This is a genomic window from Burkholderia sp. E168m22 (genome assembly GCF_001319805.1).
Classification (GTDB): Bacteria; Pseudomonadota; Gammaproteobacteria; order Burkholderiales; family Burkholderiaceae; genus Burkholderia; species Burkholderia orbicola.
On record NZ_BBSK01000028.1, the window covers coordinates 1 to 57,671 of the forward strand.

The 57,671-nt window shown below is 68.0% G+C and carries 43 protein-coding genes and 2 tRNA genes; 16 read left to right on the forward strand and 29 right to left on the reverse strand.

Translation table 11 applies throughout. From position 1 onward, the window contains the following. Together AP428_RS08295 and aceE are read right to left on the reverse strand one after the other, a co-directional pair. Window positions 1-217 (reverse strand): biotin/lipoyl-containing protein (locus AP428_RS08295; RefSeq protein ID WP_304502887.1); only part of this gene is annotated, 217 nt, incomplete at its 3' end. Between the two features lie 68 nt (window positions 218-285). After that, window positions 286-2,982: a pyruvate dehydrogenase (acetyl-transferring), homodimeric type gene (gene aceE / locus AP428_RS08300; RefSeq protein WP_012328827.1), complete on the reverse strand. Its 2,697-nt coding sequence runs from the start codon at window positions 2,980-2,982 to the stop codon at window positions 286-288. A 273-nt stretch (window positions 2,983-3,255) separates the two neighbouring features. Here aceE and fixL point away from each other — a divergent pair, with 273 nt between their 5' ends. The 4 genes from fixL (at window position 3,256) to AP428_RS08320 (ending at window position 9,903) form a co-directional block, all read left to right on the forward strand. Further along, entirely contained in the window at window positions 3,256-5,772 is a 2,517-nt protein-coding gene (gene fixL, locus AP428_RS08305) for an oxygen sensor histidine kinase FixL (RefSeq protein WP_006478377.1), read from the forward strand. Next, window positions 5,769-6,407 carry an oxygen response regulator transcription factor FixJ gene (gene fixJ, locus AP428_RS08310; protein ID WP_006493245.1) on the forward strand — a complete coding sequence of 213 codons (639 nt, stop codon included), beginning with the start codon at window positions 5,769-5,771 and terminating at the stop codon, window positions 6,405-6,407. Before fixL ends, fixJ begins: the two co-directional genes overlap by 4 nt. Window positions 6,408-6,634: 227 nt before the next feature. Beyond that, window positions 6,635-7,492 carry a bifunctional methylenetetrahydrofolate dehydrogenase/methenyltetrahydrofolate cyclohydrolase FolD gene (folD, locus tag AP428_RS08315; RefSeq protein WP_011694326.1) on the forward strand — a complete coding sequence of 286 codons (858 nt, stop codon included), beginning with the start codon at window positions 6,635-6,637 and terminating at the stop codon, window positions 7,490-7,492. A gap of 323 nt (window positions 7,493-7,815) precedes the next feature. After that, window positions 7,816-9,903 carry a M3 family metallopeptidase gene (locus AP428_RS08320; RefSeq protein WP_012328829.1) on the forward strand — a complete coding sequence of 696 codons (2,088 nt, stop codon included), beginning with the start codon at window positions 7,816-7,818 and terminating at the stop codon, window positions 9,901-9,903. Between the two features lie 76 nt (window positions 9,904-9,979). Here AP428_RS08320 and dinB read toward each other — a convergent pair whose 3' ends face one another. Beyond that, the gene (dinB, locus tag AP428_RS08325; RefSeq protein WP_054927965.1) at window positions 9,980-11,155 is read right to left on the reverse strand and encodes a DNA polymerase IV; all 1,176 of its coding nucleotides are present in this window, start codon (window positions 11,153-11,155) and stop codon (window positions 9,980-9,982) included. A 175-nt stretch (window positions 11,156-11,330) separates the two neighbouring features. Here dinB and AP428_RS08330 point away from each other — a divergent pair, with 175 nt between their 5' ends. Continuing rightward, window positions 11,331-12,023 (forward strand): aspartate/glutamate racemase family protein, encoded by a 693-nt coding sequence (locus AP428_RS08330; RefSeq protein WP_054927966.1) that lies wholly within the window; start codon window positions 11,331-11,333, stop codon window positions 12,021-12,023. A 296-nt stretch (window positions 12,024-12,319) separates the two neighbouring features. After that, the gene (locus AP428_RS08335) at window positions 12,320-13,123 is read left to right on the forward strand and encodes a DUF3472 domain-containing protein (protein ID WP_054927967.1); all 804 of its coding nucleotides are present in this window, start codon (window positions 12,320-12,322) and stop codon (window positions 13,121-13,123) included. A 97-nt stretch (window positions 13,124-13,220) separates the two neighbouring features. Here AP428_RS08335 and AP428_RS08340 read toward each other — a convergent pair. After that, window positions 13,221-13,297: transfer RNA gene (locus AP428_RS08340), tRNA-Met, on the reverse strand. Between the two features lie 171 nt (window positions 13,298-13,468). Between AP428_RS08340 and xth the strand changes: the two genes are divergently transcribed. After that, entirely contained in the window at window positions 13,469-14,245 is a 777-nt protein-coding gene (gene xth / locus AP428_RS08345) for an exodeoxyribonuclease III (RefSeq protein ID WP_006478369.1), read from the forward strand. 25 nt (window positions 14,246-14,270) lie between these two features. Here xth and AP428_RS08350 read toward each other — a convergent pair whose 3' ends face one another. The 4 genes from AP428_RS08350 to glnA all read right to left on the reverse strand — a co-directional run bounded on the left by AP428_RS08350 (window position 14,271) and on the right by glnA (window position 20,735). Further along, entirely contained in the window at window positions 14,271-16,379 is a 2,109-nt protein-coding gene (locus AP428_RS08350; RefSeq protein WP_054927968.1) for a prolyl oligopeptidase family protein, read from the reverse strand. 87 nt (window positions 16,380-16,466) lie between these two features. Continuing rightward, a complete protein-coding gene (ntrC, locus tag AP428_RS08355) occupies window positions 16,467-17,978 on the reverse strand; it encodes a nitrogen regulation protein NR(I) (RefSeq protein ID WP_023477459.1) in 1,512 nt (503 codons plus the stop codon). 37 nt (window positions 17,979-18,015) lie between these two features. Beyond that, window positions 18,016-19,158, reverse strand: coding sequence for a nitrogen regulation protein NR(II) (glnL, locus tag AP428_RS08360; RefSeq protein ID WP_006478366.1), 1,143 nt, complete (start codon window positions 19,156-19,158; stop codon window positions 18,016-18,018). A 161-nt stretch (window positions 19,159-19,319) separates the two neighbouring features. Next, window positions 19,320-20,735 carry a type I glutamate--ammonia ligase gene (gene glnA / locus AP428_RS08365; protein WP_011549441.1) on the reverse strand — a complete coding sequence of 472 codons (1,416 nt, stop codon included), beginning with the start codon at window positions 20,733-20,735 and terminating at the stop codon, window positions 19,320-19,322. A 407-nt stretch (window positions 20,736-21,142) separates the two neighbouring features. Here glnA and AP428_RS08370 point away from each other — a divergent pair, with 407 nt between their 5' ends. Continuing rightward, window positions 21,143-21,607, forward strand: coding sequence for a rhodanese-like domain-containing protein (locus AP428_RS08370; RefSeq protein ID WP_006478364.1), 465 nt, complete (start codon window positions 21,143-21,145; stop codon window positions 21,605-21,607). A 116-nt stretch (window positions 21,608-21,723) separates the two neighbouring features. Here AP428_RS08370 and AP428_RS08375 read toward each other — a convergent pair whose 3' ends face one another. From AP428_RS08375 to hrpA, 5 genes are all read right to left on the reverse strand, one after another. Beyond that, a complete protein-coding gene (locus AP428_RS08375; RefSeq protein WP_054927969.1) occupies window positions 21,724-22,539 on the reverse strand; it encodes a molybdopterin-binding protein in 816 nt (271 codons plus the stop codon). Continuing rightward, complete coding sequence (locus AP428_RS08380) at window positions 22,536-23,363, reverse strand: EI24 domain-containing protein (RefSeq protein ID WP_054927970.1); 828 nt, start codon at window positions 23,361-23,363, stop codon at window positions 22,536-22,538. Before AP428_RS08380 ends, AP428_RS08375 begins: the two co-directional genes overlap by 4 nt. 125 nt (window positions 23,364-23,488) lie before the next feature. Next, window positions 23,489-24,463 (reverse strand): sterol desaturase family protein, encoded by a 975-nt coding sequence (locus AP428_RS08385; RefSeq protein WP_023477463.1) that lies wholly within the window; start codon window positions 24,461-24,463, stop codon window positions 23,489-23,491. A 16-nt stretch (window positions 24,464-24,479) separates the two neighbouring features. After that, a complete protein-coding gene (locus tag AP428_RS08390; protein ID WP_054927971.1) occupies window positions 24,480-25,469 on the reverse strand; it encodes a beta-propeller fold lactonase family protein in 990 nt (329 codons plus the stop codon). A 180-nt stretch (window positions 25,470-25,649) separates the two neighbouring features. After that, window positions 25,650-29,858 (reverse strand): ATP-dependent RNA helicase HrpA, encoded by a 4,209-nt coding sequence (gene hrpA, locus AP428_RS08395; protein WP_054927972.1) that lies wholly within the window; start codon window positions 29,856-29,858, stop codon window positions 25,650-25,652. 23 nt (window positions 29,859-29,881) lie between these two features. Here hrpA and argA point away from each other — a divergent pair, with 23 nt between their 5' ends. Both argA and AP428_RS08405 read left to right on the forward strand, forming a co-directional pair. Next, window positions 29,882-31,261, forward strand: a complete 1,380-nt coding sequence (gene argA / locus AP428_RS08400) for an amino-acid N-acetyltransferase (protein ID WP_006497806.1) — start codon at window positions 29,882-29,884, stop codon at window positions 31,259-31,261. Window positions 31,262-31,314: 53 nt separating this feature from the next. Then, a complete protein-coding gene (locus AP428_RS08405) occupies window positions 31,315-31,590 on the forward strand; it encodes an oxidative damage protection protein (RefSeq protein ID WP_006478357.1) in 276 nt (91 codons plus the stop codon). Window positions 31,591-31,817: 227 nt separating this feature from the next. Here AP428_RS08405 and AP428_RS08410 read toward each other — a convergent pair whose 3' ends face one another. The 3 genes from AP428_RS08410 to AP428_RS08420 all read right to left on the reverse strand — a co-directional run bounded on the left by AP428_RS08410 (window position 31,818) and on the right by AP428_RS08420 (window position 36,280). Further along, the gene (locus AP428_RS08410) at window positions 31,818-33,230 is read right to left on the reverse strand and encodes an MFS transporter (RefSeq protein ID WP_054927995.1); all 1,413 of its coding nucleotides are present in this window, start codon (window positions 33,228-33,230) and stop codon (window positions 31,818-31,820) included. A 90-nt stretch (window positions 33,231-33,320) separates the two neighbouring features. Continuing rightward, window positions 33,321-34,532, reverse strand: coding sequence for a CaiB/BaiF CoA-transferase family protein (locus tag AP428_RS08415; RefSeq protein WP_054927973.1), 1,212 nt, complete (start codon window positions 34,530-34,532; stop codon window positions 33,321-33,323). Beyond that, a complete protein-coding gene (locus AP428_RS08420) occupies window positions 34,529-36,280 on the reverse strand; it encodes an acyl-CoA dehydrogenase family protein (RefSeq protein ID WP_054927974.1) in 1,752 nt (583 codons plus the stop codon). Before AP428_RS08420 ends, AP428_RS08415 begins: the two co-directional genes overlap by 4 nt. Window positions 36,281-36,453: 173 nt before the next feature. On the opposite strand from AP428_RS08420, the gene AP428_RS08425 reads away from it, so the two are divergent. Both AP428_RS08425 and AP428_RS08430 read left to right on the forward strand, forming a co-directional pair. Beyond that, window positions 36,454-37,356, forward strand: coding sequence for a LysR family transcriptional regulator (locus AP428_RS08425; RefSeq protein WP_053526301.1), 903 nt, complete (start codon window positions 36,454-36,456; stop codon window positions 37,354-37,356). A 91-nt stretch (window positions 37,357-37,447) separates the two neighbouring features. Then, window positions 37,448-37,522, forward strand: a tRNA-Val gene (locus AP428_RS08430). A 113-nt stretch (window positions 37,523-37,635) separates the two neighbouring features. Here AP428_RS08430 and AP428_RS08435 read toward each other — a convergent pair. The 10 genes from AP428_RS08435 to hutH all read right to left on the reverse strand — a co-directional run bounded on the left by AP428_RS08435 (window position 37,636) and on the right by hutH (window position 50,226). Next, window positions 37,636-39,030 carry an aspartate aminotransferase family protein gene (locus AP428_RS08435; RefSeq protein WP_054927975.1) on the reverse strand — a complete coding sequence of 465 codons (1,395 nt, stop codon included), beginning with the start codon at window positions 39,028-39,030 and terminating at the stop codon, window positions 37,636-37,638. 28 nt (window positions 39,031-39,058) lie between these two features. Next, entirely contained in the window at window positions 39,059-40,396 is a 1,338-nt protein-coding gene (locus AP428_RS08440; protein ID WP_011549431.1) for a glutamine synthetase family protein, read from the reverse strand. After that, window positions 40,381-41,226 carry a gamma-glutamyl-gamma-aminobutyrate hydrolase family protein gene (locus AP428_RS08445; RefSeq protein WP_054927976.1) on the reverse strand — a complete coding sequence of 282 codons (846 nt, stop codon included), beginning with the start codon at window positions 41,224-41,226 and terminating at the stop codon, window positions 40,381-40,383. Before AP428_RS08445 ends, AP428_RS08440 begins: the two co-directional genes overlap by 16 nt. Before the next feature lie 758 nt (window positions 41,227-41,984). Beyond that, window positions 41,985-42,782 (reverse strand): N-formylglutamate deformylase, encoded by a 798-nt coding sequence (gene hutG / locus AP428_RS08450; protein WP_054927977.1) that lies wholly within the window; start codon window positions 42,780-42,782, stop codon window positions 41,985-41,987. Between the two features lie 60 nt (window positions 42,783-42,842). Continuing rightward, window positions 42,843-44,219: a formimidoylglutamate deiminase gene (locus AP428_RS08455; RefSeq protein ID WP_054927978.1), complete on the reverse strand. Its 1,377-nt coding sequence runs from the start codon at window positions 44,217-44,219 to the stop codon at window positions 42,843-42,845. A 201-nt stretch (window positions 44,220-44,420) separates the two neighbouring features. After that, window positions 44,421-45,644, reverse strand: coding sequence for an imidazolonepropionase (hutI, locus tag AP428_RS08460; protein WP_054927979.1), 1,224 nt, complete (start codon window positions 45,642-45,644; stop codon window positions 44,421-44,423). A 4-nt stretch (window positions 45,645-45,648) separates the two neighbouring features. Further along, a complete protein-coding gene (locus tag AP428_RS08465; RefSeq protein ID WP_006478344.1) occupies window positions 45,649-46,272 on the reverse strand; it encodes a HutD family protein in 624 nt (207 codons plus the stop codon). Window positions 46,273-46,274: 2 nt separating this feature from the next. Further along, window positions 46,275-47,963, reverse strand: coding sequence for a urocanate hydratase (hutU, locus tag AP428_RS08470; protein WP_006478343.1), 1,689 nt, complete (start codon window positions 47,961-47,963; stop codon window positions 46,275-46,277). A 39-nt stretch (window positions 47,964-48,002) separates the two neighbouring features. Then, window positions 48,003-48,698 (reverse strand): histidine utilization repressor, encoded by a 696-nt coding sequence (gene hutC, locus AP428_RS08475; protein WP_006478342.1) that lies wholly within the window; start codon window positions 48,696-48,698, stop codon window positions 48,003-48,005. Between the two features lie 4 nt (window positions 48,699-48,702). Then, the gene (gene hutH / locus AP428_RS08480) at window positions 48,703-50,226 is read right to left on the reverse strand and encodes a histidine ammonia-lyase (protein WP_006478341.1); all 1,524 of its coding nucleotides are present in this window, start codon (window positions 50,224-50,226) and stop codon (window positions 48,703-48,705) included. A gap of 212 nt (window positions 50,227-50,438) precedes the next feature. Between hutH and AP428_RS08485 the strand changes: the two genes are divergently transcribed. Next, window positions 50,439-51,359 carry a glutamate/aspartate ABC transporter substrate-binding protein gene (locus AP428_RS08485; protein ID WP_054927980.1) on the forward strand — a complete coding sequence of 307 codons (921 nt, stop codon included), beginning with the start codon at window positions 50,439-50,441 and terminating at the stop codon, window positions 51,357-51,359. Between the two features lie 21 nt (window positions 51,360-51,380). Here the strand turns inward: AP428_RS08485 and AP428_RS08490 are convergent, their stop codons facing one another. Further along, window positions 51,381-52,136 (reverse strand): 4'-phosphopantetheinyl transferase superfamily protein, encoded by a 756-nt coding sequence (locus tag AP428_RS08490; protein WP_054927981.1) that lies wholly within the window; start codon window positions 52,134-52,136, stop codon window positions 51,381-51,383. A gap of 127 nt (window positions 52,137-52,263) precedes the next feature. Further along, entirely contained in the window at window positions 52,264-53,304 is a 1,041-nt protein-coding gene (locus AP428_RS08495; RefSeq protein WP_054927982.1) for an alpha/beta fold hydrolase, read from the reverse strand. Window positions 53,305-53,538: 234 nt separating this feature from the next. Here AP428_RS08495 and AP428_RS08500 point away from each other — a divergent pair, with 234 nt between their 5' ends. From AP428_RS08500 to AP428_RS37655, 3 genes are all read left to right on the forward strand, one after another. Continuing rightward, window positions 53,539-54,480, forward strand: a complete 942-nt coding sequence (locus AP428_RS08500) for a LysR substrate-binding domain-containing protein (RefSeq protein ID WP_054927983.1) — start codon at window positions 53,539-53,541, stop codon at window positions 54,478-54,480. A 165-nt stretch (window positions 54,481-54,645) separates the two neighbouring features. After that, entirely contained in the window at window positions 54,646-55,884 is a 1,239-nt protein-coding gene (locus AP428_RS08505; RefSeq protein ID WP_054927984.1) for an MFS transporter, read from the forward strand. Beyond that, window positions 55,875-55,997, forward strand: coding sequence for a hypothetical protein (locus AP428_RS37655; RefSeq protein ID WP_054927985.1), 123 nt, complete (start codon window positions 55,875-55,877; stop codon window positions 55,995-55,997). Before AP428_RS08505 ends, AP428_RS37655 begins: the two co-directional genes overlap by 10 nt. Window positions 55,998-56,019: 22 nt before the next feature. On the opposite strand, the gene AP428_RS08515 is transcribed toward AP428_RS37655, so the two are convergent. Continuing rightward, on the reverse strand, window positions 56,020-57,498 hold the full coding sequence (locus AP428_RS08515; RefSeq protein WP_197285589.1) for a deoxyribodipyrimidine photo-lyase: 1,479 nt from the start codon (window positions 57,496-57,498) through the stop codon (window positions 56,020-56,022). Window positions 57,499-57,671 lie beyond the last annotated feature (173 nt).

Below are 57,671 nucleotides of genomic sequence, written 5' to 3' on the forward strand. Positions count from 1 at the left end.
GCGAGCCTTCCGACACGGAATCGCCAACCTTGACCTTGATTTCCTTCACGACGCCGCCGACCGGGCTCGGCACGTCCATCGTCGCCTTGTCCGACTCGAGCGTGACGAGCGACTGCTCGGGCTCGACCGTATCGCCCACCTTCACGCCGATCTCGATGACCGGCACGTCCTTGTAATCGCCGATATCCGGCACCTTCACTTCGATCGCTTGACTCATCTGTTTCTGTCTCCATGGCCGCGCGCGCTCCTCGCGGGAGCGGCGCGCGGCATCACACGGCGTGTGCGTTAAACGGTCATCGGGTTGGGCTTGGACGGATCGAGGTTGTACTTGGCGATCGCGTCAGCGACCACCTTGCGCTCGATCGTGCCTTCGTCGGCCAGCGCGTTGAGCGCGGCGACGGTGACCCAGTGACGGTCGACCTCGAAGAAGTGACGCAGCTTCTCGCGGGTGTCCGAACGACCGAAGCCGTCGGTGCCCAGCACGACGAAGCGGCGATCGATCTGGCCACGGATCTGGTCTACCAGCGCACGGACGTAGTCGGTCGATGCGATGACCGGGCCCTGCGTGTCCTTCAGGCACTTCTGCACGTGCGACAGGCGACGCTCCTCCGTCGGATGGAGCAGGTTCCAGCGCTCGATTTCGTGGCCTTCGCGCGCGAGTTCGGTGAAGCTCGGCACGCTCCACAGGTCGGCGGCGACGCCCCAGTCGTTCTTCAGCAGGTCGGCGGCAGCGATCACTTCGTTGAAGATCGTGCCCGCGCCGAGCAACTGGACGCGCGGCGCCTTCTTGTCGGCGTCGGCCTTCTTGAACGCGTACATGCCCTTGATGATGTCGGCCGCCACGTGCTCGCCCTGCGGAATCGCCGGGTGCTCGTAGTTCTCGTTCATCACCGTGATGTAGTAGTACACGTCTTCCTGGTCCTGCACCATGCGGCGCAGGCCGTCCTGGATGATCACCGCGAGTTCGTAGCCGAACGTCGGGTCGTAGCTCACGCAGTTCGGCACCGATGCCGCCCACAGCAGCGAGTGACCGTCTTCGTGCTGCAGGCCTTCGCCGTTCAGCGTCGTACGGCCCGCGGTGCCGCCCAGCAGGAAGCCGCGCGAACGCATGTCGCCCGCGGCCCAGGCGAGGTCGCCGATCCGCTGGAAGCCGAACATCGAGTAGAAGATGTAGAACGGCACCATGATCTCGCCGTGCGTCGAATACGACGTCGCCGCCGCGATCCAGTCGCACATGCCGCCCGCTTCGTTGATGCCTTCCTGCAGGATCTGGCCGGTCTGCGATTCCTTGTAGAACATCAGCTGGTCGGAATCTTCCGGCACGTACTTCTGGCCTTCCTGGTTCCAGATACCGATCTGGCGGAACAGGCCTTCCATGCCGAACGTACGCGATTCGTCCGGGACGATCGGCACGACGCGCTTGCCGAGCGCCTTGTCCTTCAGCAGGATGTTCAGGATCCGCACGAACGCCATCGTCGTCGAGATCTCGCGGCCTTCGCCCGTGCCCTTCAGGAGCGGCTCGAACGCGTCGAGCGCCGGCACCGGCAGCGACGTCGCCTTCTCGCGGCGGTGCGGCAGGTAGCCGCCGAGGTCCATGCGCTTCTGGCGCATGTATTCGAGTTCCTTCGAGCCTTCCTCGAATTTCAGGTACGGCACGTCGGCGATCTGCTCGTCGGTGATCGGCAGGCGGAACTGGTCACGGAACTTCTTCAGTTGCTCGACCGGCAGCTTCTTCTGCTGGTGCGTGATGTTCATCGCCTGGCCCGACTCGCCCATCCCGTAGCCCTTGATGGTCTTCGCGAGGATGACGGTCGGCGCGCCCTTCGTGTTCGTGGCTTCATGGAACGCCGCGTAGATCTTGTGCGGATCGTGACCGCCGCGGTTCAGCGCCCAGATGTCGTCGTCCGACCAGTCGGCGACGAGCGCCTTCAGTTCAGGCGTGTTGAAGAAGTGCTCGCGAACGTACGCGCCCGACTCCGACTTGTACGTCTGGTATTCGCCGTCGACGCACTCCATCATGCGGCGCATCAGCGCGCCCGACTTGTCGCGCGCGAACAGCGCATCCCAGCGGCTGCCCCAGATGACCTTGATCACGTTCCAGCCGGCGCCGCGGAATTCCGATTCGAGTTCCTGGATGATCTTGCCGTTGCCGCGCACCGGACCGTCGAGACGCTGCAGGTTGCAGTTGATCACGAACACGAGGTTGTCGAGCTTCTCGCGGCTCGCCATGCCGATCGCGCCGAGCGATTCCGGCTCGTCCGTCTCGCCGTCGCCGAGGAACGCCCACACCTTGCGGCCTTCCGTCTTCGCGATGCCGCGCGATTCCAGATACTTCATGAAGCGGGCCTGGTAGATCGCCATGATCGGGCCGAGGCCCATCGACACGGTCGGGAACTGCCAGAAGTCCGGCATCAGCCACGGGTGCGGATACGACGAGATGCCCTTGCCGTCGACTTCCTGGCGGAAGTTGTCGAGCTGCTCTTCCTTCAGGCGGCCGAGCAGGAACGCGCGCGAGTACACGCCCGGCGACGAGTGGCCCTGCACGAACACGAGATCGCCGCCGTGCTGGTCGGACGCTGCGTGCCAGAAGTGGTTGTAGCCGACGTCGTAGAGCGTCGCGGCCGATGCGAACGACGCGATGTGGCCGCCGACGTTCGTGTCCTTGCCTGCGCGCAGCACCATCGCCAGCGCGTTCCAGCGCGTGTACGAACGGATGCGGTGCTCGATGTCCTGGTCGCCCGGAATCTTTGCCTGGGCTTCGACCGGAATCGTGTTGATGTACGGGGTATTGGCGGAGAACGGCAGGTGTTCGCCGTGCATGCGGGCGAATTCGATCTGCTTTTCGATCAGGTAATGCGCACGGCCGGTGCCCACGGAGGAGATCACGCCATCGAGCGACTCCAGCCACTCGACGGTTTCTTGCGGGTCGTCGTCACGTTCGGCGGCGACATATTTCATCACTTCGTTCGGTACAGCGGACATTCTCGTCTCCTGGGTCCTGGAATGTGAGGATCGCTCTCGTGCAGACGACGCGACGCGGCCGGCTGCGGGCAAGCTCCGACGGATTGTAATGAGCGTGGACGGGCCTGCGCAACAAAATTTTCGAATTGTGAGATCTTTTCTCGTAATGCGGAATATTGCTGCGCTGCACCCATATTTCGGGGCTCCGCGGCCCGTCTCGTCCGAACAAAACCGTTTCCGTTCAACATATCCGGTATCGGTTTTCCATGTATTGCGCTGCGCTACAATCCTGCCATGTTGACCGATCGGCTTTTCGCACGCTCGGCGCGACCGCCGGGCCCGCCGGCGGAGTCGCAGCCGTCCCGTTGGCACCACGGACCGTGGTGGTCCAACTCCTATTTGCTGACGCCGCTGCTGTCGATCCTGGTGTTCCTCGTGGTGATGAGCCTCATCCTGTGGAGCCTCAACCGGCGCGAACAGCAGCAGCAGGAAGACACCCTGTTCCGCAACGTCGCGTGGGCCCAGCAGCAGATCCGCCTGTCGATGACGGGCGCGCAGGAACAGTTGCAGGCGCTGTCGCGCGACCTCGCGTCCGGCCGCCTCGACCAGAACGCATTCCAGATGGCCGTCGCGGACGTGATGCAGACGCATCCGGAAATCCTCTACCTGAACTGGTACACGGCGCCCGGCGTGCAGCGCTGGCCGACCGTGCATCCGCCGCTGCTCGGCCAGCGCCTCGCGAAGCCCGGCGACGCGCAGATGCAGGACGCCGTGCGCGGCGCGTACGACGAGGCGCGCAGCACGCGCCGCCAGGCCTATTCTCCGCTGATCTACGACGACTTCGGCAACGGCTTCATCACGTTGCAGACGCCCGTGATGCGCGGCGACCGCGAATACCTCGGCTCGATCGCCGCGGTGTTCTCGGTCGAGGGCATCCTGAAGCACGACATCCCGCAGGAACTGTCGTCGAAGTACAAGATCTCCATCACCGATTCGAACAACCGCGAACTGTCGTCCACGTCGACACGCCCGCGCCTGCCGCGCGACTCGCACTACGATCTTCCGCTCGACCCGCCCGGCCAGGGGCTGACGGTGCGCGTGTACGCGTTCCCGCAGCTCACCAACCTGACCAACAACACGCTCGTGTGGCTCGTCGCCGGCCTGTCGTGCTTCGTGCTGTGGAGCCTCTGGAGCCTGTGGAAGCACACGCGCCAGCGCTTCGAGGCGCAGCAGGCGCTGTACGCGGAAGCGTTCTTCCGCCGTGCGATGGAAAACTCGGTGCTGATCGGCATGCGCGTGCTCGACATGCACGGCCGCATCACGCACGTGAACCCCGCGTTCTGCCGGATGACGGGCTGGGACGAAACCGATCTCGTCGGCAAGGTCGCGCCGTTCCCGTACTGGCCGCGCGACGCGTACCCGGAAATGCAGCGCCAGCTCGACATGACGCTGCGCGGCAAGGCGCCGAGCTCGGGCTTCGAGCTGCGCGTGCGGCGCAAGAACGGCACGCTGTTCCACGCGCGCCTGTACGTGTCGCCGCTGATCGACAGTTCGGGCCGCCAGACCGGCTGGATGTCGTCGATGACCGACATCACCGAGCCGAAGCGCGCGCGCGAAGAGCTCGCGGCCGCGCACGAACGCTTCACGACGGTGCTCGAAAGCCTCGACGCCGCGGTGTCGGTGCTGGCCGCCGACGAAGCCGAGCTGCTGTTCGCGAACCGCTACTACCGCCACCTGTTCGGCATCCGCCCGGATGGCCATCTGGAGCTGTCGGGCGGTGGCTTCGATCGCGCGCAGGCATCGTCCGACTCGATCGACATGGTCGACGCGTTCGCGGGCCTGCCGGCCGCCGCGCTGACGAGCAGCACCGCCGATGCGCAGGAGGTGTACGTCGAGAGCATCCAGAAGTGGTTCGAGGTGCGCCGCCAGTACATCCAGTGGGTGGACGGCCACCTCGCGCAGATGCAGATCGCGACCGACATCACGACCCGCAAGAAGGCGCAGGAGCTCGCGCACCAGCAGGAAGAGAAACTGCAGTTCACGAGCCGATTGATGACGATGGGCGAAATGGCGTCGTCGATTGCTCACGAATTGAATCAGCCGCTCGCCGCGATCAACAACTACTGCTCGGGCACGCTCGCGCTCGTGAAGAGCGGCCGCGGCACGCCCGAGACGCTGCAGCCCGCGCTGGAAAAGACCGCGCAGCAGGCGCTGCGGGCCGGGATGATCGTGAAGCGGATTCGCGAATTCGTGAAGCGCAGCGAGCCGAAGCGCCAGCCGGCGCGGGTCGCGGACATCGTCGCCGATGCGGTCGGGCTGGCCGAAATCGAGGCCAGAAAGCGCAGGATCCGGATCGTCACGGAAATCCTCGCAAGAATGCCTATTATTTATGTCGACCCCGTGCTGATCGAACAGGTGCTGATGAACCTGATGAAGAACGCAGCCGAGGCGATGGCCGACGTGAAGCCGGCGTCGGCGGACGGCGTGATCCGCGTGGTCGCCGACATCGATGCGGGCTTCGTCGACATCCGTGTGATCGACCAGGGCCCGGGCGTCGACGAAGCGACCGCCGAGCGCCTGTTCGAACCGTTTTACAGCACCAAGTCCGACGGCATGGGCATGGGGCTGAACATCTGCCGTTCGATCATCGAATCGCATCGGGGGCGTCTGTGGGTGGTCAACAACGTCGAGCCGGATGGCCGCATTTCCGGCGCGACGTTCCACTGCAGCCTGCCCATTGGGGAACCCGCTGATCTCGGCCAAGGGGGGCGCGAGGCATCGGCATCACATACCGTTACGGGAGAACTATGAATAGCCCTGTCACCACCACTCAGGAAACCGTCTTTGTCGTCGACGACGACGAGGCCGTACGGGACTCGCTGCGCTGGCTGCTGGAGGCGAACGGCTATCGCGTGCAATGCTTCTCGAGCGCCGAGCAGTTCCTCGATGCCTATCAGCCGGCGCAGCAGGCCGGCCAGATCGCCTGCCTGATCCTCGACGTGCGGATGTCGGGCATGAGCGGCCTCGAATTGCAGGAACGCCTGATCGCCGACAATGCCGCGCTGCCGATCATCTTCGTCACCGGTCACGGCGACGTGCCGATGGCCGTGTCGACGATGAAAAAGGGTGCGATGGACTTTATCGAGAAACCGTTCGACGAAGCCGAGCTGCGCAAGCTCGTCGAGCGGATGCTCGACAAGGCCCGAAGCGAAAGCAAGAGCGTGCAGGAGCAGCGTGCCGCGAGCGAACGCCTGTCGAAGCTGACCGCGCGCGAGCAGCAGGTGCTCGAGCGGATCATCGCCGGCCGCCTGAACAAGCAGATCGCCGACGACCTCGGCATCAGCATCAAGACGGTCGAGGCGCACCGCGCGAACATCATGGAAAAGCTCAACGTCAACACGGTGGCCGACCTGCTGCGCCTCGCGCTGTCGAAGAAGCAGGCCTGAGCGGGTTCGCCGGCCGCCCGGCCCGCAACCGGTGTTTGCCGCCCCGCGCGATGCGGCCCACTCGCGCGGCGGCGGCCGTTTCTCCCGGCACGCGAGCGCCGCGGCCATGACGCTTCCCGTTGATTCGCTGTCGGACGGCAGCAGGCGAACGGTATAATTACGTGCTTTGCTACGGCGCTTCGCGCGCCGTACGCCCGCATTCCAACTTCCCGGCAGGACCCACCACCATGACAGCCCTCCTCATCGACGGCAACGCCCTTTCGAAGACCTTGCGCGCCCAGGCCGCCGAACGCGCCGCCGCGCTGACCGCACGCGGCCACCAGCCCGGTCTCGCGGTGATCCTCGTCGGCGCCAACCCGGCGAGCGAAGTCTACGTGCGCAACAAGATCAAGGCGTGCGAGGACAACGGCTTCTTCTCGCTGAAGGATGCGTACCCGGCCACGCTGTCGGAAGCCGACCTGCTCGCGCGCATCGACGAACTGAACCGCGACCCGAAGATCCACGGCATCCTCGTCCAGCTGCCGCTGCCCGCGCACATCGACAGCCACAAGGTGATCGAGGCGATCGCGCCGGAAAAGGACGTCGACGGCTTTCACGTCGCGAACGCCGGCGCGCTGATGACCGGCAAGCCGCTGTTCCGCCCGTGCACACCGTACGGCGTGATGAAGATGTTCGAAGCGCACGGCATTGCGCTGCAAGGCGCGAACGCGGTCGTGATCGGCCGCTCAAACATCGTCGGCAAGCCGATGGCGATGATGCTGCTCGACGCCGGCGCGACCGTGACGATTTGCCACAGCAAGACGCGCGACCTCGCCGCGCATACGCGCGAGGCCGACATCGTGGTCGCCGCGGTCGGCAAGCGCAACATCCTGACCGCCGACATGGTGAAGCCGGGCGCGACGGTGATCGACGTCGGCATGAACCGTGACGACGCGGGCAAGCTGTGCGGCGACGTCGATTTCGCGGGCGTGAAGGAAGTCGCCGGCTACATTACGCCGGTGCCGGGCGGCGTCGGCCCGATGACCATCACGATGCTGCTGATCAACACGATCGAATCCGCCGAACGCGCCGCCGCCGCGGCCTGACGCTGCCTTTGCCGAGCCGGTGCGCGGTCCGCGCGCCGGCGCCTCGCCAGCCGCAATCGCGCGGCTGCATCGCGCCGGCCGGCGCGCCGATGCACCTCGCTGCTCGCCCGCCGCCGGTCACCCTTGGCCGGCCGCCCCTGGCCGGCCGCCCCTGGCCGGGCGCCCCTGGCCGGGCGCCCACATCCGACCCTGCGTCAATCGCGTCATTAGAAACTAACGATTGGAAAGCGCACGATGCGCCCCAATAATGTCGGTATCGGGCGCCGCTTCATCGCGCCTCACCCTTTTCATCCCGGTTCATCCGGCAACAGACAGGGAGTCTTATGTCCGCCAGCGCCAACACCAATCCGCTCCTCGACTTCTCCGGCCTGCCCCGTTTCGGCGAGATCCGCCCGGAACACGTGACGCCCGCGCTCGATACGCTGCTCGACGCCGCCAGCCGCGCGGTCGAAGCGGCGAGCGCGAGCGACACGCCGTCGACCTGGGCCGCCGTCGTCGAGACGGTCGAGCAGGCCACGGAGCCGCTCGGCCGCGCATGGGGCATCGTCGGCCATCTGAATGCGGTCGCCGACACGCCCGAACTGCGCGCCGCCTACGGTGAAAACCTGCCGCGCGTGACCGAGTTCTGGTCGAGCGTCGGCCAGAATCTCGCGCTGTACGAAAAGTACAAGGCGATCGCCGCGAGCGCCGAATACGCGACGTTGTCCGCCGAGCGCAAGAAGATCCTCGACAATGCGCTGCGCGACTTCCGCCTGTCGGGCGCCGAGCTGCCCGAAGACCAGAAGCCGCGCTTCGCGGAACTGCAGGAACAGCAGGCCGCGCTGTCGAAGGCGTTTTCCGATCACGTGCTCGATGCAACCAACGCGTACGCGTACTTCGTCACCGACGAAGCCGAGCTGGCCGGCCTGCCCGGCGACGCAATCGAGGCTGCTCGCGAAGCCGCGCAGAAGGACGGCAAGGAAGGCTGGAAATTCACGCTGCATTTCCCGTCGTACTTCCCGGTGCTGCAGTACGCGGACAACCGCGCGCTGCGCGAGACGCTCTACCGCGCCTATGCGACGCGCGCGTCGGAGCTCGGGCCGCAGTACGGCGACGGCAAGGCCGAATGGGACAACACGGCGATCGTCGTCGACGCGCTGAAGCTGCGCCGCGAAGAGGCGCAGATGCTCGGCTACCGCAACTTCGCCGAAGTGTCGCTCGCGCCGAAGATGGCCGAATCGCCGCAGCAGGTGATCGCATTCCTCGAGGATCTCGCGACGCGCGCCCGCCCGCACGCGGACAAGGACTGGGACGAGCTGCGCACGTTCGCCGCGAAGGAGCTCGGCCTCGCCGAACTCGCGCCGTGGGACGTCGCATACGCGGCCGAGAAGCTGCGCCAGCAGCGCTATGCGTTCTCGGAAAACGAGGTCAAGCAGTACTTCCCGGAACCGGCCGCGCTGAAGGGCCTGTTCACCGTCACCGAAACGCTGTTCGGCGTGAAGATCAAGCCGGACGACGCGCCGGTATGGCACAAGGACGTGCGCTTCTTCCGCGTCGAGAACCGCGACGGCTCGCTCGTCGCGCAGTTCTATCTCGACCTGTACGCACGCGAAGGCAAGCGCGGCGGCGCCTGGATGGACGACGCGCGTTCGCGCGCGAAGCGCGGCAGCGACGTGCAGACGCCCGTCGCGTACCTGACCTGCAACTTCTCCGCGCCGGTCGGCGGCAAGCCCGCGTGCTTCACGCACGACGAAGTGATCACGCTGTTCCATGAATTCGGCCACGGGCTGCATCACATGCTCACGCGCGTCGACGAGCTCGGCGTGTCGGGCATCAACGGCGTCGAATGGGATGCGGTCGAACTGCCGTCGCAGTTCATGGAGAATTTCTGCTGGGAATGGGACGTGCTGTCGTCGATGTCGTCGCACGTCGATACGGGCGCGTCGCTGCCGCGCGAGCTGTTCGACAAGATGATCGCCGCGAAGAACTTCCAGAGCGGGCTCGGCACGCTGCGCCAGATCGTGTTCTCGATGTTCGACATGCTGCTGCACGTCGACTTCGACCCGGCCGGCGCCACCGGCGTGACCGCGTTCGCGCGCGAGATCAACGAGCGCTATCACGTGATCCCGCAGGCGGCGTTCTCGCGCTGGCCGAACACGTTCAGCCACATCTTCGCGGGCGGCTATGCGGCCGGCTACTACAGCTACAAGTGGGCCGAAGTGCTGTCGGCCGATGCGTACGCGGCGTTCGAGGAAGCGGCGGCCGCCAGCGGCAGCGTGCTCGACGCGGCAACCGGCACGCGCTATCGCCGCGAAATCCTCGAGGTCGGCGGCAGCCGCCCGGCGATGGAGTCGTTCAAGGCATTCCGCGGCCGCGAGCCGCAGATCGACGCACTGCTGCGCCACAACGGGATGGCCGCGTCCGCGCACTGAGCGCGCTGCCCGGCCCTTCCAGTTGTTCAGGCTGCTCAGGCTGCATCGACAGGCACCGCTTCGGCGGTGCCTTTTTTCATGGCGCGGACGTGTCGTCGCCCACTTCGTCGTCGAACAGCAGGAATTGCCCGTGGCGTTCGGCCGTATCCTCGTCGATGCGCACGCCGACACCGAGCAGCCGTACCGGCTGCGCGCGCCGCAACAACCCCTTCGCGAGCAGCGTGACGGCCGTCTCGGCATTCGTCGCGTCGGCCACGCACTCGACCGTCGTGCGCTGGAAATCGGCGAAGCGGATCTTCACGTACAGCTTGCGGATCGACCGCGCGGCGCCCGCGCGATCGATCCGCGCGTCGAGTTGCACGACGAGGCGACGGATTTCGTCCGCGCATTGCTCGAGTGTCGTCAGGTCGGTCACGTAGGTCGTCTCGACGCTGACCGACTTGCGCTCCTGGTCGGCCTGCACGGGCCGCTCGTCGATCCCGCGCGACAGTTCGTACAGCCGCCGCCCGAACGCGCCGAACTCGCGGTGCAGGTCGATCAGCGGCCAGTCGCGCAATTGCGCGCAGGTCTGGATGCCGAGCCGGTCGAGCCGCGTGGCCGTCACCTTGCCGACGCCGTGCAGCTTGCGCACTGGCAGCGCCGCGACGAATGTGTCGATCTCATGCGGCCGCACGACGAACAGCCCGTCGGGCTTGTTCCAGTCGGACGCGATCTTCGCGATGAACTTGTTCGGCGCGACGCCCGCCGACACGGTCACGCCGACCGTATCGCGCACGCGCTCGCGGATCTCGCGCGCAATCAGCGTCGCACTGCCCTGGCAACGCTCCGACCCGCTGACGTCGAGGTACGCCTCGTCGAGCGACAGCGGCTCGACGTCCGGCGTGTAGTCGCGATAGATCGCCATGATCTGCCGCGACGCCGCACGATACTTGTCCATCGCGGACGGCAAGATCAGCAGGTCCGGACACTTGCGCATCGCCAGCGCCGACGACATCGCCGAATGCACGCCGTAGCGCCGCGCCTCGTAGTTGCAGGTCGCGATCACGCCGCGCTGGTCGGGGCGGCCGCCGACCGCGAGCGGCCGGTTGCGCAGCGACGGGTCGTCGCGCATCTCGACCGACGCGTAGAAGCAGTCGCAGTCGCAATGAATGATCTTGCGCATGCGCGGCGGCGCGTCGCCGGGCAGCGGCGTGGGTAGATCGGCAGGCGGGATGGTGGTCGGGCTCACGGTGCCGATACTGTACAAAAACACAGTGCCGGTTTCAACTGCCGCGTACGCCCGAGGGCGGTCGCAGCCGGCCACCCGGCGCCGGCCATCTGCCGCCGGCCGCGCCGTACTGGCCCGCTTTGTGCGGATCGTACCGGCCGGGCACGGGCAGCGGCCCCTATACTCGTCTGCCACGACACACGAAACGCAAAGGTGACGGATGAAGACGATCGGACTGATCGGCGGCATGAGCTGGGAATCGTCGGCCGAGTACTACCGGATGATCAACCGGCACTCGAAGGCATTGCACGGCGGCCATCACAACGCGAAGAGCGTGCTGGTCACGGTCGACTTCGCCGAAATCGAAGCGCTACAGCGCACGCACGACTGGGCCGCGCTCGGCGAACGGATGGCCGACGCCGCGCGACAACTCGAAGCGGCCGGCGCCGATCTCGTCGTCCTGACGACCAATACGATGCATCGCGTGCACGACGCGATCGAGGCCGCGGTGACGCTGCCGTTCCTGCACATCGCCGATCCGACCGGCAGCGCGCTGCGCGCCGCGGGTGTCGAGCGCGTCGCCCTGCTCGGTACGCGCTACACGATGGAGCTGCCGTTCTATGCGGCGCGGCTGCGCGAGAAATTCGGGCTCGACGTGCTGGTGCCGGACGAACGCGGGCGCGACGACGTGCACCGGATCATCTACGACGAGCTGTGCCACGGCGTCATCTCGGAGGAATCGCGCGCCACGTATGTGTCGATCATCGATGGACTGGCCCAGCGCGGCGCACAGGCGGTGATCCTGGGCTGCACGGAAATCACGCTGCTGATCGGTGCGGACGACTCGCCGCTGCCGGTATTCGATACGACCGCGCTACATGCGAAAGCAGCCGTCGAGTGGGCGGCGCGCTGAACGACACGCGCCATCGCGTATCGACAAGCGTCGCCGAACGGCATCGCCGCATTGTTTCGCGCGCCGGGATTCACTCTCCCGGCGCGCGCGTCGCCGCTCGGCCGACGCCCTGCTCTCGCCCACCACACGGGCCGGCACGAACGGCCCGCGAATCATGCGACTCCGTTCCCGCGGGCACGCCGACACAAGGGGTTATCCATTGGTAATAAAGTGACCGCAAATTGGTACGCGAGCAGCGGCACCGCACTCGACGCTGCTCGTCGCGGTCTCTTTTTCCACCAACCGGAAACAGGAACATGAAAAGACTCAGCACCGTGCTCGGCGCGCTGCTCGCCGTGTCGGCCACGCTCAACGCGCACGCGGACCCCAGCATCACCGCATCGGCCGCCACGATGCCCAGGGACGGCTTCGATCGCATGACGTGGGAGATCACGCCCGAAGTCGTGCCGACCCAGGTCAACGCCAGTTACTACTGGGCCAACCAGTTGTCGTCGCAACACGGCGGACACGCGATCTACACCGGCATCCAGCCGCGCACCCGCAGCACCAACGTGGTGATCTTCAGCGCGTTCGGCACCGGCACGGCGCCGCTGTCGGCGAATTGCCGCGGCGGCGCCGACGGCGGCTCCGGCACGTCGTGCTCGATCGCCTACCCGTGGAAAACCGGCCACGCCTATCGGCTGCAGGTCACCGTGACGCAGGCCAATCGCAGCGACGGGCGCTCGACCGTCGACGGCTTCATCACGGACGTCGCCACCGGCGCCACGACGCCGACCGGCAGTATCGCGGTGCCGGCGGACTGGGGCGGCCTGTCGAGCTCGGCTTACCTGTTCGACGAGTACTTCCCGTTCAACGCCGCGTCGAAGGACCCGATGCAGCGGCCGTGCGTGCCGTATGCGCGCTACATGACGTCGCTGCCGCATTTCTACCTGAAGGATGTGGACTACCCGGCGACCGAGCGGTCGATCCGGCTGAATACGGGCAAGGACAAGTGCGCGGTGCTCTCGGGCACGCCGAACGCACGGACCACGCTGGTCAACACGACGACCTATCTGCTCGAGAACGGCTTCCTGCCCGGGAGCCCGGGCGCGCCGAAATAACAAGCGGACGCGGAAAACAAAAAACCCGGCATGGAGCCGGGTTTTTCGTGGACGAGGTGCGCATCGGTCAATTGCGCGGCACATCGTCTGGTGTGCTTGGTTGCGGGGACAGGATTTGAACCTGTGACCTTCGGGTTATGAGCCCGACGAGCTGCCAGACTGCTCCACCCCGCGTCAGAGAAATAAATTATAGGGTGAGGAAGTACTCACGTCAATACTTTTGTCACAATTTCTGCTTCCCTTCCTCGCGCGACGATGCGTGACCCTGCACGACATCCGCGTTCGCACCCCATGCTCGCGGTAAGATGACGGCCTCCGAATTCACGCCGCACGCCCCTCCCGTTCATGAAAATAGCCACCTGGAACGTCAACTCGCTCAACGTCCGCAAACAGCACGTGCTCGACTGGCTCGCGCAAAGCGGCACCGACGTCCTGTGCCTGCAGGAACTGAAGCTGCCGGACGAGAAATTCCCGCGCGCCGATCTCGAGGCGGTCGGCTACCGCAGCTGGTTCACGGGCCAGAAGACCTACAACGGCGTCGCGATCCTCGTGCGCGACACGCTCGCCGTCGACGAATCGGACGTCGTGCGCAACATCCCCGGCTTCGACGACCCGCAGCAGCGCGTGATCGCCGCGACGGTCGACGGCGTGCGCATCGTGTCCGCCTACTTCCCGAACGGCCAGGCGCTCGACTCCGACAAGTTCGTCTACAAGATGCAGTGGCTCGACGCGCTGCAGGCATGGCTGCGCACCGAGCTGCAGCGCTACCCGAAGCTCGCGCTGCTCGGCGACTACAACATCGCGCCGGAAGACCGCGACGTGCACGATCCCGCGAAATGGGAAGGCCAGAACCTCGTGTCGCCGCAGGAGCGCGCGCACTTCGCGCAGCTGATCGAACTCGGCTTCGTCGATGCGTTCCGCCGCTTCGAGCAGCCCGAGAAAACCTTCACGTGGTGGGACTACCGGATGATGGCGTTCCGCCGCAACGCGGGGCTGCGCATCGACCACATCCTGCTGTCGCCGGCGCTCGCGGCAACCTGCGCGTCGTGCGAGGTCGATCGCACGCCGCGCACGTGGGAACAGCCGTCCGACCACACGCCCGTCGTCGCGATCGTCGGCTGATCGCCCAGGGCCTGTTCACGCGCGATCAGCGCCGCGCGGGCGCCGGCCCGAGATGGGCCCACAGGAAGCCGAATTCGGCCGCATCGGCTTCCGCGCGTTCGAGATCGTCGGCGCTGCCGTGGCCGCCGTCGGTGTTCTCCCAGTACCACACCCGTTCGTGACCGAGCGCCTGCATGCGCGCGGCCAGCTTGCGTGCATGCGCGGGATGCACGCGGTCGTCGCGGGTCGACGTCGTCAGCAGCAACGGCGGATACACGACACCTTCGCGCACGCGGTGATAGGGCGAATACGCTGCCAGCGCCGCGCCTTCGCTCGGATCGTCCGGATCGCCGTATTCGTCGAGCCATGCGGCGCCCGCGTGCAGCTTCGGATAGCGCTGCATGTCGAGCAGTGGCACGCGGCACAGCACCGCGCCGAACAACTCCGGCCGCTGCATCATGCACGCGGCGACCAGCAGCCCGCCGTTGCTGCCGCCCTCGATCCCCAACTGCGCGGCGCTCGTCACGCCGGTCGCAACCAGATCCTCGGCCACTGCGATGAAATCGTCGAACGAACGCTGGCGATGTTCGCGCTGCGCGTCGGTATGCCAGCGCGGCCCGAACTCGCCGCCGCCGCGGATGTGCGCGAACGCCATCACGCCGCCGCGTTCGAGCCAGCCGATGCCGAACGCATCGCTGTAGCCCGGCAGGTTCGGGATCGCAAAGCCGCCATAGCCCGACAGCAGGCACGGCCGCGCGACGCGCGCCACACCTTCAGGTGCGTCGAGCGCATCGCGCGGCCCGATCAGCGTGTACGGCACCACCGTGCCGTCGTGCGAACGCGCGCTCGCGCGCCGTACGACCAGCCCGGCGGCGTCGAACTGCACCGGCGGCCGGTCGAGCAGCACGCGGCGCGACGGTGCATCGTCCGCGCGGTCGGCCAGATCGGCCAGCCAGCATTCGGGCGGATCGAGATAGGTGTCGACGTCGACGTACACTTCGTCGTTCAGCGTCGATTCGACGGGCTCGACGTCGATCTGCGCGTCGCCGGGCCAGTCGAACGGCCGCGCGTCCCACGTCCACGCCCCGTCGTCGGCCTGCCGCGGCTGCCACAGCATCGTGCGGTTGTGCACGTCGTCGAGCCAGCTGGCGATCAGCGTCGTGCGCGTATGCGTCCACGTACAGGCGGACGTCGTCGGCCGCGGCGCGAACAGCGTCGTGAATTCGCGCGCGCCGGCGAGGAACGCCTCTTCGCGAATCGCGAGCAGCGAGCCGCCCGCGTGGCGCACGCCGTCGCAATCCCAGTCGAGGCGCGGCTCCAGCACGAGCCAACCCTCCCAGAACCCGACCTCGACATGCGTCGGCACGTCGTAGCGCGCCCATTCGCCCGCGTCGTTCAACCAGTACGCGTGTGCGTCGAAGAAATCGACGCTGCGCCACGCGACGTGGCGGCGGTCGATCGGGTCGTACCACGCGCCTGCGCTGATGTCGTCGGGTTCGCCGCTGAACACGACGGGCGCGTCGGCAAGCGCCGTGCCGCGCACCCAGCGCCGCGCTTCATACGGATAACCGGCGGCGGTCGCATGCGCTTCGCCGCGATCCCAGCTCACGTACACGGTATCGCGGTCGATCCAGCCGACCGTGTGATGGCCCGGCGCGTCGATCGTGAAACCGCCGTCGACGAAACGGCGCTCGACGAGGTCGAATTCGCGCACGACGACCGCGTCGGCGCCGCCCGGCGATAGCGACAGCAGCACGCGATCGCCGTCCGGATACAGGATCGCCTCCTGCTCGAACACCCACGACTCGCCCTCTTCGGCGCCAAGCGCGTCGATGTCGAGCAGCGTTTCCCAGGCCGGCTGGCCGGCCCGCCAGTCGGCCCAGCGCGTGCGGCGCCACAGCCCCTTCGGATGGAGATCGTCCTGCCACAGGTCGTACGCCCAGTCGCGCCAGCGGGTCGGAATCACCGGGCGTTCGCGCGGCAGATACGCTTTCGCGAGACGCGCGGTCAGCGCGCGATAGGCATCGTCGTCGCGCAACGCGGCGCGGGTGCGCGCATTCTGCTCGTCGACCCACGTGCGGGCGCGCTTGCTGTCGAGTGCTTCGAGGAAACGGAACGGGTCGGCCCCGGCGGGCCAGCGGAAGGATTCGGACATTGAGGATCGCGGAATGGCAAGCTGCATGCAAACCGCGATTATGTCCGATCGCGGCATGCGCGGGCCCGCGCATGCCGCGAATCGTGCTCAGGGTTCCAGATGGAGTTCCTGGATCTTGCGCGTGATCGTGTTGCGGCCGATGCCGAGCCGCTCTGCGGCCTCGACCTTGCGACCGCGCGTGAAGTCGAGCGCCTCGCGGATCACGGCGGCTTCGAAGCGGCGTGCGAGTTCGTCCATCACGTCGGCCGAGTTCTCGCGCAACAGCCGCGCGACTTCGGTGCGCAGCCCGTGCTCCCACAACGGGTAGCCGGCCGGCGCGCTGCCGTTCGCCGCGCTCGCGACGGGCGCGGCCGTCGGCGCTGCACCGATCGCGGCAGGCGCCGCTGCGTGACCGCCGCTGCCGTGCGCGTCCGCGCCGTCGCCCGTCGCGACGACCGGCGCACCGGCCGGCACGAGGTCGGGCGGCAGATCCTTGATCTCGACCGTCTGCGCGGGCGCCATCACGGTCAGCCAGTTCGCGAGGTTCTCGAGCTGCCGCACGTTGCCGGGAAACGGCAGCGACGTCAGGTACGCGAGCGCATCGTCGGACACGCGCTTCGGCTCGACGCCGAGATCGCGCGCGCTCTTCTGCAGGAAGTGGCGCGTGAGCAGCGCGATGTCCTCGCTGCGTTCGCGCAGCGGCGGCAGACGCAGCCGGATCACGTTGAGCCGATGGTAAAGGTCCTCGCGGAACAGCCCCTGCCGCACGCGCGACTCGAGATTCTGGTGCGTCGCGGCGATCACGCGCACGTTCGCGCGCAGCGGGTTGTGGCCGCCCACGCGGTAGAACTGCCCGTCCGACAGCACGCGCAACAGGCGCGTCTGCAGATCGAACGGCATGTCGCCGATTTCGTCGAGGAACAGCGTGCCGTTCTCGGCCTGCTCGAAGCGGCCCTGGCGCGTCGTCTGCGCGCCGGTGAACGCGCCGCGCTCGTGGCCGAACAGTTCGGATTCCAGCAGATCCTTCGGAATCGCCGCCGTGTTCAGCGCGATGAACGGTCCGTTCGCACGCGGGCTGTGACGGTGCAGCGCCCGCGCGACGAGCTCCTTGCCGGTGCCCGACTCGCCGGTGATCAGCACGGTCGCGGCCGAATGCGACAAGCGGCCGATCGCGCGGAACATGTCCTGCATCGCCGGCGCCTGGCCGAGCATCTCGGGCGCCTCGGCCACGCGCTCGTCCTGCGGCGCGCCGCCGCGCAGGCTTTCTTCCACCGCGCGGCGGATCAGCTCGACCGCCTTGTCGACGTCGAACGGCTTCGCGAGGTATTCGAACGCGCCGCCCTGGAACGCCGCGACGGCGCTGTCGAGATCGGAGAACGCCGTCATGATGATGACGGGCAGGCCCGGCAGCCGCTCGTGCATCGCCTGCAGCAACTCGAGGCCCGAGCCGCCCGGCATCCGGATGTCGGACACGAGCACCTGCGGCGTCTCGTGGTCGAGCGCGGCCAGCGCATCGCGCACGTTCGCGAAGCTCTTCGTCGCGAAGCTGTCCCGGGCGAGTGCCTTTTCAAGCACCCAGCGGATCGATTGGTCGTCGTCTACTATCCAGATCGGCTTCATAGGTCGGTCAGGTATGGGTGAATCGCAATGCTGCCGCTCAATGGTCGAGCGGCAGCAGAATCTGAAATTCGGTACGTCCGGGCCGGCTTTCGACCTCGATCATCCCGTCGTGCTGCTGCACGAACGTCTGCGCGAGCGTGAGGCCGAGGCCGCTGCCGTCGTCGCGTCCGGACACGAGCGGGTAGAAGATCCGGTCGCGGATCTCTTCCGGAATGCCGGGCCCGTTGTCGACCACGTGCAAGTCCAGTGCCAGCTTGTACAGGCGCTTCGCGATCGTGATCTTGCGCGCGATGCGCGTGCGCAGCTCGATCTTCGCGTCGCCCTGCGCGATCCGTTCGCGCAGCGCCTGCGCGGCGTTGCGAACGATGTTGAGCAGCGCCTGGATCAACTGCTCCTTGTCGCCGCGCAGGTCGGGCACGCTCACGTCGTAATCGCGCTCGATCGTGAGCCCGCGCGGAAATTCCGCGAGCATCACCGCGCGCACGCGTTCGCACACTTCATGAATGTTCACGTCGCCGACGATGTGCGGATGCCGGTGCGGCTCCAACAGCCGATCGACGAGCGTCTGCAGGCGATCGGATTCCTTGATGATCACCTGCGTGTATTCGCGCAACTCGCCGCGCTCGCGCTCGCCCAGTTCGAATTCGAGCAGCTGGGCTGCGCCGCGAATGCCGCCGAGCGGGTTCTTGATCTCGTGCGCGAGGTTGCGGATCAGTTGCTTGTTGACCGCGGTCAGGTCGTGGATGCGCTCTTCCCGATCGGTGCGCGACTGCCGCTCGTTCTCGAACAGCTCGACGAGCACGAAATCGGGCGCGCTCTCGAGGAAGCCGACGATCGCATGCACGTGCAGCGGTTCGCGGCCGGGCCGGTCGAGCACCGTATCGAGGTGCGTCGCGTGAAAGCGTTCCTGGCCGATCGCGGTGATCGTCGACGCAAGCTCGTTCGCGTTCGGAAAAATCTCGCCCCACGGCCGCTGTGCGAGCTGCCGCCGCGAGATGTCGAGCATCGCCTCCGCGGACGGGTTCGCGAACGCGACCCGCAGCGTCTTGCGGTCGAGCACGATCACGACCGTCGGCAGCGCTTCGAGCCCCGCCAGCAGACCCGAGCGCGCGAGCCGCTCGTCGTCCGTCAGTCGTTCGGGTTGCCCCGTTTTCGCCTTGATCAGATTCTTCAGAACCATCTGCGTGCTTGTCGCGCCTCACCGGGCCAGAAAATGAAAATCGTCGGAACAAAAAAGGGACGGCCGGACGCCGTCCCCTTTCAGACTCCGCCGTTCCCGCCGCCAGCCGCGCGACGGGAACGAACCGGCATGACGGCGCTGAATCGAAGCGCCATCGCCGATTAGAGCGAGTAGTACATCTCGAACTCGATCGGGTGCGTCGTCATGCGGAACTTCGCCAGCTCCTGCTCCTTCAGCGCGAGGTACGCGTCGAGCATGCTGTCCGTGAACACGCCGCCACGGGTCAGGAACTCGCGATCCTTGTCGAGCGCTTCCAGTGCCTGGTCGAGGCCTGCGCAGACGGTCGGGATCTTTGCATCCTCTTCCGGCGGCAGGTCGTACAGGTTCTTGTCGGCTGCTTCGCCCGGATGGATCTTGTTCTGGATCCCGTCGAGGCCGGCCATCATCAGCGCCGAGAACAACAGGTACGGGTTCGCCATCGGGTCCGGGAAGCGCGTTTCGATACGGCGGCCCTTCGGGTTCGACACGTGCGGAATGCGGATCGATGCCGAACGGTTGCGTGCCGAGTAGGCGAGCTTGACCGGTGCTTCGAAGTGCGGGACCAGACGCTTGTACGAGTTCGTCGTCGGGTTCGTGATCGCGTTCAGCGCACGGGCGTGCTTGATGATGCCGCCGATGTAGAACAGCGCCAGTTCCGACAGGCCGGCGTAGCCGTTGCCCGCGAACAGGTTCTGGCCGTCCTTCCAGATCGACTGGTGAACGTGCATGCCCGAACCGTTGTCGCCGACGACCGGCTTCGGCATGAACGTCGCCGTCTTGCCGTACGAGTGCGCGACGTTATGGATGATGTACTTCGACCATTGCGTCCAGTCGGCGCGCTGAACCAGCGTCGAGAACTTCGTGCCGATTTCGTTCTGGCCCTGGCCCGCCACTTCGTGGTGGTGCACTTCGACCGGGATGCCGAGCTGCTCGAGCAGCAGGCACATTTCCGAACGCATGTCCTGGAACGTGTCGACCGGCGCGACCGGGAAGTAGCCGCCCTTCGTGCCCGGACGGTGGCCGGTGTTGCCGCCTTCGAATTCCTTGCCGGCCGACCACGGTGCTTCTTCCGAGTTGATCTTCACGAAGCAGCCCGACATGTCCGTGTTCCACTGGACCGAGTCGAAAATGAAGAATTCCGGTTCCGGACCGAAGTACGCCGTGTCGCCGATACCCGTGCTCTTCAGGTAGGCTTCCGCGCGCTTCGCGAGCGAACGCGGGTCGCGCTCGTAGCCCTTGCCGTCGGCCGGCTCGACCACGTCGCAGGTCAGCACGAGGGTCGACTCTTCGTAGAACGGGTCGACGAAGGCAGCGGTCGGGTCCGGCATGAGCAGCATGTCCGACGCCTCGATGCCCTTCCAGCCCGCGATCGACGAACCGTCGAATGCATGGCCGCTTTCGAACTTGTCTTCGTCAAACGCCGAAACCGGCACCGACACGTGCTGTTCCTTGCCGCGCGTATCCGTGAAGCGGAAATCGACAAACTTGACGTCCTCGTCCTTCACGAGCTGCATGACGTCGGCGACGGTTTTACTCATAACCTCTTCTCCTGATTGAACAATTCCGGCGGACTGGGAAACCGCCTCGTTTATCGAGCTGATCGGGGTCTTGCTTTGGCGCAGCGCGCCCCGATTCGACCGAATTCTATATAGCAGCTTCCGTGCCACCTTCATGCAGGATCGGCGCGAATCGCGTCAGGGCTCGCCAGGACAGGGCTGCGCTGCGCGATTCCGGGGCTTTACCCGCCATCGGTTCCGCCCCGAAAGCACCGACGTGGTGCAACCATCGAGCCCCGTCGCTTCGAGCGAGTTATTTTGGTGCATTCGCGCCATTCTGCACTCTTTTGGTGAGCGCGTGTACGGCCCATGCACCGTGTCGCAGGCGGACGTCCGTGCCGCGACGTCGCGCTAGAATGATCGTTTGACCGATACGGAGACTCCCTACCATGAGTACGCTGGACCAGCTTTACGCGAAGGCCGACGAACGCCGCGCACAAGGCGCGCTCAACTATGCCGGCGCGCTGCTGCCGGTCGAAGCATTCGAACTGCTGCAGCTCGACCCGTCGGCGCGCCTGGTCGACGTGCGCACCCGCGCCGAGCTCGACTGGATCGGCCGCCCGCTCGTCGGCGACGGCCAGTACCTGCACCTCGAATGGACGCGTTACCCGGGCGGCGTGCCGAACGCCGAATTCGTCAACGAACTGAAGGCGGCCCTCCCGGCCGATACGCCCATCCTGTTCCTGTGCCGCAGCGCCGCGCGCTCGAAGCTCGCCGCGGTCGCATCCGCGCAGGCCGGCTTCACGAAGGCGTTCGACCTGCTCGAAGGCTTCGAAGGCGCGAAGGACGCCGAAGGCCACCGCAAGACGGTCGACGGCTGGTGCTTCCGCAAACTGCCGTGGATCGGCGCCTGAGCGCGCGCCGCTCACGCCGGCTGCGACGACCTCATCGTCGAGCCGGGCGATGACATGCCGATGACGGGCCGCGTTGCGCGGCCCGTTGCTTTTGACAAGGCGGCGTGGCAGGCCGCTCAGGCGCGCGGCGTATCGGGCTCGACGACGTCGCCGCCGAGCAGGTGCACGCCTTCGCGCAGCTTCACGAACGCGGCCGCGACCGCTTCCGGCTCGCCCTTCACGCCGAGATCGATGTGACGGCGCGCATAGATGCCGCCGCGCTCCGCGTCGCCGACGCTCGGCAGGCTGAACACGCGCACGCCGGGGAAATCGCGCTCGATCTTCTCCATCAACGGCGTGAGCGTCGATTCCGGCAGCTCGAACACGTACAGCGAGCGCTCGGCATGCGGCGTCGCGTGATGCAGATGCGCGTACTTCGTATCGAGCACCCATTCGATCATCGGCCACGCCATCACCGGGAAGCCCGGCACGAAATGCAGATCGCCGACCGAGAAGCCGGGAATCCGGTTGTAGCCGTTCGGGATGATCGTCGCGCCCGCCGGGAACACGCCCATGTTGAAGCGATGCTGGTTCTCCGGCGACTCGAAGTCGACCGGCGCGGCCGGATCGGTGTGCGTCTCGCGAATGCGCTCCGAAATCAACGTCTTCGCCTCCGGATGCAGCTCGAGCGGCACGCCGAGCGCGGCGGCCGCGCACTGGCGCGTGTGGTCGTCCGGCGTCGCGCCGATCCCGCCCGTCGAGAACACGATGTCGCCCGATGCGATCGCGCGCGCGAGCGTCGCGGTGATACGCGCCGGATCGTCGCCAACGTATTCGGCCCAGTCGAGCGCGAGGCCGCGCGCGCCGAGCAGCTCGATGACCTTCGCCAGATGCTTGTCCTGCCGGCGGCCCGAAAGGATTTCGTCGCCGATGATGATGATGCCGATGCTCATGCCTGCCTCATGTCGATTGCGGTGGCGCGCGCACTGGCGCGCAGGTCTTCCAGCGCGCGCAGGCAGTAGTGCCCGAACCACAGCGCCGAGAAGACGAGGATGAAAGCGTAAACCCAGATCATGGCGGCCGCGACGAACGGGAACAGCACCATCATCCAGACCGACGAGACCCACACGAAGGTCGGCACGGTGCCGAGCAGCCCGGTCGCGACGCCGATGCCGATCAGCGGCCAGCGGTGCCGGCGCACCAGCGCGCGGCGCTCGTCGCGGCTCGCGTGCAGCGCGAGCGCGTCGTAGGTCATCACGCGGTACGTGAGCCAGCCCCAGATCACCGGCGGCAGCAGCGCGAAGAACGGCGGAATCAGCCACAGCGGGATCGTGACGACGAGCAGCACGACGCCGACGATCGCCGCGCCGAGCGAATTGACCACGCTGCCGAAGAAGGTGCCGCCCCGCTTCGCTTCGAGCGCCGCGAACTGGCGATTCGACAGGTGCTTGATCACGACCGGCATCGAGATCGTCGCGATCAGCAGCAGCACGGTCAGCACGATCAGCGGGATCGCGAGCGACACGACCACGAACGGCGCGACGACCGCATGCAGTTGCGACATGCCGATCGCGTCGAACGCGCGATACAGCATGGCCGTCAGCACGAAGCCGTCGAGCGCGCCGCGCGCGAGGTCCAGCAGCGTCTGCCACGAGAACCACAGCACGGCGCCCCACAGCAGCGCCGACACGACGAACGGCATCAGGGTGAGCCACAGCATGCGCGGGTGCAACGCGCTGGCGAGCGCCCGGACGAAGGAACGCAGCAAGTCGTTCATGCGAGCCTATGGAATCTGGATTGACGGAGAAAAACGGGGAAAGGATAAACCACGCGGCCCGCATGCGCCAAAGCGCATGCGGGCCGCGTGGAAGGGTCGTTCAACGGGAGAACGGCCGGAGGGGATCAGGCCGACGCCGCGCCGCGCTTGGCGGGGAACAGGCGCCGGAAGATCCGCACGAACGCCAGGCCGTGCTGCGACCAGAAGCCGTCGCCATAGGACACGCCCTCGACCTGCTCGCGGATGCCGGTCGGCTCGACCGTGCGGCTCCACGACGCGGTGCCGAACATCATGTCCCACCACGGGAACAGCACGCCGAAGTTGCAGCCGTACTTGGTGCCTTCGTGGCCATAGCCGACCGCATGGTGGCGGCGGTGGAAGATCGGGCTGACGAGCAGGCGCTCGCCGAGCCAGCCGAACGACAGCCGCGCATTCGTATGCTGGATGCTCTGCACGAAGTTCGTGACCGCGGTGAGCACGACGAACTGCGACGGCGTCACGCCGATCACGAGCGCGATCGCCGCGAAGAAGCACGACTGCAGCACGTCGTCGAGCAGGTGGTTGCGGTCGTCGCACCACAGCGACATCTGGCGCTGGCTGTGATGGACCGCGTGCAGCTCCCACCAGACGCCGAACTTGTGTTGCCAGCGGTGATACCAGTAGCCGGCGAAATCGAGCACGACGAGGTAGATCGCGAACGCGACGATCGGCTGCGAGGTCACGCCCGGCCACAGATAGTCGAGGTTGACGTTCGCGACGCCGTGCAGGCGCAGCCACGCCTGGAAGTTGTCGAACACCGGCTGCAGCGCGAAGAAGAAGAACAGCGTGTAGATGCCGAGCTTCGAGATCGCCGTGTAGATCACGTCGACCCGCACCGCGCGGCGGTTCTTCCAGCGCTCGACCGGCAGCAGCGCCTCGAGCGGGCGCAGCAGCGCGAACATCAGCACCATCTGCAGCGCGCCGATGATCACCCAGTACAGCGCGTCGTAGGTGTCCTCGTCATAGTCCATCAGGTTGAACTTGAAGAGGAGCGGCTGCACGACGTCGACGTACAGCCAGGTCTGGATGTCCGACACGAACGCATCGATCAGGTGCAGCATCGTTCGCCTCCGCCCGTCACGCGCCGTTCGCCGCTCTCCACGGCGCGCGGTCGTAGAAGTAGATGCCGTGCGGCGAGCGGCCGACGGCGATCGTCTGCACCAGCTTGCGCGAGGCCAGGTCGATGATCCCGACCTTCTTCGCGAAACGGAACGTCACCCACAGCGTCTTCTTGTCGGCGGACAGCTCCATGTCGTCGGGGCCCGGCAACAGGCCCGTGATGTCGCCGACGTTGGTGAGCGTGTTCTCGTCGATGATGCTGATCGTGTTCGCGACGCGGTTCGTCACCGCGACGTGCGTGCCGTCGGCGAGCGAGCGGAAGTTGTGCGCGCCCTTGCCCGTGTAGATCTGCTTGACGATCTTCTGGTTGCGCCAGTCGACGACCGCGACGTAATCCGCGCCGGTCATCCCGACGAGCAGGAATTTGTCGTCCGGCGTGAGCCACAGGCCGGCCGGCACCTTGCCGACCTTCATCCTCCATTTGACCGTCTGCGTCGGCAGGTCGATCGCCGCGATCTCGCCGGACACCTGCAGCGACACGAGCAGCGTCTTGCTGTCCTTCGTGAACGCGAGGTGGCTCGGCATCACCGCGAGCGGCACGCGCTTCACGAGCTTCAGGTCGCGGCCGTCGTAGCCGTAGATGTCGACGCGGTCGAGCCGCAGGCCGGCCGCCGCGAACCACTTGCGATCGGGCGAGAAACCGAGCTGGTAAGGATCGTCGATCCCTTCGACGGTGCGCTGCAGCTTGCCCGTCTTAGGATCGAGGAACATCAGGCTGTTCGAGACCGAATTTGCGACGATCAGCGACGCGTTGTCGGGCGTCGCCATCAAATGGTGCGGTTCCTTGCCGGTCGGCATCGTGGAAACGACTTCGCGGGTCTGCTGGTCGATCAGGGAAAGCGTCGCTTCGGCCGAGTTGAGAACGATCACGTTATTCGCGTGGGCGGCGGGCGCCAGGACGGCGGCGGCCAGCGCGAGCGTGCGGCCGAGGGAAAGGAAAGTGCGCATGAAGACTCACGTCGTGGAACAGCAGTCATTGTAGAACGTTCGGCGGGCCCCGCCGGTTGACCCATGCCGGCATTGCGCCGCTTCGACGCACGCCCCGCCTGCCGGACGAGCCGCGGCAGCAGGCGCCGTGCGGCCGGCCGGGGCCGGCCGCCGATGCCGGCCCGGCCCATCGAAGTTGCGCTAGCGCTGCATCGACTCCCAGACCTTGTGCAGACGCTTGACAGAGACCGGCATCGGCGTGCGCAGTTCCTGCGCGAACAGCGAAATCCGCAGTTCCTCGAGCAGCCAGCGGAATTCCGCGAGCCGCGCATCGGCGACGCCGCCGCGCTGCGACACCGCGCGCTGGTACTGCTGGGCGAGCGGCAGCAGGTCGGCCGACTGCTTCGCGTCGCGCGCCGGATCGGCCTTCAGCTTGTCGATCCGCAGCGCGATGCCCTTCAGGTAGCGCGGGAAGTGCGCAAGCTGAGCGTAAGGCGTGTCGATCACGAAACGCTTGCCGACCAGCGCGGCCAGTTGCTGCTGCAGGTCCGCATGGGCCTGCGCGAACGGCTTCGCCTGCGCGAGCTTCTTCACGAGGCCCGCGTATTCGGCCAGGATCTGCCCGACGAGCCGCGCGATTTCCTGCGCGAGCAGGTTCAGGCGGCTGCGGCCCTCGTCGCGGCGCGCGTGGAAGCTCGCGTCGTCGTCGGGCAGCGGGTCCTGCAGGCACGCGCGGTCGAGCGCCGTATCGATCAGCTGGTCGCGCAGCTCGTCCTGCGTGCCGAGCGACATGTACTGCATCGCCATCTCGCGCAGGCCCGGCAGGTTCTTTTCGAGGAACTTGATCGGCTCCTTCAGCTGCAGCGCGAACAGCCGCCGCAAGCCGGCCCGGTGGATGCGCGCGGCCTCCTCCGGCGAATCGAACACCTCGACGTCGCAATGCGTGCCGCGGTCGACGAGCGCCGGATAGCCGTACAGCGTCTGGCCGCGCCGGCGGATTTCCAGCAGCTCGGGCAGCTTGCCGAAATTCCACGTCGTCAGGTTCTCGTACAGCGCGGTCGCGCCGGTTTCCGCCGCGGTGGCCGTCTGCGGCGCCGCGCCCTTGCCCGGCTTGCCGCCCTTCGCCGCCGAACCCGGCGCGGCAGCGGGCGCCGGCGTATCGCCTGCGTCGCCCGCGCCGGCATCGGCGCCGCCGGTCGCGATCGTCGACGCCGCCGCGATCTTCTGGAACTGCTGCTGCGCCTGCGCGCCCAGTTCCTGGCGAAGCTGCGCGAGATTGCGCCCCATCGCGAGCTGGCGGCCGTGCTCGTCGATCACCTTGAAGTTCATGAACAGGTGCGCGGGCAACGTCTCGAGCTTGAAGTCGGCCGTTTTCATCGCGACCTGCGTCTCGCCGCGCACGTCGGCGATCAGCGCCTCGACGAGCCCACCCGCACCGAAGCGCTCGCGGCCCATCCGCTCGACGAAGCCGGCCGCGTACTCGGGCAGCGGCACGCAGTGCCGGCGCAGCTTCTGCGGCAGCGACTTCAGGAGCAACTGCACCTTTTCCTTCAGCATCCCCGGCACGAGCCACTCGCAACGGCGCGCGTCGACCTGGTTCAGCGCGAAGAGCGGCACCGCGAGCGTCACGCCGTCGCGCGGCGTGCCCGGCTCGAAATGATACGTGAGCGCCATCTCGACGCCGGCCATCGTCGCGCGCTTCGGAAACAGGTCGGTCGTGACGCCGGCCGCCTCGTGGCGCATCAGGTCGTCGCGCGACAGGTACAGCAGCCGCTGCTTGTCCTCCGCCTGGCCGCCCTTCTTCACCTCGTCGCGATACCAGCGCTCGAACGCGGCGCCCGTGTGGATGCCTTCGGGAATCGCCTGGTCGTAGTACGCGTAGATCAGCTCGTCGTCGACCAGCACGTCCTGGCGGCGCGACTTGTGTTCGAGCTGCTCGATGTCGGCGAGCAGCTTGCGGTTGTGCGCGAAGAACGGCAGCTTCGTGTCGAATTCGCCTTCGACCAGCGCACCACGGATGAACAGCTCGCGGGCGCGCGCCGGGTCCTGCTTGCCGAACGCAACGCGCCGCCGGTGGTAGATCGGCAGCCCGTACAGCGTCGCGCGCTCGAATGCGCTGACCTGCGCCGGACGCTTCTCCCAGTGCGGCTCCGACAACGATTTCTTCAGCAGGTGCGCGCCGATCTTCTCGACCCACTCGGGCTCGATCTTCGCGAGGCAGCGCGCGTACAGCCGGCTCGTCTCGACCAGTTCGGCCGCCATCACCCAGCGGCCGGCCTTCTTCGCGAGCGCGGAGCCCGGCCACAGGTAGAACTTGATGCCACGCGCGCCAAGGTAATGCGGATCGTCGTCGGCCTTCATCCCGAGGTTGCCGAGCAGGCCCGTCAACAGGGCCAGATGAATCTGCTCGTAGGTGGCCTCGACTTCGTTGAGTCGCCAGCCGTGCTCGCGCACGACCGTCAGCAGCTGCGAATGGACGTCGCGCCATTCGCGCAGCCGCAGGTGCGACAGGAAGTTCTGCCGGCACGCGTCGATCAACTGGCGATTCGACTTCTTGTGCGCGACGGCCTCTTCGAACCACGCCCAGATCTTCAGCCACTGCAGGAATTCGGAGCGCTCGTCGGCGAACCGGCGATGCGCGTGGTCGGCCTGCTCCTGCGCCTCGATCGGGCGGTCGCGCGGGTCCTGCACGGACAGCGCGCTCGCGATGATCAGCACCTCGCGCAGCGACTGCTGGTCGCGCGCGGCGAGAATCATCCGGCCGACGCGCGGGTCGAGCGGCAGCCGCGCCAACTCGCGGCCGAGCGGCGTCAGCGCGTTGTCGTCGTCGACCGCGCCGAGTTCGTTGAGCAACTGGTAGCCGTCCGCGATCGCGCGGCCGGGCGGCGGTTCGAGGAACGGGAACGATTCGATCGCCGTCAGGTGCAGCGATTTCATCCGCAGGATCACCGACGCGAGCGACGAGCGCAGGATTTCCGGGTCGGTGAAGCGTGCGCGCGCCTGGTAGTCGCTTTCCTCGTACAAGCGGATGCAGACGCCATCGGCCACGCGGCCGCAGCGGCCCGCACGCTGGTTCGCGGCCGCCTGCGAGATCGACTCGACCTGCAGCTGCTCGACCTTGTTCCGGTACGAATAGCGCTTCACGCGCGCGAGGCCGGTGTCGACCACGTAGCGGATGCCCGGCACCGTCAGCGAGGTTTCGGCCACGTTGGTCGCGAGCACGATCCGGCGCGCGTTCGACGCCTTGAACACCTTGTCCTGGTCGGCCGCCGACAGCCGCGCGAACAGCGGCAGGATCTCGGTGTGCGGCGGATGATGCTTGCGCAGCGCCTCGGCCGCCTCGCGGATCTCGCGCTCGCCGGGCAGGAACACCAGCACGTCGCCAGGGCCTTCGCGGCACAGCTCGTCGACCGCGTCGACGATCGCGTCCATCAGGTCGCGCTCGGCCTCGCGCGCGGTCTTCACGCGATCGCGGCCGCCCGTGCCTTCGGCGTTCTTCACCGCCGGGCGATCCTCGGCCACCGGGCGGTAGCGCATCTCGACCGGATACAGCCGCCCGCTCACCTCGATCACGGGCGCCGGACGCTCGTCGGTACCGAAATGGCGCGCGAAACGGTCGGCATCGATCGTCGCGGACGTGACGATCAGTTTCAGGTCCGGCCGCCGCGGCAGGATTTCCTTCAAATAGCCGAGCAGGAAGTCGATGTTCAGGCTGCGCTCGTGCGCCTCGTCGATGATCAGCGTGTCGTACGCCTTCAGCAGCGGATCGGTCTGCGTCTCGGCGAGCAGGATGCCGTCCGTCATCAGCTTGACGGATGCGCCCGGCGCGAGGTTGTCGGTGAAGCGCACCTTGTAGCCGACCACCTCGCCGAACGGCGTGCCGAGTTCCTCGGCGATGCGGCGGCCGGTCGACGATGCGGCCAGGCGCCGCGGCTGCGTATGGCCGATCAGGCCCGTGCCGCCGGCGCCGAGGCCGCGGCCGAGATCGAGACAGATCTTCGGCAACTGCGTGGTCTTGCCCGAGCCGGTTTCGCCGCAGACGATGACAACCTGATGACCGGCGATCGCGCGCGCGATTTCGTCGCGCTTGCCCGACACGGGCAGGCTTTCGGGGTACGTGATCGGCGGGACGGGATTCGGTGCCACCGCGGCACGCGGCGCACGTTCGCGGCGCGGGGCGCACTCGCCCGTTGCCGGCGGCGCGCCCTTCGCGGCCGGCTGGCGCGCGTCGCCGCGCCGTTCGTCATTGCGCGGCCCGCGCGGTGCGGGTGCCGGCTTGCCCGCCGGCATGCCCTGCTGCTGGCGCGGCGGCTGGCCCTGCTGCTCGCGCGCATCGGCCGCACCATCCGGGTGCTTCGCCGACGGCGTATTGGCCCGCGTCGGCGCGGGACTTTTAGAAACATTCGACATGGGGGCGCATTATAATCCCGCCCATGAATTCCCAAACCGACCTCCCTCCCGCCCAGACCGGCGCCGCGACGCCGCCGGCCGCCGACGATTCGGCCGCCAGCCACGCGCAGTTCGTCGACTGGATGCGCTCCGTCGCGCCCTATATCCACAAGTTCCGCAACAGCACGTTCGTCGTGGGGTTCGGCGGCGAGGTGGTGCAGCAGGGGCTGCTGAATGCGCTCGTGTCCGACATCGCGCTCCTGCAGGCGATGGGCATCCAGATCGTGCTGGTGCACGGCTCGCGCCCGCAGGTCGAGGAGCAGCTGAGCCTGCACGGTGTCGAATCCGAGTTTTCGCACGGGCTGCGCATCACCGATGCGCGCGCGCTCGAATCGGCGAAGGAAGCGGCCGGCGAAGTGCGTCTCGACATCGAGGCCGCGATCAGCCAGGGTCTGCCGAACTCGCCGATGGCGCACGCGCACATCAGCGTCGTGTCCGGCAACTTCGTGACCGCGCGGCCGGTGGGGATTCTCGACGGGGTCGATTTCGCGCACACGGGCATCGTGCGCAAGATCGACGCCGAATCGATCCGTCATTCGCTCGCGAGCCGCAAGCTCGTGCTGCTGTCGCCGCTCGGTTTCTCGCCGACCGGCGAGGCCTTCAACCTGTCGATGGAAGACGTCGCGTCGGCGGCCGCGATCGCGCTGCGCGCCGACAAGATCATCTTCCTGACCGACGGGCCCGGCATCGTCGACGACGAAGGCGAGCTGGTGCGCGAAATGTCGCTCGACGCGGCGGCCGAGCTGCTCGATTCCGGCAACATCCAGGGCGACGACGCGTTCTTCCTGAAGCACTCGATCCGCGCGTGCCGCGGCGGCGTGACCCGGGCCCACCTGATCCCGCAGTCGCTCGACGGCAGCATGCTGCTCGAACTGTTCCTGCACGACGGCGTCGGCACGATGATCTCGTACGAGAACCTCGAAAGCCTGCGCGAGGCGACGCCGGACGACGTCGGCGGCATCCTGTCGCTGATCGAGCCGCTCGAGTCCGACGGTACGCTGGTGCGGCGCGGCCGCCACCAGATCGAACGCGACATCGACCACTTCTCGGTGATCGAGCACGATGGCGTGCTGTTCGGCTGCGCGGCGCTGTACCCGTACCAGCAGGAGAAGATCGGCGAGATGGCGTGCCTGACGGTCGCGCCGGAAGCGCAGGGCTCGGGCGACGGCGAACGCCTGCTCAAGCGCATCGAGCAGCGCGCCCGCGCGCGCGGCCTCACGCACATCTTCGTGCTCACGACGCGCACCGAGCACTGGTTCCTCAAGCGCGGCTTCGTCAAGGTCAGCGTCGACGACCTGCCGGAAGACCGCCGCAAACTCTATAACTGGCAGCGCAAGTCGCTCGTGCTGATGAAGCAGCTCTGAGCGCAGGCACGACTGCCCTTCCCCCCAGACACCGATTACAGGAGAAGTACACGATGGCTCGAATGATCCAATGCGCGAAGCTCGGCAAGGAAGCCGAAGGCCTCGATTTCCCGCCGCTGCCGGGCGAACTCGGCAAGCGCATTTACGAGAGCGTCTCGAAGGAAGCGTGGCAAGGCTGGCTCAAGCAGCAAACGATGCTGATCAACGAAAACCGCCTGAACATGGCCGACCCGCGCGCGCGCCAGTACCTGATGAAGCAGACGGAGAAGTACTTCTTCGGCGACGGCGCGGACCAGGCGTCCGGCTACGTGCCGCCGACGGAAGGCTAAAGCGACGCTCGACTCGCGACGGCCGGCAGCGCCGATCTCGTCGTGACTTGAAGCAAACGGCCGAACGGCACCGTGGATCGCACGGTGCCGTTTGCTTTTGGGACGCGTGATCCGGTGCGAGCCGACGCCGCGCGACGCACGCTCGGTGCGGCGCGCGAGGCCGACGGAGCGCCGAATCACCGAATCGCCGCATCGCCAGCGTGCCGAATCACGCCGGCCTCCACCGCTCAACCCGCCGGTTTCAACGTGCCGCGATCGTCCGGCTGCGCCGGCTCGCCGACCGGACGATCGGCGCTCGCGCCTTCGGCGCCCCACTCGGCCGCATCGCTGCGCTCGGCGCTCGACAGCTCGTCGGCGCGATATCCGGTGCGATTGAGCAGCGCCAGCATGCACGCCAGCGACACGAGCGCGTACAGCCCCGACGCGATCGCGACGCCGACGATGCTGCCGGTCGCATTGAGGATCGCCTGCGCGAGCACCGGCGTACCGCCGCCGACGACCAGCGCACTCAACTGATACGCGAGCGACAGGCCCGTATAGCGGATGTTGGCCGGAAACACGCGCGCGAGCACGCCGCCGACCGCGCCGTAGAACATCGCCGACGGAATCGTCGAAATGCACATGCCCGCGACGGCGACCCAGTACGAACGCGTCGCGAGCGCATGGAACATCACGGGCATCAGCACGATTTCCGGAATCAGGATCCAGCACATCGCGCGCCGCATGTCGACCTTCGACACAAACCACGCGCCGACCGGCTGCATCAGGAATTGCACGACGAGCGAGATCGACAGGATGCCGAGGAACGTGCCCTGCGCGTAGCCGAGCGTCTTCGTCGCCCACGACAAAGCGAACGTGCTGCGGAAATACGTGACGTTGATCACCGGCAGCGTGCCGGCCGCAAGCAGCACGACGACCCAGTGGTCGCGCACGACGTCGCGCAGCGGCAGCTTGACCGTGCGCTTGCGCGCGAGCACGCGCTGCATGTCGACCGACTCCTCGAGCCTCAGCCGGATCACCATGCCGATGATCACGAGCACGGCCGACAGCAGGAACGGAATGCGCCAGCCCCACATCAGGAACGACGGGGTCGGCAGCGCGCTCAGCACGAAGAATGCCGCCGTGGCCAGCAGGTTGCCGGTGGGCGAGCCTTGCTGCGCGAACGCCGCATACAGGATGCTGCGATGCTTCGGCGCATTCTCGCTCGCGATCAGCACCGCGCCGCCCCACTCGCCGCCGACCGCGATGCCCTGCAGCACGCGTAGCGCGACGAGGCCCGCCGGCGCCCACACGCCGATCGACGCGTAACCGGGCAGCAGGCCGATGCCGGTCGTCGCGAGCCCCATCATCACCAGCGTGATCACGAGCGCGGTCTTGCGGCCGACGCGATCGCCGAGATGGCCGAACACGATGCCGCCGAGCGGCCGCGCGGCGAAGCCGGCCCAGAACGTGACGAACGCGAGCAGCGTCGCGACGCCGGGGTCCATCGTGCTCGAAAAGAACACCTTGCCGAACACGAGCGCCGCGGCCGTGCCGTAGATGTAGAAGTCGTACCACTCGATCGTGGTGCCGACGAACGCCGCGAGGGCGGCGCGGCCGGGCCGCGGTTGTGCTGCGGGCGGGGATTGCGGACGGCTCATCGATGTCTCCATATTGTGATGATCGGGGGCGCGACTCGCGCGCGCCTTTCCCGGGTGGCCGGCATCACGCCGCCGGCCGGCGGCGTCGTGTCAGTCGGGCGGCGACTCGCCGGCGGCCGTCTTCAGCACGCCGGCATCGAGCAGTCGTTGCTGAAGCGCGCGATCGACGCCGAGCCGGTCGAGCACCGCGCGCGTGTCGCGGCCGAGCGCGGGCGGCGCCGACCGGTAGGTGGCCGGCGTGCGCGACAGCTTCACCGGCGACGCGGTGCCGCGATACGCGCCGATCTCGACGAACAGGCTGCGATGCAGCGCGTGCGGATCGTGCGCGACGTCGGCCACCGTGCGCACCGGCCCGCACGGCACGCCGGCCGCCATCAGGTCGCGCGCCAGCGGCTCGCACGCGTGCGCGGCGAGCCGCGCTTCCAGTTCGGCCTTCAGCTCGGGCCGGTGCGCGCAGCGGCTGCGGTTGTCGACGAAGCGCGGATCGGCGGCGAGCGCGGGCGCGCCAAGATGTGCGACCAACCGCGCGAACTGTCGGTCGTTGCCGACTGCGAGGAAGATCGGCACGGTCGCCGTGCGATAGCTGTCGTACGGCGCGATGTTCGGATGCGCGTTGCCGCTGCGTTCCGGCACGCGGCCCGAGCCGAAGAAATTCGGCAGGTGCGGATGCAGCAGCGACACGCCGCAGTCGTACAGTGCGACGTCGATCGACTGCCCGCGCCCGCTCTTCTCGCGCTCCGCGAGCGCCAGCAGGATGCCGGCGAGCGCGTTGAGCCCCGTGACCATGTCGACGATCGGCAAACCGATGCGCGTCGCGTCGCCGTCGCGTTCGCCGTTCACGCTCATCAGCCCGGCCATCGCCTGGATCACCGCGTCGTAGCCCGGCAGCCCGCCGAGCGGGCCGTCGTCGCCGAAGCCCGTCACCGCGCAGTGGATCAGGCGCGGGAAAAGCGGCTGCAGGTCGCGTGCGTAGTCCATCCCCCAGCGCGCGAGCGTGCCCGGCTTGAAATTCTCGACGAGCACGTCCGCTTCTTCGAGCAGGCGCCACAGGATCGCGCGCCCTTCGTCGTGCGACAGGTCGAGCGCCAACCCTTCCTTGTTGCGGTTCACGCCCATGAAGTACCACGCCGTGTCGCCGAGGAACGGCGGCCCCCAGCCGCGCGTCTCGTCGCCGGCGGGCGGCTCGATCTTGATCACCGTCGCACCGTGGTCGGCGAGCGCCTGCGTGCAGTACGGGCCGCCGAGCACCCGGCTCAGGTCGACGACCTTCAGGCCGTCCAGTGCGCCACGCGTCGGGTTCATCGTTCGACCTCCGGCAGCAGGTCGAGCGCCATGTCGAGCGCGACCGGCAGGCCACGCAGCAGCGCGTCGGACGCGGCCGATTCGTCGTCGCGCGGGGTCGGCGCGAGCGGATCGACCGGCAGCAGCTTGTGCCGCACGATCAGGTGCGCGAGCGCGAGACGCCGGAAATCCGGCGCGAGCCGTGCGCCCTCGCAGGCCATCAGCACGGCCGCGCTCGCGTAGTACAGCGCGGACGCGGCCTGCCGCACGCGCGCGTCGTCGCCTTCCCCGGCCACCCTCGCAAGTGCATCGCATGCCCGTACGAGGATGCGCCGCAGCGCCGTGCGGCTCGCCTCGGGCAGCGGCGCCGCGCCCAGACGATCGCCGAGGAACGTCCGCAGCGCGTCGAGCGCATGCTCGCGCTGCGCGGCACGCACGACGTCGAGCGCGACGATGTTGCTCGTGCCTTCCCAGATCGAACCGAGGTGCGCGTCGCGCACGAGCCGCGCATCGCTCCATTCCTCGATATAGCCGGTGCCGCCGCGCACTTCCATCGCGTCGCCCGTCACGCGGCGCACGTCGCGGCAAGCGCGGAACTTGATCAGCGGCGTCAGGATCCGCACGCAGCGCGCGGCCTGCTCGTCGCCCGCGTCGGCCTGCGGCAGCAGCAGCGCGATCTGCATGAACATCGCGCGTGCGGCCTCGGCCGGCAGCAGCATCTTCATCAACTGGCGCTGCATCAGCGGCATCTCGATCAGCTTGCGGCCGAATGCCTCGCGATGCGCGGCGACGTGCAGCGCTTCGTTCAGCGCGCGCCGCATCAGCCCCGCCGCGCGCACGCCGTTCGACAGCCGCGACATGTTGATCATGTCGGCCATCTGGTGAAAGCCGCGGCCGATCTCGCCGATCAGGTACGCCTGCGCACCTTCGAGCGCGATCTCGCCGCTGGCCATCGAACGGCTACCGAGCTTGTCCTTCAGGCGCACGATCCGGTAGCGGTTGCGCGTGCCGTCCGGCAGCGTCTTCGGCAGCAGGAACAGCGCGAGGCCCTTGATGCCGTCCGGCGCGCCGTCGGGCCGCGCGAGCACCATCGCGAGATCGGCGTCCGCGTTCGAGCAGAACCACTTGTCGCCGGTCAGGCGCCAGACGGTCTCGCCGTGCGCGTCGGTTTCGCAGGTCGCGCGCGTCGCGATACGGCCGACGTCGGAGCCGGCCGCCTGCTCGGTCATGAACATCGCGCCCTGGTATAGCGTGTCGAAGTCGCGCGATGCGAGCCGCGGCAGGTAGCGCGCGACGAGCGCGGGATCGCCGAAGCGGCGCAGCGTGCGCGTCAGCGAATCGGTCATGCTGACCGGGCAGCACAGCCCGAATTCCGCCTGCACGAACAGGAACGTCAGCGCGTACTTGACGAGCGGCGGCACGGTTTCGGCTCCATGGCTCAGTGATGCGAGCCCGAGCTCCGCATACGCGACGCGTTCGAGCGCGACGTACGCCGGGTCCTTGTCGATCCGCTGCACGGCCTCGCCGCGCCGGTTGCGATGCTCGAGCACGGGCGGATGCTTGTCCGCGCGCGACGCCCATTCGTCGAGTTCGCCCGACACGCGCGTGCCGAGTGCGCGCAGCCGCGGCTCGAGTTCGGCATAGTGCGCGTCGCCGAGATGCAGCTTCAGCAACGCGCCGAGATCGGGATCGAGGGTGAAGAAATTGATGCCTCGGGTATCGGGAATATTGGATGCGCCGGTGTCCGGCGTGCGAGCGGTGTCGTTCATGCGTGCGTCTCCTGGGTTGCCGGTGCAGCGACCGGGCCGCGCGCCGCAGCGCCCGGCCGGTCCTGCATCGAGCCTCCCGCAGAGCGTAGGCGCGCGATCGATAAGCGTCCAATACAGGATTTGTCCGGTACGATAGAGATCGCTTATCGATGCCGACGCCGGGAGGAGACACCGTGGAACTGAGGCAGTTGCGCTACTTCGTGGCGGTCGCCGAGGAGCTGCATTTCGGGCGCGCGGCGAAGCGCCTGTTCATCTCGCAGCCGGCGCTGAGTTTCGACATCCGCAAGTTCGAGGACGCGCTCGGCGTGCAGCTGTTCTCGCGCACCAACAAGACGGTCGCGCTGACCAACGCGGGCGAGGTGCTGCTCGGCGAAGCGCGCCGGCTGCTGCTGCAGGCGGACGAAGCCGAGCGCCTGACGGTGCGCTCCGCGTCGGGGCTCGCCGGCCGGCTGCGGATCGGCTTCGTCCATTCAATGCTGTATCGCGGGCTGCCCGACGCCGTGCGGCGCTTCGAAGCCGACTATCCGGGCGTCGAGGTCGTGCTGAGCGAGATGAACACGCACGCGCAGGTGCAGGCGATCCAGCGCGGCCAGATCGATCTCGGCTATGCGCACTGGGGCCACTTCCCGCCCGAGGTCGAATCGGTGGCCGTCTATGCGGAGCCGTTCGTGTGCTGCCTGCCGGCCGCGCATCCACTGGCGCGGCGCAGGCAGGTCGCGCTCGCCACGCTCGCGACGGAACCGTTCATCCTGTTTCCGCGCGACGCCGCGCCGCACTATCACGACCTGATCATCGCGCAGTGCGTGAACGCGGGATTCAGTCCGCTGATCCGCCACGAGGCGCGGCTGTGGCAGACGATCCTGTCGATGATCGAGTTCGGGATGGGCATCGCGCTGGTGCCGCGCGTGCTGCAGCAGGCGAAAAGCGACCGGCTCGTGTTCCTGCCGCTGAAGGATGCGTCGCTCGAATCGCGCACGCTCGCGCTGAAACGCAGCGGCACCGCCGAACCGGTGGCGCTGCGCTTTGCCGGCTACGTGCGCGCGTCGATCGACGCGCTGCCTGCGCTGGCGGGCTGAGCGCGCGAACCGGTGCTTGCGGCTATTTGAAAAAATTTGCAGAAAGGGCTTTACGAGCCCCAAAATCTCTGACATAATTTGATTCTTCTTTGGGCGGTTAGCTCAGCGGTAGAGCACTGCCTTCACACGGCAGGGGTCACTGGTTCGATCCCAGTACCGCCCACCAAAGAATTCAAGGGCCTGCGTCTCACGACGCAGGCCCTTTTCGTTTTGGCGTCGCGCGTGTCCCGCGACGCGGGCGCCACGTCATTCGACGCCACGCCGCACGCAGGTACCGGCTTACCGTCCGTGCCCCACCCGCTCCGCCGTCGCGTCGAACGCGCGCTTCGCCTTGTCGACGATCTCGTCGACCTCCGTCTCGCGAATCACGAGCGGCGGCGACAGCAGCATCCGGTCGCCGGTCGCGCGCATGATCAGGTTGCCGTTGAAGCAGAAGTCGCGGCAGATCGTGCCGACATCGACGTCCGCGCCGAAGCGCTCGCGCCGCCCCCGGTCGCGCGCCAGTTGAACACCGGCGACCAGCCCCGCTCCCGCGATCTCCCCGACGATCGGATGGTCGCCCAGCACGTCACGCAGCCGACGCTGGAAATACGGCCCGATATCGGTCTTCACCCGCTCGACGATCCCCTCGTCGCGCAGCAGCTTCAGGTTCGCGACCGCGACGGCCGCCGCCACCGGGTGACCCGAGTACGTGAGGCCGTGATTGAATTCGCCGTTGTCGATGATCGGGCGTGCGACGCGCTCGTGAATGCCCACGGCACCCATCGGCACGTAGCCCGACGTGAGGCCCTTGGCCATCGTGATCAGGTCCGGCTCGAAGCCGAAGTGCTGGTGCGCGAACCATTCGCCGGTGCGCCCGAAGCCGCCGATCACTTCGTCGGCGACCAGCAGGATGTCGTACTTGCGGCAGATCCGCTGGATCTCCGGCCAGTACGTCGACGGTGGGAAGATCACGCCGCCCGCGCCCTGGAACGGCTCACCGATGAACGCCGCGACGTTCTCCGCACCGAGTTCGAGAATCTTCGCTTCGAGCTGCTGCGCGCGGGCGAGGCCGAATGCTTCGGGCGTCTCGCCTGCTTGCGCTTCGCCGAAGAAATACGGCTGGTCGATGTGCACGATGTGCTCGACCTTCGACGGCATCTGCTCGTGCATGTAGCCCATCCCGCCGAGCGTGCCCCCCGCGATCGTCGAGCCGTGGTAACCGTTCTTGCGCGAGATCACGTATTTCTTCTGCGGCTTGCCTTGCACGCGCCAGTACTGATGCACGAGACGCAGCACGGTGTCGTTGCCTTCCGAGCCGCTGTTGCAATAGAAGAAGTGGTTGAAGCCGGCGGGCGTGACTTCCGCAAGCATCGCGGAAAGCTCGATCACCGGCGGGTGCGTGGTCTTGAAGAACGTGTTGTAGAACGGCAGTTCCTGGATCTGGCGATACGCGGCGTCGGCGAGTTCCTTGCGGCCGTAGCCGACGTTCACGCACCACAGACCAGCCATCCCGTCGATCACCTTGTTGCCGTCCGAGTCCCACAGGTAGACGCCGTCGGCCTTCACGATCACGCGGCTGCCGGCGCGGTTGAGCGCGCCCATGTCGGAGAACGGGTGAATGTGGTGCGCGGCGTCGAGCGCGCGAAAATCGGCGGTCGAGCGCGGCGGAAAAGCTTCGTTTCGATCGGTCATGTTTTCTCCGTCAAACAGCGCCGCACGCTTACACGTGCAGCAGCAGGTGCCTGCGTTCCCACGAGCTGATCACGCGGAAGAACGCTTCGTATTCGGTTTCCTTCAACGCCAGGTAGGCCTTCACGAACTTGTCGCCGAGGATGCCGGCGAGCGGCTCGCACGCGGCCATCAGCGAGATGCCTTCCTCGAGGTTACGTGGCAGCTGATACGGCAGGTCGTAGCCGTCCGATGCGATCGGCTCGGTCGGCGCGAGCTGTTGCGTCATGCCGAGATAGCCGGCGGCGAGCGTCGCCGCGAACGCGAGGTACGGGTTGCAGTCGACGCCCGGAATCCGGTTCTCGATGCGGCGCGCGACGGGGCTCGACTGCGGAATGCGAAAGCCCACCGTGCGGTTGTCGTAGCCCCACTGCACGTTGATCGGCGCGGCCATGAAGCGCGACAGGCGGCGGTACGAATTGATGTACGGCGCGAAGATCGGCATCAGCGCCGGCGTGTACTTCTGCAACCCCGCCAGATAGCTGCGGAACAGCGGCGACACGGCGCCGTTTTCGTCGGCGAACAGATTGCGCCCGGTGCGCATGTCCGCAAGGCTCTGATGAATGTGCATCGCGGAACCCGGTTCGTTTTCCATCGGCTTGGCCATGAACGTCGCATACATGTTGTGACGCAGCGCGGCCTCGCGCACCGTGCGCTTGAACAGGAACACCTGGTCGGCCAGCGGCAGCGCGTCGCCATGCACGAAGTTGATCTCCATCTGCGCGGCGCCGACTTCGTGAATCAGCGTCTCGATATCGAGCCCCTGCATTTCGCAGTACTCGTAGATGTCCTCGAACAGCGGATCGAACTCGTTGACGGCCTCGATCGAATACGACTGGCGGCCCGTTTCCGCCCGCCCCGTGCGGCCGACGGGCGGCCGCAGCGGCAGGTCGGGGTCGGCGTTCATGTCGACCAGATAAAACTCGAGCTCGGGCGCGACCACGGGTTTCCAGCCCTTCGCCTCGTACAGGTCGAGCACGCGGCGCAGCACGTAGCGCGGCGAAATCTCGACCGGCGAGCCGTCGAAATGCACGCAATCGTGGATCACCTGCGCGGTCGGATCGACCGCCCACGGGATCAGGCAGATCGTCGACGGATCGGGCACGCACACCATGTCGGGATCGGTCACGCCGGTCAGCGTGCCGTCTTCCGGATAGTCGCCGGTGACGGTCTGCACCATCACGGCCTGCGGCAGGCGCATCGATTCGCCGGATTCGAACTTGTTGCGTGGAATGATCTTGCCGCGCGCGATGCCGGCCATGTCGGGAATGATCGCCTCGACTTCGGTGATACGGTGCTGTCGCAGGAATTCGCTCAGTTCGGGTTGCATGATCGGCCTCGTTGGTCGATGTCGATGTCGATGTCGGATGCGGCCGGCGACGGCGTCGCGCCGCCAGCAGCATGCATGCGGTGCGTCATGCGCGCGCGGCACGCCGCGCCGAATGCCGCGAAGATGTCGCGCGACAGCGGCTGCTCCGCGTAGCGCCATTCGGGATGCCACTGCACGCCCAGCGCGAATGCACGCGCGCCGCGCACGCTGACGGCCTCGACCAGCCCGTCGGGCGCGCTCGCTTCGACGGCGAGCCCGGCGCCCAGCCGCGCGATGCCCTGGTCGTGCAGGGAATTGACCGTCGCCTCGTGTGCGCCGCGCGCGACCCGCTGCAGCAGGCCGCCTGGCGCGAGCTGCACGACGTGCGCGGGGCCGTACTGCCGTTCGAGCGGGTCGGCCGGCCGTTCGCGATGGTCGTCGAAACCGGTCGTCGCATGCAGCCGCTGATGCAGCGTGCCGCCGTACGCGACGTTCAGCTCCTGCATGCCGCGGCAGATCGCGAGCACGGGCACCCCCGCGTCGATCGCCGCGCGGATCAGCGGCAACGCGGTCGCGTCGCGCGCCGGATCGTGCAGCGTGTCGGGCGCGCTGGCGGCGCCGCCGTAATGATGCGGCTCGACGTTCGAATAGCTGCCGGTCAACAGCAGCCCGTCGATTGCCGCGACGATCGCGTCGGCCGGCTGCCGCGCGCCGAGCGCGGGCAGCACGAACGCCAGCGCGCCGGCGCCGTCGACGACGGCGGCGAGGTACTTCTCACCCGCCGTGTGGTTCGGATGGGCGCCGCGCAGGATGCGGTCCGCGGTGACGGCTACGATCGGTCGTGCGCGCATCGGCGTCTCTCCGGTGATGGCGCGCGACACGCTCGCGCGCGCAACGATGCAGGTTCGCGGGTACGCCGCACGCGCATGCAATCGCGCAGCGCCAACGCCGGCGCCGGCGCCGGCGCAGGCGCAGGCGCCGGCGCGATCCTGCCGCGCGAATGCCGCGGCAACCGGCGGTATGGCCCCGGACGGAAGCGGAAAGGGGCGCTAGGGCAACAACGATGCGCTGCCGTCGCACTGCACCGCGCTGCACAGGTGCGCGGTCACGAGATTGAAGCGGCGCGGGCCGCAATGGGAAATGGCGAAGAAGCGAGGCTCGCTTAACGGGGCGGCGCGCGTGCCGCGATCAGCATGCCGGTTCGGCCCGGCCTGAGGCGGCGCGCCCGCCGACGGACTTCGCGTCCGGCGTATCGAAGGGCTGGCGGCTTTCACGATCGTACTCGACTGACTGATGGAGGCAGGACACGTGTCGCAATGCCGCGTGGCGACACGTCAGCAAGATGTCTCGCAGCGAATTCCGGCGCAGTCCGGCCATCGTCGATGGCCTCGCCGCCGGCGCGCGCGTGACGACTTCCTGACATTCAGCTTATATCACTTAAAAATTGCGTCAAATTTTCAGGGGCCGATGACGACATCGATCAGACGAAAAAACGGCATCGATCGCGCCGGATCGATGCCGTTTTGTGCATTGCGTCGGCTTGCCTGCTACGTGCCGACGGGGCGGAGCGCACTGCCCCGCCGCGGTGCCGCATGGAGGCGGCCCGGGCTCAACGATGCGCGAGCGCGGTTTCGACGAGTGTCTGCAGCAGCGGCACGATCCGCGCTGCACGCGCTTCGTCGTACGCGTACGGACGCGTCTCTTCCATGTAGGTGATCTGCGACAGTTCGAGCTGCACGGCCTCGACGCCGGTCGAGGGCACGCCATAGTGACGCGTGATGTAGCCGCCCTTGAAACGCCCGTTCGCGACGGCCGTATAGCCGCCGTGTGCGAGCACACGCGCGGTCAGCGCTTCCGCGAGACCAGGCGCCGCACTCGCGCCGCTCGATGTGCCGAAGTTGAAGTCCGGCAGGCGGCCGTCGAAGAAACGCGGCACGTGCGAGCGGATCGAATGCGCTTCCCACACGAGCACGCGGCCGTGTTCGCCCTTCAGGCGCGCGATCTCGCGTTGCAGCGCGTCGTGATACGGCAGCCAGTAGCGATCGCGGCGACGCATGATCTCGCCGTTGCCGGGCAGCGCGTTGGCCGGATACAGCGGCGCCTTGTCGAATGTATCGACCGGCACGAGCCCCGTCGTGTCCTGCCCCGGATACAGGTTCTCGTTGTCGGGCGGACGGTTCAGGTCGACGACGTAACGCGCATGCGACGGCACGAGGATCGATGCACCGAGATCGGCCGCGAAGCCGTACAGCCGCTCGAGATGCCAGTCGCAATCGTCGACGAAGCGCGCGTCGGGTGTCATCGTCGCGGCGATGTCGTCGGGAATGTGCGTGCCTGCGTGCGGAATCGAGATCAGCAGCGGCAGCGTGCCCTGCTTCAGCGTGAATACAGCCGGTTGTTCAGTCATGTCGCCTCACCGTAAGAGTCGGCCGGCGCACGCATGCCGCGTGCGCCGGTTGCCGCGCGTTCAGCGCAGCAGTTGCGCCAGCGCGGCGCGGTAGTCGGCATACGCGACGGCTTCGTCGCGATGGCGGCGGCCGCTCACGACGCGCTCGCCGCCCGTATAGACGTCGAGCACCGGCGTCTCGCCGTGCTCGGCGAACACGATGCCCGACAGCCATGCCGCGCTGTCGTGTTCGGCGATCGCCGGATGATCGGGATCGAGCACGAGCCAGTCGGCGCGGCAACCCGCGCGCAGCGCACCGATGCGCCGCCCGCTCGCCTGCGCGCCGCCCGCGAGCGACGCATCGAACAGGCGATCGGCGACGTGCGCCTGCGTGTCGCTCGCCAGCACGTTGCGGGCGCGGTGCACGAGCCGCTGCCCGTATTCGAGCAGGCGCAGCTCCGAGCGCCAGTCGACCGACGCGTGGCTGTCCGAACCGATGCCGATCACGCCGCCCTGCGCGAGGTAGTCGACGGCCGGAAATACGCCGTCGCCGAGGTTCGCTTCGGTCGTCAGGCACAGGCCCGCGACCGCGCGGCGCTTCGCGAGCGCCGCCGTCTCGGCCGCGTCGACGTGCGTCGCATGCACGAGGCACCAGCGCGCATCGACGTCGAAGCGATCGAGCAGCCATTGCACGGGGCGTGCGCCATAGGCGCGCACGCAGTCGTCGACTTCGGCCGTCTGCTCGGCGATGTGGATATGCACCGGCGCATCGCCGGGCAACCCTTCGAGCAGCACACGCAGCCCGTTCTCGGACACCGCGCGCAGCGAGTGCGGCGCGACGCCATAGCGCAACCCGCCATGTTCCGGCGCCACGCGACGCATCGCGTCGAGCAGTTCGAGCACGCCGTCGGGCGTGTTGATGAAGCGGCGCTGGTCGTCGCGCGGCAGCTTGTCGCCGAAGCCGGCGAACTGGTACGACACGGGCAGCATCGTGATGCCGATGCCGGCCGCGCGCGCGGCGTCGATCACGCGCGTGCCGAGCTCCGCGATCTGCGGATAGCGCGAGCCGTCCTGCGCGTGATGCACGTAATGGAATTCGCACACCGACGTGTAACCGCACTTGAGCATCTCGACATACAGCCAGCGCGCGATCGCCGCGAGCGCGTCGGGCGTGATCTTCAACGCGAAGCGGTACATCAGGTCGCGCCAGCTCCAGAAACTGTCGGCGGGATTCGCGCGGTATTCGGTGAGCCCCGCCATCGCGCGCTGGAACGCGTGCGAATGCAGGTTCGGCATGCCGGGCAGCACCGGCCCGGCCGCGCGCGCGACGCCTGCCGGCGCATCGGTGTCGGGTGTCACGTCGGTCAGCGTGCCGGCGGCGTCCCAGCGCAGCAGCACGTTACGGCGCCAGCCCTCGGGCAGATAGGCATGGTCCGCGAACAACAGGGTATCGGTCATTGCGTGTCCTCATCGACCGGATCGAGCGCTTGAGCAATCCCGTCCGGCCCGGTGCCGCAGCCGGCAGGCGCGAGCGCGTCGCGCCAGCGCCGGCCTCGCGGCGATCGACCGGAGTGCGCCCGTTGCGCACCGGCTCCGGTCCCCTGCAAAGCGTCGGCCGGACCCGGTACGTCACGTACCGAGCCCGGTCCGTCGTCAAACTTATCCGTTCATCCGGCGAAACACGGTCGTGCCGCCGCGTACGACCTGCTCGCACAGCGGCCGGCCGATCCAGTACGCCAGCTCGGCCAGCGAGCCGACCGACCACACGGCGAAATCGGCCTGGCGACCGACCTCGAGCGCGCCGTGGCGATCCGCGCGGCCCAGCGCCGCGGCCGCATGGCGCGTGACGCCCTGCAGCACCTCGGGCACCGTCATGCGGAACAGCGTACAGCCCATGTTCAGCGTCAGCAGCAGCGATTCGAGCGGCGACGTGCCGGGGTTGTGATCGGTCGCGAGCGCGATCGGCACGCCGTGCTTGCGCAGCAGATCGATCGGCGGCAGCTGCGTTTCGCGGATGAAGTAGTACGCGCCGGGCAGCAGCACGGCGACCGTACCGGCCGCCTTCATCGCCTCGATGCCCGCTTCGTCGAGAAATTCCAGATGGTCGGCGGACAGCGCGCGGTAACGCGCGGCGAGCGCCGTCCCGCCCGCATTCGACAGTTGCTCCGCATGCAGCTTCACCGGCAGCCCGCGCCGCGTCGCGGCCTCGAACACGCGCTCGGTCTGCGCGAGCGAAAAGCCGATGCGTTCGCAGAACACGTCGACCGCGTCGACGAGCCCTTCGTCGGCCAGCGTCGGCAGCATGCGGTCGCACACTTCGTCGATGTATTCGTCCGCGCGGCCCGCGTATTCCGGCGGCAGCGCATGCGCGCCGAGGAAGGTCGTATAGACGGTGACCGGGAAGCGCTCGCCGAGCTGGCGCGCGACGCGCAGCATCTTGCGCTCGCTCGCGAGGTCGAGCCCGTAGCCCGACTTGATCTCGATCGCGGTCACGCCTTCGGCGAGCAGCGGCTGCAGGCGCGCGGCGGCCTGCACGAACAGCGTCGTCTCGTCGGCCGCGCGCGTCGCGCGCACCGTCGACACGATCCCGCCGCCCTGCCGCGCGATTTCCTCGTAGCTGACGCCCGCGAGCCGTTGTGCGAATTCGTCGGCGCGCGTGCCGCCGTACACGAGGTGCGTATGGCAATCGACGAGCCCCGGCGTCACCCACGCGCCGTGCAGGTCCTCGCGCTGCCAGTGCGCGTAACCGTGCGGCAGCGCGGACAACGCGCCGAGCCACGCGATCGTGCCGGTTTCGTCGACGGCGATCGCCGCGTCGTCGATCGTCTCGTCGGGATGGCCGTGCGGACACAGCCTCAGGTGATGCCAGACAGTCGGTTTCATGCGTTCAGTCTCGTTCGCCGACGGCAAGCGAGACGGCCAGCAGTGCGCCGCCTCCGCTCACGACGACGTCAAACGCACGCCGCGGCCCGTCGAGCCGCAACGTGTCCATGTCTTCCAGCGCGTAGTGCGTGCCGTCGAGGTCGATGCCCACCGCGCCGGCCGCGCAAAACAGCAGCACGGTATCGGCCGGCGCGACGCGGTGCACGCCCGCGCGCCACACGTCGAGTGCGCCACGCGCGGCCGAACGGCGCGTCATCAGGTTGAAGTCGCGCGTCGCGCCGTCGTGCAGCGTCGCGTCGATCGCCGTCTCGCCCGCGAAATCCGCGCGGGCGAGCGGCGCATCGAGCACGTGGCGCGTGCCGCCCTCCTCGGCCAGCGTCATGCCCGCGCCGGACAGCAGCACGAGCGTGCGGTCGATGCCGTCGAAACGCGAGAACGGCCCGGCCGTGCCCACGTCGGCGACGCTCACGCGCCACGCGAACGTATCGAGCGCCGCGCCGGGCGGGAACGCGCCGATTTCACGCGTCACGCCGCCACCGTTCTTCCACGGCGACGCGACGAGATCCGCCGCGCGGATCAGCGCGACGGCCAGCGTCGCATTCCCCGGCGCGTGGTCGAGCGCCGTCATGCTCAGCGGCCGAGCATCGGCAGCTTCAGGCCGGCTTCGCGGGCCGTCTGCTGCGCGAGTTCGTAGCCGGCATCCGCATGGCGCATCACGCCCGTGGCCGGATCGTTCAGCAGCACGCGACCGAGACGCTCGTGCGCGTCAGCCGTGCCGTCGGCGACGATCACGACGCCCGAGTGCTGCGAGAAGCCCATGCCGACGCCGCCGCCATGGTGCAGCGACACCCACGATGCGCCGCCCGCGGTGTTCAGCAGCGCGTTCAGCAGCGGCCAGTCGCTCACGGCGTCCGAACCGTCCTTCATCGATTCCGTCTCGCGGTTCGGGCTCGCGACCGAACCCGTATCGAGGTGATCGCGACCGATCACGATCGGCGCCTTCAGTTCGCCGTTCTTCACCATCTCGTTGAACGCCTGGCCGAGGCGATAGCGATCCTTCACGCCGACCCAGCAGATCCGCGCCGGCAGGCCCTGGAACGCGATACGCTCACGCGCCATGTCGAGCCAGTTGTGCAGGTGCGGATCGTCGGGGATCAGCTCCTTCACCTTCTGGTCGGTCTTGTAGATGTCTTCCGGATCGCCGGACAGCGCGACCCAGCGGAACGGGCCCTTGCCTTCGCAGAACAGCGGGCGGATGTACGCCGGCACGAAGCCCGGGAAGTCGAACGCGTTCTCGACGCCCATTTCCAGCGCCATCTGGCGGATGTTGTTGCCGTAGTCGAGCGTCGCCGCGCCGCGTTCCTGCAGCGCGAGCATCGCACGCACCTGGACGGCCATCGACTGCTTCGCGACCTTCACGATGCTCTGCGGGTCGACCTTCTGCGCTTCGCGCCATTGCGCGACGGTCCAGCCTTGCGGCAGGTAGCCGTTGATCGGGTCGTGCGCGCTCGTCTGGTCGGTCACGCAGTCCGGCGTGATGCCGCGCGTGACGAGTTCCGCGAACACGTCGGCCGCGTTGCCGAGCAGGCCGATCGACACCGGCTTGCCGGTGCGCTTCGCTTCCTCGATCATGCCGAGCGCTTCGTCGAGCGTCGTCGCCTTCTTGTCGACGTAGCGCGTCTTCAGGCGGAAGTCGATGCGCGTCTCGTCGCATTCGACCGCGATCATCGAGAAGCCGGCCATCGTCGCGGCCAGCGGCTGCGCGCCGCCCATCCCGCCCAGGCCGCCCGTCAGGATCCAGCGGCCCGACGGATCGCCGTTGAAGTGCTGGTTCGCGACGGAGAAGAAGGTTTCGTAGGTGCCCTGCACGATGCCCTGGCTGCCGATGTAGATCCAGCTGCCGGCCGTCATCTGGCCGTACATCATCAGGCCCTTGCGGTCGAGCTCGTGGAAGTGATCCCAGTTCGCCCAGTGCGGCACCAGGTTCGAGTTCGCGAGCAGCACGCGCGGCGCATCCTTGTGCGTGCGGAACACGCCGACCGGCTTGCCCGACTGGATCAGCAGCGTTTCGTTTTCCTCGAGATCCTTCAGCGACGCGAGGATCTGGTCGTAGCATTCCCAGTTACGCGCCGCACGGCCGATACCGCCGTACACGACGAGCGCATGCGGATGCTCGGCGACTTCCGGGTCGAGGTTGTTCTGGATCATCCGGTAGGCCGCTTCGGCCAGCCAGGTCTTGCAGGTCTTTTCGCTGCCGCGCGGCGCGCGGATCGTGCGCGTCGGATCGAGACGGGGATCGATGTGTTTCGGATGGTTCATGACGACTGCTCCCGAAGGAAATTGAAGATCAAATAGGAATCAGAAATGCCCGGTGAAGCGATAACGGCTGCCGGGATGCCACAGATTCGCCACCGAGGCGACGACGCCCTGCGACCAGGTGCGCCGATGTAAAACCAGACACGGCTCGACGCCGTCCATCCGCAGCTGCTCGCGCCGCTCCGGCGCCGGGGCCGCCGCTTCGATCCGGTACTCGACGCGCTGCAGCGGCGCCGCGCGCATCAGGTACTGGTTCGGCGTCGTGTTCGTGAAGTCCTGCTCGGCGTAATCCGGCGCGACCGCCGGATTCACCCACCGTTCTTCGAGCTGCACCGGCTCGTCGTTCTCGAAGTGCAGCACCTGCGAATGAAACAGCTTCGTGCGCACGGCCACCTGCATCTCGTCGGCGAGGGCCTCGTCGGCGCGGATCGTGTCGAGCCCGAGCACGCTCGCGCGGTACGCATGCCCGCGCGCGCCGACTTCCTCGGAGATACTGCGGATCGCCACCAGCGTCGACTCGTACTTCGGCCGCGCGACGTAGGTGCCCGCGCCCTTCATGCGCGTGAGCACCTGTTCGGCCGTCAGTTCGCGCAGCGCGCGGTTGACGGTCATGCGCGCCACCTTGAACTCGCGCGCCAGCTCGTTCTCGGACGGCACCTGATCGCCCTCCTCCCACTCGCCGGCATGGATGCGGGCCAGGATGAAATCCTTGATCTCCTGGTAGACCGGCGCACTCATCGGCTTACTGTTCCGACGCGAACGAGAACGGCGCGACTTTCGCGAACGCGCGCTCGCCGACCAGCTTCGCGATCACCGCGATGTCCGGTGCGAAGTAGTGGTCGAGTTCGTAGTGCGCGACCTTGCCGCGGATCGTCTCCATCACCGGCGCGAGCTTCGGGCTCGTGTGATACGGCGCGCGCAGGTCGACGCCTTGCGCGGCGGCCAGCAGTTCGATCGCGAGGATGTGCTTGGTGTTGTCCGCGATGTCGGCGAGCTTGCGCGCGGCGAACGTCGCCATCGACACGTGGTCTTCCTGGTTGGCCGAGGTCGGCAGCGAGTCGACCGATGCCGGGTGCGCGAGCGTCTTGTTTTCCGATGCCAGCGCGGCGGCCGTCACGTGCGCGATCATGAAGCCGGAGTTCACGCCGCCGTCCTTCACGAGGAACGGAGGCAGACCCGACAGCGTCGCGTCGATCAGCAGCGCGATGCGGCGCTCGGCTAGCGCGCCGATTTCCGCCGCGGCGAGCGCGAGGTTGTCGGCCGCGAACGCGACGGGCTCCGCGTGGAAGTTGCCGCCCGACAGCACTTCGCCGGTGTCCGGGAAGATCAGCGGGTTGTCCGACACGGCGTTCGCTTCGACCAGCAGCACGTCGGCCGCATGGCGCATCTGGTCCAGGCACGCGCCCATCACCTGCGGCTGGCAGCGCAGGCTGTACGGGTCCTGCACCTTGTCGCAGTCGCGGTGCGACTGGTTAATCGGCGAGCCTTCGAGCAGTTCGCGGTACGACGCGGCCGCGTCGATCTGACCTTGATGGCCGCGCAATTCGTGGATGCGCGCGTCGAACGGCTTCACCGAACCGGCTGCCGCGTCGACCGACAGCGCGCCGGCGACGAGCGCGGTGCGGTACAGGTCCTCGATCGCGAACATGTTGTCGAGCGCCAGCGCGGTCGACGCCTGCGTGCCGTTCAGGAGCGCGAGGCCTTCCTTCGCCTGCAGCGTCAGCGGCGCGAGGCCCGCGACGCGCAGGCCGTCGAGCGCACTCGCGCGCTCGCCGCGGATGAACACTTCCCCGACGCCGAGCAGCACGGCCGACATGTGCGCGAGCGGCGCGAGGTCGCCCGATGCACCGACCGAGCCCTTCACCGGGATCAGCGGCAGCACGTCGGCGTTGAACAGCGTGATCAGCGCATCCATCACTTCACGGCGGATGCCCGAGTGGCCGCGGCCGAGGCTCGACAGCTTCAGCGCCATCAGCAGGCGCACCGACGAACGCGCCATCGGCTCGCCCACGCCGACCGCGTGCGACAGCACGAGGTTCTTCTGCAGCAGTTCGAGCTGGTCGTGCGGGATGTGGGTGCTGGCCAGACGGCCGAAGCCCGTGTTGATGCCGTAGGCCGGCTCGCCCTTCGCCGCGATGTCGGCGACGGCCTTCGCGCCCGCGTCGATCTTCGCGAAGCTGGCCGGGTCGAGCTTCAGTTGCACGGGTTCGCGGGCGATCCGGCGCAGTTGCGGGAGGGTCAGGTGGCCGGGGGTCAACGTAATCATGTGAGCAATCCTGTCTAGACAAGTTCGGAATGGATTGAAGTGTAGCCATCGGAACTTGTCTAGACAACCCGTTTTTCAATATTCCGGCCTCAGGAGTTTCCCTGATGCCGGCGCGGCCCGGCAGGCCGGTCGGTGCGATCCCGCGCTTAACATGTGTTGCAATTATTTTGTTTTTGGCAACATACGAATCATCACTCGCCACGGAGACCGTCATGCCCTTCCCGTCCCGATTCGCCGCCCGCGTCGGCCGCCCCCTGCTCGTCGCCGCATGCGCGCTCGCGTGCGGCGCGTCCGTCGCCGCCGAGCCGCTGGCCGGCACGCTGGAGAAGATCCGGCAATCCAACCTGATTTCGATCGGTCATCGCGAAACGTCGGTGCCGTTCTCCTATGTCGACGCGGGCGGCAAGGTCATCGGCTTCTCGCAGGACCTGTGCGACCGCGTGATCGCCGCGGTGAAGGCGCGCACCGGCAAGCCCGACCTGCAAGTGCGCTTCATTCCGGTCACGTCGCAGAACCGCATTCCACTCGTGCAGAACGGCACCGTCGATCTCGAATGCGGCGTGACGACCAACCTCGCCGCGCGCCATGCGCAGGTCGCGTTTTCGACCACCTTCTTCGTCGCGACGACGCGCCTGCTCACGCGCACGAGCTCGGGCATCCGCGACTTCCCCGATCTCGCCGGCAAGACGGTCGTGACGAACCAGGGCACGACGTCCGAACGCCTGCTGCGCAAGATGAACGAGGAAAAGAAGATGAACATGCAGATCATCAGCGCGAAGGACTACGGCGAAGGACGCCTCACGCTCGAATCGGGCCGCGCGGCCGCGTACATGATGGACGACGTGCTGCTCGCGGGCGTGCGCCAGCTCGCCGCGAAGCCGGCCGACTGGCAACTCGTCGGCACGCCGCAATCGTCGGAAGCCTACGGGTTCATGCTGCGCAAGGACGATCCGCAGTTCAAGGCGCTCGTCGACGGCGTGCTCGCGCAGCTGATGAAAAGCGGCGAGATCAACGCGCTGTACGACAAATGGTTCATGAAGCCGGTGCCGCCGAAGGGCCTGTCGTTCGACTTTCCGATGAGCGACGTGATCAAGGCGCGTTACGCGGCGCCGAACGACGCGCCGCTCGAATAAGCGCCGCGCGTCACGCCCGGCTTACGCGCGCGTCCACGCGACGCACGCCGCGTAGCCGGGCGCCGCGTCGAGCCATGCCGCGTCGAACGCGGCGACGCCGGCGGCAGGCGCGGTGGGCTCGACGATCGTCGTCGCGGGCGTCGCCGCGTCGCGCGGCGGCACGACCGCGAACGCGCGCAACCCGGCGACGATGCCGGTGCCGAGCGCCTTGAGCAGCGCCTCCTTCGCGGACCATACCCGCATGAATTCGCGCTCGCGCGCGCCGGGCGGCAGGCCGTCGAGATACGCGACCTCGGTGGGCGCGCACACTTCGCGTGTCAGCGCGCGCCAGTCGGCCGCGCGGTTGCAGCCCTCGATATCGACGCCGACGCGGCCCGCCGGCGCCCACGCGATCAATGCATGATCGCCCGCGTGCGACACGTTGAAGTCGAGCGACGCACGATGCGCAGGGGCCAGCGACGGCCGCCCCGCCGCGTCGACGACGATCTCGACCGCGTGCGGCGCGATGCCGAGCGTCGCGCCGAGCACGTCGCGCAGCGCGGCGCGCGTCGCGGCGCTGCGTACCGCATCCTCGTGCCGCAGGAAGCGCGCGGCGCGTGCGCGCTCGTCGTCGTTCAGCGCCGCGTACGCGGGCGACACGAGCGGCACGCGCCAGTCGAAATCGACGCGCGCGATCCGCACGCCGGCCCGTGCCGCGGCGGGCGGCACGTCGAGTACATGCACGCGCCATGCGTGCGGCGTTTCAACGGGAGAAGCGGAATCGGACGGAATGGACATCGGCGCGCGGCAGCCTGTGTTCTGGAACGAAACGTCCGATGGTAATCGATCGCGCCGACCGGCGGCCGGCGGCTGCGGCAGGCTCGTGACACGAACGAGGCTGCGCGTCATGCTCGCATACGCTGGATCACCCGTTCGCGGCGATGCCCGGCACGCCGCTCCCCGTCACCCGCCCGCGCGACGCCGGATGCAGCGCGTGCACGACGCCCGGCGCATCGGCCGGCAGCACGCCGTGTTGCAGCCAGTACAGCGCGACGGGCCACAACGTGTCGGTGAAGCGGCTGTGGAAAAACGCAAAATGACCGATCGCGTCGACGCCGATGTCGGCCGGCGCGATCCGCAGATGCGTGACGTTGCTGCCCGTGTAGTAGCCGACCAGCCGCTCGATCGCGTCGACCGTGCCGAACGCGTCGTCGTCGATGCCGACCGCGAGCATCGGCGCCGACAGCCCCGCGAAGCGCGCCGGCAACGCGGCGCGGCTCGCGCCGCTGTCGTCCAGCACGCGACCGACGTAGCCCTCCTCGAAACGCGGCTGCGACCGCGCCCACGACAGCGCGATACCGCGCGGCGTGTCCTCCATCCAGCCGAGCCGCTTCGCGGGCAAGTAGCCGAACACCGCCGCGAGCGCCGGCATCGCGACATGCCACTTCCACCACATGCGGCGCCGCTCGGCCGGCAGATAGTCGCGCCAGTACGCGTACTGCGCGCCGACGGTCACCGCATGCCGCACGTGCACGTTCGATGCGGCGAGGCCGAGCACACAGCCGCCGATGCTGTGCGCGACCACATCGAGCGGCTGGCCCGGAAACGCGTCGCGCGCGTAGTGCAGCGCGGCCTCGCAATCGAGCCGCCCCCAGTCGAGCCAGTTCGCGCTGAGCTTCGCAAGCCGCGCCGGACGCGACCCGCCGATGCCGCGATAGTCGTAGACGAGCACGTCGCGCCCCTGCGCGAACAGCCAGGCCGCGAAACGAAAGTAGTAGTCGCAGCGCACCGACGTCGCGCAATTGACGACCGTCACGGGCCGCACGGCGCCGCCGCCGCGATGGCGCCAGACATGGCCGCGCAGTTCGTAGCCGTCGGCTGCGCGCAGCGTCACGGGCTCGGGCGGCAACGCGCCCGCCGCGCGACTGGCCTGCGCCGCGTCGCTTTCCTCGTTCGAAATCGTCATCGTGTCTCCTGTCGATCCCCAGTTAGCGCTTTAGCGCTTACTGGGGTCCCATGCATCGCTGTCGGTCCGAGTTGGCGCTTTAGCGCTTACTTGGACCCCATGCATCGCTGTCGGTCGGGGTTAGCGCTTCAGCGCCTACTCGCCCCGTCCTCCGCGATCACCCAGCCTCCATTGAACTTGACGCGTGCCGCGTTCTCAACCAATCTTGCTGCTCCGTTCGCATGAGTCACGCGCATGTCAACGCCACTCGTCCGTCTCCCGTCGCTCGACCTCGTCCGCGGTTTCGTCGCCGTCGGCCGCCGCATGAGCATCACGCTCGCCGCGCAGGATCTGTGCGTCACGCAGTCCGCGGTCAGCCGCCAGGTCCATGCGCTCGAAGCGCATCTCGGCGTGACGTTGCTGCAGCGCGGCTACCGGAAGATTTCATTCACGCCGGAAGGCGAACGGCTGTTCCGCGTCGCTGATGCGGCGCTGCTCGGCCTGCAGGACACCGTCGCGTCGCTCGCCGCGGCGCGCGAGCGCCAGCCCGTGACGATCACCGCCAGCATCGGCGTGACCGCGCTGTGGCTGCTGCCGCGGCTCGGACGGCTGCAGGCGCGGCTGCCCGGGATCGACCTGCGCGTCGCCGCGAACGACAAGGTACTCGATTTGCGCGCCGAAGGCATCGACCTCGGCATCCGCTACTGCCCGCGCGAGCGGGCGCCGGCCGGCGCGCTGCGCCTGTTCGACGAGGTCGTCGTGCCGGTCGCGCACCCCGCGCTCGCCGCGCGACCGGTCACGAACGCGGCCGCGCTCGCCGATCACGTGCTGCTCGAATTCGACGGGCCACCGCAACCGCAGCTACAGTGGCACGCGCACCTGCACGCGGCCGGGCTCGGCGACGCGCGCCCGAAAGGCGTGCTGCGCTTCAACCAGTACGACCAGGTGATCCAGGCCGCGATCGCGGGCCAGGGCATCGCGCTCGGCCGGCTCGCGCTCGTCGCGCCGATGCTCGCCGACGGCCGGCTCGCGGTGCTCGGGCCGCACACGCAGACGCTGTCGCAGACGTACGGCTACTGGCTGTTCCAGCACGATCCGGCCCCGCGCCGCGAAGTCGCCGACGTGCGCGACTGGATGCTCGCCGAAGCAGCCGAATGCGATGCGGCGATGCATGCGCACGATACGACGTCGGCCTGAGCCGGCGGTGCGGATGCGCGTGACCACCGGCAACCGCCATCGCCCCTTCACATTCCCGTTGCGCATGCCAACCTGACCGAATGATCGCTTGAGCGACGGCCGCCCCGCTCGTCTAATCGGATCGAGCGCGGCCGTTTCGCCGCGCGCCTTCATCCGGAGACACGCATGACCCCGATCGAGCAGGAAGTCCGGCGCCGCTGGCTGCCCGTGCTGGCAGGCGGCCTGATCATGGGCGCCGCGCTCGGCATCCGCCACGTGCAGGGCCTGTTCCTCGCGCCCGTGTCGCTCGACCACGGCTGGTCGCGCGAGGCGTTCGGGCTCGCGCTGGCGCTGCAGAACCTGATCTGGGGCGTCGCGCAGCCGTTCACCGGGATGATCGCCGACCGCTTCGGCTCGGTGCGCGTGATCATCGCCGGCATGCTGCTGTATGCGGCCGGGCTCGTCACGATGGCGCAGGCGGCCACGACCGGCCTGTTCACGGTCGGCGCCGGGCTCGTGATCGGCATCGCGCTGTCGGGCTCCGCGTTCGCGTCGATCTACGGCGCGCTGAGCCGCCTGTTTCCGCCCGACCGGCGCGGCTGGGCGCTCGGGGTCGCCGGCGCGATCGGCGGGCTCGGCCAGTTCTGCATGGTGCCCGTCGCGCAGGAATTGATCGGCGGCATCGGCTGGCGGCACGCGTTCATCGCGCTGGCGCTCGTCGCCGCGCTGCTCGCGCCGCTCGCCGTGCTGCTGCGCGACCGGCCCGCGCAAGCGGCCGGCGCTGCCGCCGGCGCCGGCGCCGACCAGTCGATCGGCGAAGCCGTGCGCGAAGCGTTCGCGCATCGCGGCTTCTGGCTGCTGAACGCGGGCTTCTTCGCGTGCGGCTTCCAGCTCGCGTTCATCGCGACGCACCTGCCCGCGTACCTGCTCGACCACGGACTGCCGGCTCGCCACGCGAGTGTCGCGCTCGCGCTGATCGCGCTGACCAACGTGGCCGGCACTTACGCGTGCGGCCATCTCGGCGGGCTGCTGCGGCGCAAGTACGTGCTGTCGGTGCTGTACCTCGTGCGCGCGCTCGCGATGGCCGCGTTCGTCGCCGCGCCGCTGTCGCCCGCGAGCGTCTACGTGTTCGCGGCCGTGATGGGGTTCACGTGGCTCGGCACGGTGCCGCTGACGAACGGCGTGATCTCGCAGGTGTTCGGCGTGCGCTACATCGCGACGCTGTTCGGCTTCGTGTTCTTCGGGCACCAGCTCGGCAGCTTCTTCGGCGTGTGGCTCGGTGCAATCGTGTACGACGCGACGCACTCGTACATGCCGCTGTGGCTCGGCTCGATCGCGCTCGGCGTGCTTGCGGCGCTGCTGCACCTGCCGATCGACGACGCGCGCGTCGCGCGCCCGGCATCGGGCAATGCGGCATGGGCATGATCCGCGCGGCGCTGGCCGCCGGCACGCTCGCGTTCGTCGCGTGGTGCGGCGCGGCCTACTTCGATTCGGGTGTCGCGTACGCGCTGCTCGAGCACATCGCGTTCTGCAATTGATGCGGCAAACCGGCGCGTGCGGTCAGCGGCGCTTCGGCAACGCGGCCAGCGCATCGAGCGCACGGGCGCGCGCGGCCGCATGCTCGATCAGCGGCGCCGGATAGTCGATGCCGAGCCGCACGCCGGCCGCCTCGAGCGCCAGCGGCGACGCTTCCCACGGCGCATGGATCGACGCGTCGTCGAGGCCGGCAAGCTCGGGCACCCAGCGCCGCACGTACGCGCCGTCCGGGTCGAACTTGTGCCCCTGCGCGACCGGATTGAAGATGCGGAAATACGGCGCGGCGTCGGCGCCGCAGCCGGCCACCCATTGCCAGCTCGCCGCGTTGTTCGCGGGATCGGCATCGACCAGCGTGTCGCGGAACCATGCTTCGCCCGCGCGCCAGTCGATCAGCAGGTGCTTGATCAGGAACGACGCGACGACCATCCGCACGCGGTTGTGCATCCAGCCGGTCGTCCACAGCTCGCGCAGGCCCGCATCGACGAGCGGATAGCCGGTCCGGCCGCGCTGCCACGCACGTAACGCGACGGGATCGTCGCGCCACGGCATTGCATCGAATTGCGCACGGAAATTGTCGGTCGCGAGCGCCGGGAAGTGATACAGCAGCGTGTAGCTGAATTCGCGCCAGCCGAGTTCGCTCAGGAACTTGTCGGCGTGCGCCGCATATGCCGCGCCGCCTGCATTCGCGGCGCCCTGCACCGCATGCCACACCTGTCGCGGCGACACGTTGCCGAAACGCAGGAACGGCGACAGCCGGCTCGTCGCGGGGCGGTCGGGACGGTCGCGCGCATCCGCATAGCCGGCGAGCGAGGTCGTCAGAAACGTGTCGAGTCGCGCGAGCGCGCCGGCTTCGTCCGGCGCCGGCCACGCATCGCGCAGGCCGCCGGCCCAGTCCGGCGCATGCGGACGCAACGCAAGTGCATCGAGCGCCAGCGCGCGGTCGCGCACGGCTTGCGGCCACGGATGGAACGCGATCCGCTCGGGTGCCGGCAGCGGCGCGGCGACCGTGCGATCGCGGCGCGCCGCGCGCCAGTACGCGGTGAACACCTGGTACGGGCCGCCGCTGCCCGTCAGCACTTCCCACGGCTCGTTCAGCAGGCTGCCGTTGCTGCTCTCGACCGCCACGCCGCGCGCCTTGAGCGACGCCTTCAGCGCCGCGTCCGCGTCGCGCTGCGGCTGCGCATAGCGGCGGTTCCAGTACACGGCTGCCGCGCCCGTGTCACCGACGACGCGCTCGATCTCCCGCTGCGCGTCGCCGCGCAACAGCAGCAGGCGCCCGCCATGACGCGTGAGCGTGGCGTCGAGCCCGGCCAGCGACCCGTGCAGCCACCAGCGCGCCGCGCCGCCGAGCGCGGGCCCGGCGCCGGCGCCCGTGTCGTCGACGAACACGCAGACGAGTGGCCGGCCGGATTCGACCGCGCGCGTCAGCGCGGGCTGATCGGTCACGCGCAGATCGTCGCGGAACCAGACGATCGCGGGAGCAACGGACGGCTTGGCAGACACGGGCAGGCACCTCGATGGCGAAAGCAAAAGGAGACGCGTATTGTCGCGGCTGCGCTGCACGGTGTCGACGCCGGCCGTCATGGCCGGCACGCCACGTGCGACACCGCGCTCGAGCACACGATCCGCTTCAATCCGATGGAAGTCGCGCTACCGACCGGCAGCACGCCCGGAAG

Excerpts from the sequence above, each read along its gene's own strand:
- AP428_RS08380 (WP_054927970.1), bottom strand. The coding sequence starts at position 23,363 with ATGAACGACTTGCTGCGTTCCTTCGTCCGGGCGCTCGCCAGCGCGTTG.
- AP428_RS08410 (WP_054927995.1), bottom strand. The coding sequence starts at position 33,230 with ATGAGCCGTCCGCAATCCCCGCCCGCAGCACAACCGCGGCCCGGCCGC.
- glnA (WP_011549441.1), bottom strand. The coding sequence starts at position 20,735 with ATGAGTAAAACCGTCGCCGACGTCATGCAGCTCGTGAAGGACGAGGAC.
- AP428_RS08500 (WP_054927983.1), top strand. The coding sequence starts at position 53,539 with ATGTCAACGCCACTCGTCCGTCTCCCGTCGCTCGACCTCGTCCGCGGT.
- fixJ (WP_006493245.1), top strand. The coding sequence starts at position 5,769 with ATGAATAGCCCTGTCACCACCACTCAGGAAACCGTCTTTGTCGTCGAC.
- fixL (WP_006478377.1), top strand. The coding sequence starts at position 3,256 with ATGTTGACCGATCGGCTTTTCGCACGCTCGGCGCGACCGCCGGGCCCG.
- AP428_RS08390 (WP_054927971.1), bottom strand. The coding sequence starts at position 25,469 with ATGCGCACTTTCCTTTCCCTCGGCCGCACGCTCGCGCTGGCCGCCGCC.
- AP428_RS08485 (WP_054927980.1), top strand. The coding sequence starts at position 50,439 with ATGCCCTTCCCGTCCCGATTCGCCGCCCGCGTCGGCCGCCCCCTGCTC.
- hrpA (WP_054927972.1), bottom strand. The coding sequence starts at position 29,858 with ATGTCGAATGTTTCTAAAAGTCCCGCGCCGACGCGGGCCAATACGCCG.
- AP428_RS08415 (WP_054927973.1), bottom strand. The coding sequence starts at position 34,532 with ATGAACCCGACGCGTGGCGCACTGGACGGCCTGAAGGTCGTCGACCTG.
- aceE (WP_012328827.1), bottom strand. The coding sequence starts at position 2,982 with ATGTCCGCTGTACCGAACGAAGTGATGAAATATGTCGCCGCCGAACGT.
- xth (WP_006478369.1), top strand. The coding sequence starts at position 13,469 with ATGAAAATAGCCACCTGGAACGTCAACTCGCTCAACGTCCGCAAACAG.
- AP428_RS08370 (WP_006478364.1), top strand. The coding sequence starts at position 21,143 with ATGAGTACGCTGGACCAGCTTTACGCGAAGGCCGACGAACGCCGCGCA.
- AP428_RS08435 (WP_054927975.1), bottom strand. The coding sequence starts at position 39,030 with ATGACCGATCGAAACGAAGCTTTTCCGCCGCGCTCGACCGCCGATTTT.
- AP428_RS08440 (WP_011549431.1), bottom strand. The coding sequence starts at position 40,396 with ATGCAACCCGAACTGAGCGAATTCCTGCGACAGCACCGTATCACCGAA.
- AP428_RS08465 (WP_006478344.1), bottom strand. The coding sequence starts at position 46,272 with ATGACGGCGCTCGACCACGCGCCGGGGAATGCGACGCTGGCCGTCGCG.
- AP428_RS08335 (WP_054927967.1), top strand. The coding sequence starts at position 12,320 with ATGAAAAGACTCAGCACCGTGCTCGGCGCGCTGCTCGCCGTGTCGGCC.
- hutG (WP_054927977.1), bottom strand. The coding sequence starts at position 42,782 with ATGACTGAACAACCGGCTGTATTCACGCTGAAGCAGGGCACGCTGCCG.
- AP428_RS08375 (WP_054927969.1), bottom strand. The coding sequence starts at position 22,539 with ATGAGCATCGGCATCATCATCATCGGCGACGAAATCCTTTCGGGCCGC.
- AP428_RS08490 (WP_054927981.1), bottom strand. The coding sequence starts at position 52,136 with ATGTCCATTCCGTCCGATTCCGCTTCTCCCGTTGAAACGCCGCACGCA.
- AP428_RS08385 (WP_023477463.1), bottom strand. The coding sequence starts at position 24,463 with ATGCTGCACCTGATCGATGCGTTCGTGTCGGACATCCAGACCTGGCTG.
- AP428_RS08405 (WP_006478357.1), top strand. The coding sequence starts at position 31,315 with ATGGCTCGAATGATCCAATGCGCGAAGCTCGGCAAGGAAGCCGAAGGC.
- AP428_RS08495 (WP_054927982.1), bottom strand. The coding sequence starts at position 53,304 with ATGACGATTTCGAACGAGGAAAGCGACGCGGCGCAGGCCAGTCGCGCG.
- ntrC (WP_023477459.1), bottom strand. The coding sequence starts at position 17,978 with ATGAAGCCGATCTGGATAGTAGACGACGACCAATCGATCCGCTGGGTG.
- argA (WP_006497806.1), top strand. The coding sequence starts at position 29,882 with ATGAATTCCCAAACCGACCTCCCTCCCGCCCAGACCGGCGCCGCGACG.
- AP428_RS08330 (WP_054927966.1), top strand. The coding sequence starts at position 11,331 with ATGAAGACGATCGGACTGATCGGCGGCATGAGCTGGGAATCGTCGGCC.
- hutC (WP_006478342.1), bottom strand. The coding sequence starts at position 48,698 with ATGAGTGCGCCGGTCTACCAGGAGATCAAGGATTTCATCCTGGCCCGC.
- glnL (WP_006478366.1), bottom strand. The coding sequence starts at position 19,158 with ATGGTTCTGAAGAATCTGATCAAGGCGAAAACGGGGCAACCCGAACGA.
- hutH (WP_006478341.1), bottom strand. The coding sequence starts at position 50,226 with ATGATTACGTTGACCCCCGGCCACCTGACCCTCCCGCAACTGCGCCGG.
- folD (WP_011694326.1), top strand. The coding sequence starts at position 6,635 with ATGACAGCCCTCCTCATCGACGGCAACGCCCTTTCGAAGACCTTGCGC.
- hutU (WP_006478343.1), bottom strand. The coding sequence starts at position 47,963 with ATGAACCATCCGAAACACATCGATCCCCGTCTCGATCCGACGCGCACG.
- AP428_RS08455 (WP_054927978.1), bottom strand. The coding sequence starts at position 44,219 with ATGACCGATACCCTGTTGTTCGCGGACCATGCCTATCTGCCCGAGGGC.
- AP428_RS37655 (WP_054927985.1), top strand. The coding sequence starts at position 55,875 with ATGGGCATGATCCGCGCGGCGCTGGCCGCCGGCACGCTCGCGTTCGTC.
- hutI (WP_054927979.1), bottom strand. The coding sequence starts at position 45,644 with ATGAAACCGACTGTCTGGCATCACCTGAGGCTGTGTCCGCACGGCCAT.
- AP428_RS08350 (WP_054927968.1), bottom strand. The coding sequence starts at position 16,379 with ATGTCCGAATCCTTCCGCTGGCCCGCCGGGGCCGACCCGTTCCGTTTC.
- AP428_RS08420 (WP_054927974.1), bottom strand. The coding sequence starts at position 36,280 with ATGAACGACACCGCTCGCACGCCGGACACCGGCGCATCCAATATTCCC.
- AP428_RS08320 (WP_012328829.1), top strand. The coding sequence starts at position 7,816 with ATGTCCGCCAGCGCCAACACCAATCCGCTCCTCGACTTCTCCGGCCTG.
- AP428_RS08505 (WP_054927984.1), top strand. The coding sequence starts at position 54,646 with ATGACCCCGATCGAGCAGGAAGTCCGGCGCCGCTGGCTGCCCGTGCTG.
- AP428_RS08445 (WP_054927976.1), bottom strand. The coding sequence starts at position 41,226 with ATGCGCGCACGACCGATCGTAGCCGTCACCGCGGACCGCATCCTGCGC.